The following is a 57193-nucleotide window of genomic DNA, read 5'->3' as shown; positions in this document are numbered from 1 at the left end:
CCCCTTCTGGCACTTTTCCACGCCCGAAGAGCAATACACCCAGAAACGCCGCCTCAAGGAAGAAAGCGGTGACCACTTCGTAACTGAGTACAGGCCCAAGGAAATTTGACGTGGCAAAAGAAAAGTTGCTCCAGTTCGTACCGAACTGAAACGACATCACAATGCCTGTCACCACCCCCATGCCAAACACAACGGCAAACATCTTGGTCCAGAATTGTGCCAGGCGATCCCAGGCATCGTTTTCCGTTTTATAGAATATCCCGTGCAGCACGGCAATGTAGGACGCCAGCCCAATCGTGAAGACAGGGAAGATAGCGTGAAAACACACAACAAATGCGAACTGGAGTCTCGATAGCAATAGCGGATCAAGTTCCATAACTCCCTCCTAAGGCCCCATAGAACCTTCGTTTCAAAGGTTTAAAACAAGCTTAGGTGAGCCCCTTTGGATCACGCTCTTCTTTTTATAGTCACTAAGCTTATTTGATCAACAACCCCTTGAGTTTACAGCTTAGAAGGTATGGATGCGGCATGCGTTTTGGGTTTTCACCGTGTCGCGTTGACGCAGGTCAATTTTTAAGTCGCAACCAATAGCGACTGTTGCGACAAGCGACTCAGGCCAACACCACCACACTCACCAGATAGCCTGTATAGGCGATAAAAAGCGCCAATAAACCACCGCCCTCAAAACGGTTGATACGCCGTGGGCGCCCTTTCCAGGAGAACGCGAACAACATCATCAGCACCGTCATCACCAGCATGACAATCCAGTCACGCTGAAGCACCTCCTGGCCGGTTTCAATCGGTGTAATGACGCCTGCCAACCCCACCACGGCGAGGCTGTTGAACAGGTTCGACCCCACGACATTGCCGAGCACCATATCGTGTTCATTACGTCGCAGTGCGGTAATCGATGAGGCCAGCTCAGGTAATGAGGTACCAATCGCCACAACGGTCAAGCCAATGATCAGGTCACTGACGCCAAACGCGACAGCGATCTCGACAGCCCCCCAGACCAAAAGACGTGAACTGGCAATCAACAGCACCAGACCAACCAGGGTCCACATAATGGCTTTACCGCGCGACATGGGCTTGCTATCCAGCGTTTCCGCCACTTCCGAGACAAGTGCATCGTCCTGCTGGCCTTTAGAACGCACAACGCTGATAACGATAAATACCACCAATGCCAGCAATAAACAGACCGCCTCCCAGCGGGCTACCCAACCATCCAATAGCATCAGCCCGGTTACCAGCATCACTACCAGTAACAACGGTATCTCTTTGCGAATGACGCTCGAGTGCACGGCCAATGGGGCCAGTAAAGCAACAAACCCCAGCACCAGACCAATATTGGCGATGTTGGAACCGTAGGCATTACCCACCGCCAACCCCGGATTACCTTGCATTGCTGCCAGTACCGATACCATCATCTCGGGAGCCGATGTACCAAAACCGATGACCAGCATGCCAATCAACAGGGGGGAAAGCCCCAGCCACCGGGACGTCGCCGCGGCGCCATCAATAAATTTTTCAGCGCTCCAGATAAGCAGTATCAAGCCAACGACAACGGCGATAAGAGCAAGTAACATAAGGTTCCTTTGGATGGCGTTTTCATGGGGTGTCGATGATCTGAGCCTTGAATGGCCAGACATGACCGTATAAGCGGCAAATGAGCGTGGCGATCATTATTCATTCATCGCTCAAGGTCAACGACAACCTATTCACGATTCGATGAATTTTACCCAACATTTGACAGACTTATAAACGAGAGCGTATTGCTTTGCCTACTCACGCTAGCGAGATCACCATTTGTCCCAGAACTGGCTACCTAAACACCCCAATTTGAAGGTCAATGCACCGCTTGTTGACCAACAACCGCCGGAGACCCGCACCCAGAGGCGGCGCCTGCGCGCCTGTCACGAATGTGACTGGATAGCAGCGTTACCCCCCCTTAAATCCGGTGAAAAAGCCTGCTGCCCACGTTGCTCGCATGTCCTGGTCAAGCGTAACCGGTACCCCGCCCAGCGCAGCATGGCGCTCGCGATGGCCTCGCTTATTGCGCTTTTACTGGCCGTCTCCTACCCGTTTGTCAGTTTCAGCTACAGCGGGGTGAGCAACCGTATCGAACTTGCCGAAACGGCAACCACCCTGATTGCCTTTCATCAACCCCTGGTGGCTATCGGCGTTATCATGACCATCGTGGTATTACCTGCTGTGTATTTGATAGGTACCCTGTGGCTGCAATACGGCTTGTTACGCAACGCCCCGTTGCCCTTTAGTCGTTCGACGGCTCGTTCATTGAGCCATTTAACGCCCTGGATGATGGCCGACGTGTTTATCGTGGGCGCCCTGGTTAGCTTGATCAAGGTTGCAGGACTTGCTGATATTGAACTGGGCCTGTCGTTTTGGGCGTTTTGCGTCTTTGCATTTCTTCTACTGATGACGGTGCAATCGATTGATGCGGACTGGATGTGGTTTGCTCTGGAAGGCGAGCCACTCGCCCCGGAGGGCACACTAACAGGGGCATCAGCCGCGTCCCAGCAGCTTACCAGTTGCCCCACCTGCGGGCTCATCAATCGGCTGGCGCCAAACGGCAAGCATTATTGCGTGCGCTGTCATGAGCGGCTGCACCCTCGCTTTCCGCATAGCGTCCAGCGCACTTGGGCATTACTCGCGGCTGCTGCGATCATGTACATTCCTGCCAATGTATTTCCCATCATGACCACGACCAGTCTGGGCAATAGCTCGCCTTCGACGATCGTGGGCGGCATTGTCGAGTTGATTCAGGGCGGCTCCTGGCCAATAGCAGGCGTCATTTTTGTGGCCAGCATTATTGTTCCCGTCGGCAAACTGTTCGCACTGGCCTGGCTATGCAGCGTGGCTAACCGTAGCGATGCTTTCAATGCGCAAACGCGCACAACGCTTTACCGGATCACTGAGTTTATCGGTCGATGGTCGATGGTCGATGTGTTTGTCGTCGCCATTCTCGTAGCGCTAATCCGCGCTGATTCGTTAATGACGATCAATCCAGGGCCGGCAGCGCTCGCCTTTGGAGCCGTGGTCGTGCTGACCATGCTGGCCGCCATGACCTTTGACCCACGTTTGCTATGGGATACCCCCATAACGAAATATACAGGACAAGGCGACGCCCGTAAGGAAGTGATGAATGGCTAACGAAAACGACATGCCCTCCAACGAACCACAGGGCGAGGCGGCAATGCATCGTGCCAAACCCAGCCCCCAGACACGGCTTTCACCCATCTGGATTGTACCGATTGTCGCTCTGGTCATTGGCTTATGGCTGGTATACGACAACTATTCCTCCCGGGGCACCATGATCACCTTGACGATGCCAAACGCGGAGGGGATCGAAGCCGGCAATACGCTGATACGCAGTCGCAACGTTGAAATCGGCCGCGTACAAAGCGTTCAGCTATCCGACGATCTTTCCCGAGCCGTTTTACGCGCCCGCATCCAACCTGAAGCAGAAGCCATGCTGCGCGAAGATAGCCGGTTCTGGGTCGTGAAACCGCGTATCGGCCGTGAAGGCATCAGTGGGTTGAGTACTGTCCTGTCGGGGGCCTACATTCAACTTCAGCCAGGCTCTTCAACTGAGCCCCAACGCGAGTTTGAAGTCATGGAAACGCCGCCTGTCGCCCCTGCTGGCGTCGCCGGGTTGCAAGTCAGCCTCATCAGCCAACTGGGTAATTCATTGCGCGTGGGCGACCCGGTATCCTATCAGGGCTTCACTGTCGGCCGTATTGAGGAAACCCGCTTTGATGCCGAGTCACGTACCATGCATCATCAGGTATTTATTGAAGAGCCGTATGATCAGCTCGTTACAGAAAGTACGCGCTTCTGGAGTGCCAGCGGCATTGATTTTCGACTCGATGCCGACGGCGTTCGTGTCAACGTTGACTCCATCGAAACATTGCTGGGCGGGGGCGTCACCTTTGGCGTCCCTGAAGACCTGCCGATGGGACAGCCCGTAGACAACAATACCCGCTTCGAGCTTTACACCGATGAAGATAGTGCTCGCCAGGGTACCTTTAACCGTTATCTGGAATACGTACTCCTTGTCGACGATACTGTTCGCGGACTTTCCAAGGGGGCACCTGTGGAGTTTCGGGGCGTTCGGCTTGGCACCGTTGCCGCCGTACCCTGGAATTTCACAGCTCCTCAGCCGGATTCACGGGAACAGTTTGCCATCCCGTTGCTGATTCGCATCGAGCCCCAGCGACTCGGCATCGAGAATGCCGACGTGGATCTTGATGAGTGGGATGCTCGCTTCAAGCGAATGTTCACCCTAGGCTTACGCGCCTCCCTCAAAAGTGGAAACCTGCTGACAGGGGCAATGTTTGTCGATTTGAACTTCCGCGAGGAACTGGCCGCTCACTATGTGCCGGAATCTTTCTCAGGGCACACAGTATTCCCCACGACCTCAGGTGGCTTTGCGCAAATTCAGGCGCAGGTGACCGACTTACTGGAAAAGCTGAATGGCTTGGAAATCGAGCCGTTATTAACGGGGCTTGATCAAAATCTACAAGCATCTGAATCTGTACTTGAGGAAGTTCGCGGCGTTAGCGCATCCTTGAATCAGCTACTTAACGACCCTGACACCCAGTCTATCGGCACTAACGTAAACCGTACGCTCGAAGAGCTGCAGAACACGCTGGAAGGCTTGTCTCCGGAATCGGCCGCCTACCAGGAGTTGATGTCAACGGTCGAACGGCTCGACCGCGTCATTCGCGATGTCCAGCCGCTGACTCGTACACTAAGCGAGAACCCACGCGCACTGCTGTTCGAGAGTGTCGAAACCGAAGACCCGATACCTCGCGCACCACGCGAGTAAGGATACACAATGCGACATTCATTCGGAAAACTGGTGGTGATGTTATTGGTGCCGTTGCTGCTGAGTGCCTGCGCCAGCCAATCAACGCCTTCCACCCGCTACATATTGCCGGGCGGGCAACTAGCGAGCCCGCCAGCCTCCCCCGACGGCACGCTTCAGGTGACATCGCCTCGTCTCCCGCACTATCTGGATGTCGAGGGTATTGTCATGCAAACCGATGATATTACCCTGCGGGAAGCAAACACCCATCAGTGGGCAGAAGCCATTGGCCGTCAACTGGAACACGGAATGCGAGCCCGTCTCTCAAAGGCGCTGCCCACATGGCGGGTAGTGCGCGACGCCGCTAGCGACGACCAGGCAATCACGCTACGATTGGAAGTAGACCAGTTCCAGGGGCGCCAGGATGGTCGCGCCATCGCCAGTGGTCAGTGGCAACTGCTCAATCAGCAGGGCGATGTGCTGGCAATGGAAACCTTCGATGCCGACACCCCGCTCGAAGAAGACGGCTACCCCGCTCTTGTACGTGCCTTGGGTAAAAGCTGGGACAAAGTCAGCGAGCAGATTGCCCAGGCAACGTTGGATGTACGACCCAGTGATTAAACGGAGTTACACGGCAATGACGGACACAGCCCAGTACGCAGAAAGTGCCCTCGAGGCCGTTCACAGACTCAATCATACAGCCGAAAAGCTCCTCCACGAGCATGCCAGCGAGGCATTGCTGATTAGCGCCATGACACTTTATACAAGCGTACGGCAAACACTGACCGCTGCCACCCCCTCTGGTGCTACCCTGGCCGCTCTGGCTCGAACAGAACAATTTATTGCCGCCTCAGCTGATGCGTATTATCGTCAGCTACCCACCGACGCCGACACATCACTCAAGCTCGCGGAGCGGGCTGCGTTATTTGGTAACCGCTTGATGGCGTTGGACGGTATTGGCCCTGCGACGACCAACCAGCTGTTTGCGCGTGGCATATTCACTCCCGAACAGCTATTCGCCCTCCCTTTTCATACTCTTGAAACGCTTGACCTGCCACCTGCATCACTTGCTCGTGTCACATCGCTGCACAATGCGTATCAAGCCAAGATACCAGACTGAATGTTTCTGACATGATATAGTGATCACTTAATTGATCGTTCGTTATGAGTGAATCTTGTCACCGGCCATGAATGCGCTTCCTGGTATGTCGCTAAAAGACGCCAATCGTCAATTCATAAGTGACCGGCCCTTGTTATCTTCAATTCATTACGGTTATTCATTTCCAATCATTCAACAGTGCGTTGTTCAACGATGCCATGCGCATGCGTAAACAGCCGCTGGGAGAACGCATGAACTTTTCTGATCTCGGCCTCGACGCCGACCTGCTGCGCGCTGTCACCGACCAGGGATATCGCGAGCCGACCCCCATTCAACGTCAAGCGATTCCCGTCGTGTTACAAGGCCGCGATTTGCTCGCCAGTGCTCAAACGGGAACGGGTAAAACCGCCGGTTTTACACTCCCCATGCTGCAGCGTTTATCGGCAGGCAAACCCGCCACCAAACGCCAGGTGCGTGCGCTGGTGTTAACCCCAACCCGCGAACTGGCCGCCCAGGTAGGTGAGAGTGTTACCACGTACGGACAACATCTCTCTCTGCGTTCGCATATTATTTTTGGCGGTGTCGGCCAGCAGCCCCAGGTCGACGCATTGAAACGCGGCCTGGATATCCTGGTGGCGACGCCGGGGCGTTTGCTCGACTTGCAACAGCAGGGACATGTTGACCTTTCCAGCGTTGAAATTGTCGTTCTGGATGAAGCCGACCGCATGCTCGACATGGGGTTTATCCACGACATTAAACGCCTTTTGAAACTGGTCCCGAGCAAGCGTCAGAATCTACTGTTTTCCGCCACTTTTTCGAACGAAATTCAAACCCTGGCGCAACAGTTTTTGAACGACCCTGCGTTTATCGATGTCGCCCCGCGCAATACCACGGCAGACAAAATCGCCCAGTCGGTATACCAGGTGGATCGTGAGAAAAAACGCGAGCTGCTGGCGCACCTCATCAAGCAACACCAATGGTATCAAGTGCTGGTTTTCACGCGCACCAAGCACGGCGCCAACCGCCTGGCAGAACAGTTATCCAAGCAGGATATCCCGGCCATGGCCATTCATGGCAACAAGAGCCAGGGGGCTCGAACACGTGCGCTCGGGGCGTTCAAAAGCGGTGACCTGCAGGTATTGGTTGCCACTGATATTGCCGCACGCGGTCTGGATATCAACGAGCTTCCCCATGTAGTCAACTTTGAACTACCCAATGTGGCGGAAGATTATGTGCACCGTATCGGGCGCACTGGCCGGGCTGGCAGTGATGGCGAGGCGATTTCACTGGTCTGCGTCGATGAGCATGCGCTGTTACGCGGTATTGAACGGCTGATAAAACAGACCCTGACCAAACACATCGAGCCCGGCTATGAACCGGACCCGAATGCCACCCCACAGCCTATCGAAAATGGCCGTCGGCAACCGCGCAATGCGCGCAGTCAACGCAAACCCAGCCAACATAGTGACCGCGATGCAGCGCCCAAGCGGCGTGCTCGCCGCTAGTCAGGCTTATCTGAACATGTGATGGTAGCGTTACTATCAGGCTATTCATCAAGCACCTGTTTTCACGGAGTGATCATGGCGTCGTCCCAACTCATTGAACAATACCGTCAGTGGCAAACATTTCAGCGGCAAGACCAATTAAGCCGAGAGCATTTAGGCGTTGTGCAACGCCTGGAAGATGCCAGAGCGTCGTCGACACAAGTCGTCGAAGCGTATCGCAGCATGGCGGAAAAAGCCTCAAAGGAAGGCGCCTGCTACCGCACCCTGTTTTTACGCAAGCGGAATGATCAACATGCACTGCCCTGCGAAGGCTGGCTGTTCGTTCGCCGGGTGCTCAGCGAAGGCAACAGCACGCGGGTAAGAGTCACGCTTGTCGAAACCTTTACGCTTGAAGATGGCACCCTGGCACCCGGCGATAAACCAGCCCGCAAGTTGACCCTGGAAATTTTCGAACAGGTGCAGGTAGATAAAGGCATGCGTACCAGTGTAAGAGTCGATTGCCTGGATACGCCCGAGGATTACCACTTCATCACGCTACTGGATGCCGTCCGCGGAGACTTACGCCCCTATCTGAAATAAGACGTATTTATGAGGGCACGCCACTCCGTATTTATTGCACTCATGGTCATCGTAGGGCTTAACCTTCGCCCTGCGATGTCATCGGTCGCGCCATTACTCAACCGGCTACAGGAGGTCGCTGGACTATCGGCGGCCTCGGCGGGCGTACTGACCACGCTGCCTGTACTTTTTCTGGGGCTTGCCGCACCGCTCGCCCCGATGCTTGCCCAGCGTATCGGAAGCGAGCGCGCGTTGAGTACTGCCCTGGGCCTCCTTATGACGGGCCTGATAATACGTGGTTTGCCCTTCCCCGGTGTTCTTTTTCTGGGATCAGCGCTTGCCGGTGCGGCCATAGGGCTGGCGGGCACCCTGCTTCCCGCATTGGTCAAACGCCAGTTGCCCCAAAGTGCTGATCTCCTCACCGGCCTCTATACCATGGCGCTGTGCCTGGGCGGTGCACTCGGCGCAGGGTTAAGCGTGCCTCTAACCCACTATCTTGGCAGTTGGCAAGCCAGTTTGATGAGCTGGGCGCTACTTGCCCTGGCAGCGCTGGTTTTATGGGTCATTTACATGCCCAGAACGCCAACCACCTCCTCACTTGCCTCACTCCCGCAAGCCGGTGCACTCAAGCTTCTCGGTCAACCGCTCACCTGGTTCGTCATGCTCTTCATGGGCATTCAGTCATCGATGGCCTACATCGTCTTTGGATGGCTGCCTACACTGTTAGTATATCGAGGATATGATGAAGCCTCCGCCGGGTGGACCATGGCCATTTCCATTCTTTGCCAGCTTGCCTCAGCACTCAGTGCCCCTTGGCTTGCACGCCTGGGACGTGATCAGCGCCCGGCATTGCTCAGCGTCTTGCTGTGCACCGCCTCCGGACTATCGATGTTGCTGATTGCCCCATTATCGTGGCAATGGCCCGGCGCCGTGCTTCTCGGTTTGGGCCAGGGAGGAAGCTTCAGCCTGGCACTCAGCCTGCTGGTATTGCGCACGGCAAATGCCCAACTCTCCGGCCAGCTGTCCGGGCTGGTACAAGGCGGCGGCTATACCATCGCCGCACTTGGCCCATTCGGGGTGGGCTTATTGCTGCAACACGGTGCCAGCGTTGCCCAAATCGCCTGGTTGCTGATTGCTCTGCTACTAGTGTGCAGCGGCTTTGCGATGCTTGCCGGGCGCCAACGCTGCCTCGACGATAGCTCCGGGCAGCTTGTCGTACACAAAGGTCGCTTACATAAGGAGACACCCTGATGGCCCACCCTCGCCTGCTGATTATTTATACTGGCGGCACTCTCGGCATGTGCTCAGGCGACCAAGGGTTAACCCCGTCGGGCAATATTGAAGCACGGCTGGCAACAGCGTTTCGCCAACTGCCCCTTCTTCAGCAGCAGGCCTTGCCAAGTTTTGAGGTGTTAAGTTATCCGCAGTTGATCGACTCGAGCTCCGCCACGCCTAAAAACTGGTCACAGCTTGCCCATGATATCGCCGAGCGTCAGAGAGATTATCAGGGGTTTGTGGTCATTCACGGCACCGATACACTAAGTTGGACAGCAGCCAGTCTCGCCTATCAATTGCAAGGGATCGACCGACCGGTCATTCTCACCGGCTCCATGCAACCGCTTGAAGCGCCCGGCAGCGATGCCCTACAAAACTTATATTGGGCGCTACGCTGTGCTGAACAACCTCACGTGAAAGAAGTGGCGATTTACTTCCACGGACAGTTACTTCGCGGAGTTCGCGCCACCAAGCAACACAGTGAAGCCGTGGATGCGTTTACCAGCCCAAACTATCCGCTACTCGGCGAGCGTATAGGAGACCATGTTGTCCATTACCCCGGCCGTGGTTTGGCTGATCAGCAACGTGGCGCCCCGCGGTTCGAGCTGCCCGATTACACCTCTGTAAGCAATGGTGCCATTGTTCGATTAGTACTCTGGCCGGGCATCACAGCCTGGCAGCTCGCGTCCTGGTTGGGCGATCCGCGCGTTAAAGGAGGCATCCTTCAGCTCTGGGGTGCAGGCAATCTGCCCGATGACCCATCGCTTCTAGCCACCCTTGCCAAGGCTACCGGCGAAGGCAAAATGCTCGTCGCCATCAGTCAGTGCCCTCAAGGCAGTGTGCAGCTGGGAGCGTACGCTGCCGGCAAAGGGCTTCTCGACGCTGGCGTGTTATCCGGCGACGACATGACGCCTGAAGCCGTTTTTGGCAAGCTTGTGCATTTGCTAGCCCAGCCGATACCGGAAGAGGATCGGCGTCATCGCTTCCTGAGCTCTCTGGTTGGCGAACGTTAACCAGAGAGCGTTAAATATGCGCCTGGCAATCACTGCGTTTAACGCTAGAGTGAAAGTGAAACCACACCCAGCGATTAACAGGAATAACGTTTATGGAAAAGCCGGTTCATTATTTTAGCGAGCTGTTCGAACAGTTGGGCCTTGCATCGGATGCGGCCTCGATTGAGCGATTTATTCAACGCCACGCGCCCCTTCCCGATACAATGCCGCTGGCCGACGCGCCCTGCTGGAATGAAGGGCAGGCAGAGTTCCTCAAGGAAGCCGTCGAGGAAGATGCCGATTGGGCGGAAGTCGTCGACCATCTCGATGCCTCCATGCACAAACCAGCGTAAATCAGCCTGTCAATGCAGGGCATCCCTGAGCGTCCTGCATAGCACCGGCAAATGGCGCTACTCAATCCCTATGACACTCATGCCTGCAAACGCGCTTCTACCCGCTCGAGAATTTGCCGACTCACTTTGCCCACCAGTGGCGTTGCCGCCTTGTTCACGGCTTTTGCCATGAAGCGGTTACCTATTTCATAGCTCAACGTCAGCGCCACTTCTGTGCCTTCCGGCACCTCACGCAAATGATAGCGTCCCTGGTTTTTGACCCCATTGACCGACTCCCAGGCGAGCACATCCGGCGATTTAACCTCGGTAATCACTACGTCAAATGTCCAGTCCATGCTGAGTGCGCGAACATGCCACCGATAGCGTTCGTCGCCAAGCGGTTCGATATCGCTGATCAGGTCCGAATAATCGGCAAAGTCCTCAACGCGCCTTAACAGCGCGAATACCCGTTCGGGCGCTGCCCTGACGATGGCGCTGTGTTCGATAGTGGCCATATAAAACCCCTTGAATGAAGCCCCTAGCGTAGCACTTTCAGCCCATGTTGTGAGCATGCTTGCGCTAGCCAGAAACACCTCAATTGCGTACACTTGCGACCTTCCGGACCGGACCCCGGAACGCAGTAGCGGCTTTTTTCACGCTACGATCAATAAATTCTCCGGCATAAGAGTGCTTATCATGTCAACTTCCCAAACCCCGCATGGGGCCACCGCCGTGGTAATTTATTCCGGCGGCATGGATTCGTTCACCCTTCTCCACCGGGCGCTAAATGAAGGTTATCACGTTCATGCGCTGTCATTTCATTACGGCCAGCGCCACGCCCGTGAACTCGATGCTGCCCGCCAGGTATGCCAACACCTGAGTATTCCCCATCAGGTCGTGGATATCCGGGCGATTCATTCGCTGATTGATAACTCAGCATTGACCAACACCGACCAGGTAATGCCGCAAGGTGATTACGACGCCGACAACATGGCGGCGACCGTCGTCCCTAACCGCAACATGATATTGTTATCCTTGGCCATTGCGAACGCCGTCAACATCGGCGCAGAACGGGTTGACTACGGTGCCCATGGCGGTGACCACGTCCTTTATCCCGACTGTCGTCCGGCTTTTGTGGAGGCCATGGATCAGGTCGCACGAATTGCCAATTTCTCCCCTGTAAAGGTCCATGCTCCCTACCTGCATGCCAGCAAAGCCGACATTCTTCAGCAAGGCCTGGCCATGGGGCTCGACTACCGATACACCTGGACCTGCTATGAAGGAGGCGAGCTGGCCTGTGGGCGCTGCGGAAGCTGTCGCGAACGATTGGCCGCGTTTGCAGCAAATGGCGTGACCGACCCACTCCCCTATGCCCCACACCCCTATGCCCCACACCCGGAGGTACGCTGATGTATCAGGTGAAAGAAGCCTTCTACACGCTGCAAGGCGAAGGGGCTCAGGCCGGCCGGGCCAGCGTCTTTTGTCGTTTCAGCGGCTGCAACCTATGGAGCGGTCGCGAACGGGACCGAGCCACAGCCCGGTGTACCTTCTGCGATACCGATTTTGTCGGCACCGATGGCCAGGGCGGAGGCCGCTTTGCAACGCCTGCCGCCCTAGCCGAGCACATCAGCGCACTGTGGCCCAGTGACGCAGGTACTGCCGTCCCTTACGTGGTGTTTACGGGTGGCGAGCCGCTGCTGCAGCTTGACCCGGCACTGATTGCCACTCTACACAGCGTGGGTTTTGAAGTAGCGGTTGAAACCAATGGTACACTCACGCCTCCCGCCGGCATTGACTGGCTGTGCGTGAGTCCCAAGGGCAAGAACCCGCTGGTCATTGATCAGGGCGACGAACTCAAGTTGGTCTATCCCCAGACCGAAGCACCGCCCGAGGCATTTGCACAGCTCGACTTCCGACACTTTTTTCTTCAGCCGATGGACCTTTCCCCCTTAGACGCCAACGACGACACTGTCGCGCGCACCACCGCCTATTGTTTGGCCAACCCGCAATGGCGTTTATCGCTTCAGACGCACAAAATCGCAGGCTTTGACTGATGTCTTTATTTGTTAATCAACTCACCCATATCGATGCGTCGCTGTGGTGCCCTGAAGAGGGCCTCAAGGGCGTCAGTTGGCAAGTAGACGCGGTGCTTGAAGGCGAGCTTGGCAAAGACGGCATGCTGCTCGATTTTGGCGAGGTCAAGCCATGGATCAAGCAGCACCTCGATAGCGGCCTGGACCATACGCTTCTGGTTCCTATCGAAGCTTCCGGGATCACGGTCAGCCCCTGCGAGGAAGGCTTGTGTGTGCGCACCACAACGCCTTATGCCATGGAAGTAAAAGGGCCGAAACAAGCTTTTACCCTGCTTCCCGTTGCCACCATTGAGCGCGACACAGTCGCCGCCAATTTAAGCCAGACACTCACTGATCAGCGACCGGAAAACGTCACACGGATTCAGCTAAGCCTCAGCGATGAAGCCATTGAAGGTGCGGCCTATGGGTACAGTCATGGCCTGAAGCTGCATAATGGCAACTGCCAGCGAATCGCCCATGGCCATCGCTCACGCCTGCATATCTGGCAACGGGGAACCCGTCAGCATGAACTTGAACAACAGTGGGCGGCCTGGCTCGATAATCGCTATCTGGTAGAAGAAAATGACATTATCGCGCTCGATAAGCAGACACTGACGTGCCGCTATCAAGCAGATCAGGGAACCTTCAGCCTCACACTGCCCGGTGAACGCTGCGCTGTCCTGGCAACTCCCACCACGGTGGAAAACATCGCTCGTTGGTTAGCCGAACAGCTCGCCGCCCAAACCCTTGAAACCACAACGGTACATGCGTTTGAGGGAGTTAATAAAGGCGCGATGGCAAAGGCAACCCCATGAGTGATGGGTGCCGGGCAGGCTGTGGGGCATGCTGTATTGCGCCGTCGATCAGTTCAGCCATTCCAGGCATGCCTGAAGGCAAACCGGCAGGCGTGCGCTGCGCCCAACTGGACGAGAACAATTTATGCCGCCTGTTCGGGGATCCCCGCCGACCTGCCGTATGCGAGCAGTTTCAATTTGACACTGCCGTCTGCGGACGGCAGCGGGAAGAAGCACTGATCACCCTGACATGGCTGGAAGATAACACCTAGCAGCCTGTCGGGCTTGGCCGATCGTCGCGAGAAGCACGGATTCGCAGTAGATCAGTGTTAAGTCCGGCAGGCTGCTAACTCTCCAGTCGCTCGGGGTATGCCAGACGATGATCCACCAGGCTTACCCAACGGACCAGAACCGGCGCGTCACTATGGCTAACGTCGCTTAACAGACGATGGAAGGCATCCCGCGCCGCTTCGTCGTCGGGGGCGATCCGCGTCAACCATAACTCCAATGCTGCCAACTCCTGATGGCGATTACCGTGCTCCCGCGCCTGTGAAATCGCCATCTCGGCCAAGGCGCGCACTTCATTGGCAGGGTGATCGAGCATGATACGAACCCGGGCAAGTTGGGTGGCAAGCTCAGGTAGAAACAGCGTGGACCTCTCCTTGGCAATCACCAGGCACTGATCCAGGTAATCTTCTGCGGCACTCAGTTCTCCCAGGGCGATACAGGCATCCGAGTACCAAAGCACAGGACGTTTGAAGCGATCACGCCCATTAAGCTCTGCCATTTGATCCAGGCTATCGCGCAGTTGAGTCAGCCCTCCGTGATCGCCCGCCAGCGCGCGCTGCCAGCCGAGAATTCCCTGGGCAGTAATTTGCCATAACTGTAAATCCGGCGTAGCGGTCATTGCCGCTGCTTTTTCCGCATGACGCGCTGCTAAATGCACATGGCCAAGCTGGCGATAGAGTGAGGCGGCAAACAATAGCGCCATGGCAAGCGTACCGGGGTGACCCAGCTTCTCCGCCAGCCGTATCGCCGCGGAAACCTGTCTTTCAGCACGCTGGTAATCACCACAAAGGCATAGCGCCCAACCCTGGAAGCACGCCGCAGTCACCTGTGGATGGTCAGAGAACGGCAGCCATTCGATCATCATCGGTGAGTTGAGCGGGTCGATTTCATTCAGATGGTCGTTGGCCTGCTGCACACGCCCCGCCCAGTATTCACAGTGCGCACGCGCATAGTCAGCCAGCCGCTGGTAACGAGGGTCCTCGAGCCGAGCAGCTATATCAGCCAGGGTAGATGCCAACGCGAAGGCATCGGCGTGGGCGTAGCGCTGGCTGCGCCCTACCCAGAGCCCCCATTTGACCAGAAAGATTTGTTCCAGGTCTTCAGGATCTTCCAGCGCATCCGCACCTGAGTGGCGCAATAATTCACGGGCACGAACGAAACTTTCGTGGGCGGTGGGAGAACCATGGCCTTCAAGCGCAAAAGCAGCCTGCCCCCGCACCGTTAACAGACTCACCTCGCGCTCTATCTCATGCTCTACGTGGCGCAGGCTAGCCAGGCCAAAATCCGCCATGCGTAAGGCGGTACGATTGGCACTTACTTTTAGTGCCTCCCGGGCAGCAAGCTCAAAATAACGTGCGCCGCGTGCGTAGTGCCCGCTTCGCCGGAGGTGGGTGGCAAAGTCACCAGGGTGGCGGCTGATCCACATCGGGAAGCGCTCTTCTATAAGGCTAACCACCTGCTGGTGAAGCGTGACGCGGACATCGCGGGGGCAGGAAAGGTAGGCCGCTTCCTGAAGCAGCTGGTGGCTGAACTGGAATTCATGTTCGCTTGAGCCGTTGTCCACCGGCTCAATGATTTCGAGCTGGCGCATATGATCCAGCGCCTGCTGCAGACGCGCTGTGTCATAGCCACTGCACTCGCTGAGGAAGTCAAGCCGGAACCGTTTTCCCAGCACCGCGGCAATATGGGCAATTTCACGATCCGCTTCCAACTGGTCGATTCGGCTGGCCAACAGCCCAAGCAACCCCTTGGGCAACTCGTCAAACTGAACGCTTCGCCCTTCTCGGCGATCCATGTCCAGGCGTCGGCAAATTTCCTGCAAATACAGTGGAACACCGTCGCAGCGCTCGATAATCTGATTACGCAATCGCGGGCTTAGGTGAATACGATAACGACGCGAGAGTTGCGATAACAGTCGCGAGGACTCCAGTCCATCCAGCCGGCCCAGCGTGATTTGCTGATCCCAGTGCAGCTTGACGGGCAGAGGTTCACGACCATGGTGACTGGCCACCAGCATAAAGGCCGTATTGATGGGCAACCGCGCCTGAAGGCCTGACAGTACCTTGAACGATGGTTCGTCGAGCCACTGCAGGTCATCCACCATCAGAACGAGCGTATGGGTCGCCGACTGACGTTCGATCAAGCGGTGTAACAGCATTACCACCAGTTCAACCGCTTCACCGTTTTGCGTCAGCTGTGACACTTCCTGCACGCTACGCACGCCGAGGGCTTCTTCGAGCAGACATTGCTGCTCATCGCTTAACGCATTGAAAGCCAGGTCGGCTTGCAGAGCGCACAGTGCATCCTGATCCGGCGCCCCTCCCAGGTACCATGATAGAAGCGTGCGGGCGACGCCATAGGGCTCCAGCACCGAAAGTCGCGTGGTGGGCTGCCAGCAAATAGCAGCGTCGCGACTGATCTCAAGCTGACGAAAACCTACCATCAAGGCCGATTTACCCATGCCCGACGCACCACGTACCAGCACACTTTGGCGAAGCCCGATACCGGCTCGGGCAAGGGCATCCCTCAGCGTTCTTAACGAGGTTTCGCGCCCTACCAGGCTCGGCGGCAGTGCATCAGGACCACCTTCATTCTGGCCCAGCACCAACGCGCGTTGGCGCACACGACCATCGCTCGACATTACTCGCGAGACCAGCCGGGGCTGAAGGTCGAGCGCCGGTGGCATGTGCTGGCTCGACTCCTGCGAGATGACCAGTTCGCTGCCTTCTGCCGCGCTCATCAACTCGAGGGATATTTGCGTCACCTGGCCCAACGGGTCAGCCAGTTGGCGTTCAGGCAAATAAACGACACGCCCGCTGTGCAGCCCTGCTGCCAACTCAAACTGTGGCGGCTCACCTTCACCCGTCCAGTGCCTGGCCGACTCTTGAGGGAGCGTCTGACGGCAATGCTCATAAAGCGCGACCAGTTCAGCCAACTGATGGGCAGGGCCATGGGTACCAAAACAGGCAAGCCCCAGGCCGCCAGTAGCGCCAGGCAACCAGAAACCACCCAAATGATGGCATTGCTGCTCAAGCCACCGCAGCAACTCCAGTTGAAGTGCAAGGCAGTTACGCGTCGCGGCGCGATCCTGCCAGTCCCCCTGGAGGCGCAATCGAATGGCCATTACCGAGAGTTGACGAAGCTCAATTTCATCTTCGCGCAAAGGCTGGCTGTCGGTAGCAAGCGCTCGCGAAAAGGCGCCTTGGGGAGACATGACGCGGGCGTCATGGTGACCATCGGACCAATAGCTCGCCAGCTGTAAAAAGCTAGGCTCGGGCTGCTGGCCTGACAGGGCAAGCAGCTGCAAATAGCTGTTGTATTGCTCGTGAGCTGCCGCCATCTGCTTTTGTTCGGCAAGCTGTTTAACCAACCGTTCATGAAAAGGACCGTAACCGGAAAACCGGCTGACCAGCGTTTCCAGAAGGCCGTCAGGTACTTCCTGATGATTATCGAGCACCTGTTCAGCAAAACGGATAACCCGCTGACGCCATTCGTTGCGCGCCTGCACCAGCCAGCGTTGGAACTCACTACAGTTGGCGAGCTGCAATTCCTCGATCAAATCGCCCTGGTAGCAAGACAGCACCTCGTCCAGGGTGGCAAGATCCCGCGGCCCTTCAAGTAGCGTTTGCAGCTCATGCAGATCGACCTGCCAATTGGGCGGCAGCTGAAAGGCAATGGTCTGGCGCGACACATTGAGCACTTGTTCTGCATCTTCGCCCAATGATTGACGTAGGCAATGCAGCGCGTGTCGAAGGTTGGTGCGGCCTGATGAAAGGCCCTGATCTGGCCAAAGCAGCTCTGCCAGCGCAGCGCGGTTGACAGGTTGTCGATGCAGCAGCAAGTAGACAAGCAACGCTTTCACTTTATCGTAGCTAAAGTGCGTCAGCACATCATCACCCTGAGACAGGGCAAAATGACCGAACAGGGTCAGTTGGTCATACTTTTGAGCATCGCGCATGGTAAACATCCTGTCTGGACGAACGGCATCTTACGCTGGCACGCCGCTATGAAAACGAAAAGCTGTATCCGGCGAACTGATCAGCTCTGCTTCAAGAGCAACAAAGAACGCGATCCGCTCGTCGATCAAGTGGTCGGTTTGCTGCCGGGCAAGCAAAAGATAATCTTCGAAATGTCGGCCTTCAGACTTGACAAGGGTGCGGTAGAATTTCGCCAGTTCTTCATCAAGGTAAGGAATCAAGCAAGCAAAGCGTTCGCAGCTTCTGGCCTCGATGAGGGCGCCAATAATCAGCACATCTATCAACCGCTCAGGGTCCTGAGGACGGACATGTCGGCGCAACCCTTCCGCATAGCGTGAAGCGGTCAAGTGCCGATACGTTACCCCCCGGCTTTCCATAAGGGTCACGACCTGCTCAAAATGCAGCAGTTCTTCACGGGCAAGTTGCGACATCTTGCTCAGTAGCAGCGGTTGATCCACATAGCGATACAACAGGCTCATCGCCGTGGAGGCAGCCTTCTTCTCACACTGAGCGTGGTCAATCAGAAGAATTTCGGGATTCTCCAGGGCCCAGGTCAGCCAGGCATCTGGTGTTGTACATCCCAGAAAGTCATTCAAGCTGTCAGGCAACAAGTCGTTCGCATCGATCGAATGACCCGCTTTGTCAGGAATTACTTGTATCGACATAACACCATCACTAAATAGTTATCACATAATTGTACAACAATCATAACGCCTTGGGTAATTCGAATATGCCATCACGGCCAACTGCTCAGCCTGAGGCAGGCTATCAGCCCAGGCGAGGTAACGCGGCGTTACGAGAATCACACTTTATGAAACCTCTGTCGATAGCGAGTGCTTTTTTGCTAGTAAAGCATGTCAGAACGTTTGGTCCCAGCGTGTTTCACACTTTTGAACAGGCTCATCATCACAAAGTACAACGCCATGGCAGCGGACTCACCTTAACATTGTCGACAGTTTCACGTAGAATTACTGGCATCCAACCAACGCTGTTTGTCAAGCGTATGTCGGTGTCCGATGGCATCGTGAAGCGCATAGCCCACGTGCCGTCGCCACCATTAAAGCAGATGAGAGGGCCCCAAACGTGCTTGAAGCTTACCGCCAACATGTCGAGGAACGCGCTGCAGAGGGCATCCCCGCCAAGCCCCTGAATGCCGAGCAAACCGCCGCTCTAATCGAGCTGCTGAAAACGCCCCCGGCTGGCGAAGAAGAATTTATTCTCGACCTGATTACCAACCGCGTTCCCCCGGGTGTTGACGAAGCGGCTTACGTAAAAGCCGGTTTCTTAACGGCCATCGCCAAAGGCGAAGCGACATCGCCCCTCATCGATAAAGTACATGCCGTCAAACTGCTAGGCACCATGCAGGGCGGCTATAACATCGTGTCGCTGGTCGAGCTGCTCGACAACGAAGAGCTAGCCCGTGAAGTCGGCGAACAGCTTAAGCATACCTTACTGATGTTCGATGCCTTCCATGACGTTGAGCAACGTGCCAAGGCAGGTAATAGTGTCGCCAAGGACGTTATCCAGTCATGGGCCGACGCCGAGTGGTTCCTCTCCAAGCCGGCGCTTGAAGAAAAGATCACACTGAGCGTCTTCAAGGTACCTGGCGAGACCAACACCGACGACCTGTCGCCGGCACCGGATGCCTGGTCGCGTCCGGATATTCCCTTGCATGCCAATGCCATGCTCAAGAACGAGCGTGATGGCATCGATCCCGTGGAGCCGGGCAAGACCGGTCCCCTAAAGCAGATCGAAGATGTAAAAGCCAAAGGCTTCCCTGTCGCTTACGTGGGTGATGTCGTCGGCACCGGGTCTTCGCGCAAATCAGCCACCAACTCAGTACTGTGGTTCTTCGGCGATGACATCCCTCATGTGCCCAACAAGCGCGCAGGCGGGTTCTGTTTTGGCAGCAAAATTGCTCCCATCTTCTTCAACACCATGGAAGATTCTGGCGCCCTGCCGGTAGAAATGGATGTTGAAAAGCTATCCATGGGTGACGTCATCGATGTCTACCCCTATGAAGGCAAGGTCTGCAAGCATGGGACTGACGACGTACTGACAACCTTCGAGCTCAAGACACAGTTGATTCTCGACGAAGTCCGTGCAGGTGGGCGTATCCCGCTGATCATCGGTCGGGGTTTGACCGGCAAAGCCCGGGAATCCCTGGGTCTTGCACCTTCAGATGTATTCCGCCTGCCCGAACAACCCAACGACACAGGTAAAGGCTTTACCCTGGCCCAGAAAATGGTCGGCAAGGCCTGCGGCATGGACGGCGTTCGCGCTGGCATGTACTGCGAGCCCAAGATGACCACGGTGGGATCTCAGGACACGACCGGCCCCATGACCCGCGATGAACTAAAAGACTTGGCGTGCCTGGGCTTTCAGGCCGATCTGGTCATGCAGTCGTTCTGCCATACCGCCGCTTACCCGAAGCCGGTCGACGTGGATACCCACCATACCCTGCCCGACTTCATCATGAACCGCGGCGGCGTTTCGCTGCGCCCCGGCGACGGCATTATTCACAGCTGGCTCAACCGCATGCTGCTGCCGGACACGGTCGGCACAGGCGGTGATTCGCATACCCGTTTCCCGCTGGGCATTTCCTTCCCGGCAGGCTCAGGGCTGGTCGCGTTTGCCGCCGCCACGGGCGTCATGCCGCTGGACATGCCGGAATCCGTGCTCGTGCGCTTTAAAGGCAAGCGCCAGCCTGGCGTCACCTTGCGCGATCTGGTTCACGCTATTCCGCTGTATGCCATCAAGCAGGGGCTACTGACGGTGGAAAAATCCGGCAAGAAGAACGCTTTCTCGGGCCGTGTCCTGGAAATCGAAGGTCTTGAAGACCTGACCGTCGAGCAAGCTTTCGAGCTTTCCGACGCCTCTGCCGAGCGTTCGGCAGCCGGCTGTACCATCACGCTTTCCGACGAGAGCGTGACCGAGTACCTCAAGTCGAACATCACCTTGCTCAAGTGGATGATCGCCAATGGCTACGGCGATGAGCGCACCATCAGTCGTCGTATCGAAGGAATGGAAGCCTGGCTTGCCGATCCGAAATTGATGCGTGCCGACAAGGATGCCGAATACGCCGAAGTTATCGAAATCGACCTCGACGATATCAAAGAGCCGGTACTTTGTGCACCGAATGACCCCGACGATGCCCGTCTACTTTCTGACGTTGCCGGCACGAAAATCGACGAGGTGTTTATCGGTTCGTGCATGACCAACATCGGTCATTTCCGCGCTGCCGGCAAGCTGCTCGAGAAACAGCCCGCAGGCAGCCTCAAGACCCGCCTGTGGTTAGCGCCTCCGACCAAGATGGATCAGCACCAGCTTACCGAAGAAGGCTACTACGGCATCTATGGTCGCGCCGGTGCGCGCATGGAAATGCCCGGCTGCTCGCTGTGCATGGGTAATCAGGCGCGCGTCGCTGCGAAAAGTACCGTCGTATCGACCTCCACGCGGAACTTCCCCAACCGTCTTGGCGATGGCGCGAACGTCTATCTTGCGTCAGCAGAGCTGGCGGCAGTGGCCGCCGTTGAGGGTCGCCTGCCCACGGTCGACGAGTATCGCCGTTACATGGGAGAGTTTGACGCCATGGCAAGCGAGATCTATCGTTACATGAACTTTCACGAAATTGAGGAGTATCAGAAGATTGCCTCAAACGTGATTCCGGTGGCTCAAGAAGCGTAAGCTTCAACGCTACCGCTCCATCGCCGATGCTCGCAACATCGCAAAAGAGCACTGCGCTCTTTTGAGCCGATGAACGAACGCCCCGCCACTGTTCTACAGGGCGGGGCGTTTTTTCTTACGATTACCAGAGACCAATGACAGGATTCGCCATGCCGACAATCATTACCCCCGATATATGCGATGCCTTTCCAGACGTTCAGGTACTGGAACCCACCTTTGCCAACTTTGGCGGCGTTGATGCCTTTTACGGCCCCGTCCGGACCATCAAATGCTTTGAAGATAATTCTCTCGTCAAGCAAGCCGTCGCTGAACCAGGCGACGGGGCCATCCTTGTCGTCGATGCCGGAGGCTCCCCACGATGTGCCATGCTCGGCGACCTGCTGGCCGAACAAGCGGTCGAGAATGGGTGGGCTGGCGTCGTGATGTACGGTTGTGTTCGCGACGTGGACATCCTCGCTACGCTGCCTCTGGGCGTACAGGCACTTGGGTGCCATCCGCGTAAAAGCGAAAAACGTGGTGAAGGACAGCGCGATGTCACCATAAGCTTCGCAAGCGCCACCATCACGTCGGGCAATTGGCTGTACGCTGACAATAACGGCATCCTGATCGCCGATCGCGAACTTCCGCTTGATCAAGTGTGACTTGCCTGGGGTGGCGCTTACTGCCACCCTGAAGCCTCTTTTCATTATCTTTTTGTGTCCATGCAGCCTTTGAATCAGCTTGGCTATGCCCTTGCCCGCACGTTACGCGATCATCTACGTCCGCTGATTGCGTTTCACTTATTTTTCACCCTGCTCGCGTCAGCCCTTCTATTACCCGCCATCGCCTGGGTCATGCGTGCCCTGCTCGCCCAGTTGCGGCGTAGCGTAGTGACCAATAACGACCTGGTCTCGCTCGTATTCAGCCCTCTGGGGCTATTGGGCATGCTGGTCGGTATCGGGCTGTTCTTTGTAGTGATTTATTGGCAGCAGGCCGGCATGCTTCAGGTAGCTTCAAGGCCGCGTGACAATCACTATCGACTTGCGTTTGAAGCGCTCTGGCTAAGCAGTCGGCGGTTACCTGCGCTGACGGGCTTGGTCGTCTTGCAGGTAGGTAGCCACTTGATATTGCTCGCCCCTTTCATGCTCGCCCTGACCTGGCTGTATGACATATGGCTGAGCGGTATCGATCCCTATTATCTTCAGCGCATCAAGCCCCCCGTCTTGTGGTACTTCCTCGCCAGCGCAACCCCATTGTTACTTTTATGGACGGTCATGGCCGCCAGGCTTTATTTACGCTGGTTACTGGCGCTCCCCCTGGTCGCCCTGGATGAATACTCGCCGTGGCAGGCGCTTCGCCGCAGCGTCGTTCTCACGCGAGGCTGGCATCGCTCGATTGGCATTGCCGTCATATTGGTTCTGGTACTAATTATCGCGCTGCCGATTGCGACCACCCTTTTGTTTGATCATTTATTTACGCCGCTATTGTGGTGGTTACCCGAGCATACGGCTGTCCTGGTGCCGGCCATGCTGGGCTATTTGACCGGCTATGTGCTGATCACGCTGGCGATTACCTTTCTGGGCATTGCCGTGAATGCTCTTTTGTCGGCCTGCCTGTACCTTCAGTTGGCCCATCGAGAAGCGCGCCCGGCGCCGCCTAACGATGCCCACCCGGGGCGCTTTGCCTGGGCCGTGGAGCTCAGCGTATTGGCCTTTGCAGGCCTTCAGGCCTGGTGGATACTGACAAGTTTCGAAATTCGCGATGATGTGGCGATCATTGCCCATCGCGGCAGCTCAATGGCAGCGCCGGAAAATACCCTGGCGGCATTGGATCAGGCGATCGTGGACGGCGCCGACGCCATCGAAATCGACGTCCGCCTGACAGCCGACCAGGAGGTCATGCTTTATCATGATCGCAATATGGCTCGCCTGACAGGCGACCAGCAGGAATTCGGGGACTTGACGCGCGAGGAACTCGAGCGCTATGACGTTGGCAGCTGGTTTGGCGATGTGTATGAGGGGGAGTCCATTCCAGGACTCGACGACGCGCTTGCGCTAGTGCGTGGGCGAGCCGACTTGATGATCGAAATAAAGCCCCTGCCCGGCCAGGGTCAGGCGCTTAGCGGTGCCGTCTTGAGAGAGCTGCAAAAAGAGACCGATGCCCGCTATCAATGCTGGGCATCGGCTGATAGCCCAATCGCGGCCTACGTCCAGTGCGGCTACCCGAATGCCATGCACAGCATGCGTATGGCCACCATGTCCCCCGGCTTGCTGCCATTCATCAAACAGCAAGCGCCAGAACTCAAGGTCACGCTCATCGCTCAGCTAATTTTGCCGGGCACGCTGGATCGCGGAGCCTTTGACGCCCTGGGCCTTCGCCATAATCGTATTAGCACACAGGAAATAAAGCTGGCGAGGTTCTATGGTTATGAAGTGCATGCCTGGACGGTCAACAGCCGGGACCGAATGTCCACGCTCATCGATCTGGGCGTGGACGCGATCATTACCGACTACCCAAAACGACTGGTCGCTCTGCGGAACGACCGTCGCTCACTGAGCGACGGGGCATTGATGTTGGTGAAACTGCGCAATTGGCTGCGACGTTAAACTTAATCGCCCATCACCACACCTTCTCGGCGGGGATCAGCGCCGCCAAACAGCGTGCCATCTTCCAGGCGCATGATGGCCTGCAGGCCGCTGGTCAGCTCGCGCTCGCTGATGTCATGACCTCGCTCTCTCAAAGCATCGATAGTGGCATCAGGAAAACGCCCTTTCTCAACCCATACATCGTCGCCCAGGGTGACGGCGTGGGGCAGGTTCAACGCCGTTTGCGCGTTCATCCCCCAGTCACGCAGTGCCATCAGCGTACGCGCGGTGTAATGAATGATCGCTGCACCACCGGGCGACCCAAGGCTACCGACCAGCTCGCCGCTGTCATGATCGAAGATAAGCGTGGGGCTCATACTGGAACGCGGGCGCTTGCCGGGTTCAACTCGATTGGCCACCGGTTCACCGTTCTGCTCTGGCTCGAAGGCAAAATCGGTCAGCTCATTGTTGAGCAGAAAGCCGCCCGGCAAGTCGGTCCCCCCATCACTCATGATGCGTGAGCCAAATGCCTGCTCAATGGTCGTGGTCATGGCAACCGATCGGCCTTCAGCATCCACGATGCTGATATGGCTGGTGCCATATTCAGGCTGGGTCGGCTGCGCCGCCCAACTTGTTTCAATATCGCCGGGCCGACCGTGTTCGGCGTTATCCCCCATGCTCTCTTGACCGATCAGCGCGCTGCGCTTGGCGAGATAGTCCGGCGCCAGCATTGTCGACCAATCACCACCGGGGGCCTCAACGAAATCCGGATCGGCTATATAGTAATTACGATCGGCGAACGCTAACCGGGAGGCTTCCAAAAACTGGTGCAACCAGCCGCTGCTGGTGACACCGTCATCCAAAGGGGCTTCAAGCAGTGGCTGCTGATCGAGCATGCCAAGGATCTGCATGATAGTGATGTGGCCGGATGAGGGAGGCGGGAAACCGCATACGTCCCATTGCTGCCAGGGTGTGCAGATAGGGTCGCGGATAATGGCGTCATAACTTTCCAGGTCATCCAGCGTCATCGCGCCGGGCCGGGCCGGATGCTGAACCACCTGATCGACAATATCCTGAGCAACGTCACCCTGGTAAAACGCGGCGCTGCCTTCCTCGGCGATACGCTTTAGTATCGCCGCAAGGGCCGGGTTTTTGAGGGTTTCACCCACTGCAATGGGCTCGCCTTCAGCGTCATAATAGAAGTCCCGCGCCCGTTCGTTATTGCGCAAGGCATCGTCATTGGCAAGGCTCAAATGAAGCCGCTCACTGACGGCAAAGCCTTCTTCTGCCAGCGTCATCGCAGGCACAAAAAGGTCTTCCCAGGGCAGACTGCCGTGAGCCGCATGGACTTTTTCCATTAGCCGCAGCGTTCCCGGCACACCGACCGATCGGCCGCTTGCCACGGCATCCATGAACGCCAACGGCTCGCCATCCTGCATGAAGAGCCCACCATCCACAGCGGCGGGTGCGGTCTCACGCCCATCGTAGGCGCGTACGTCATCACCATCGTAATAAAGCAAGAACGCCCCGCCGCCAAGGCCACTCGATTGTGGCTCCACCAGTCCCAGCACCATCTGGACGGCAATGACCGCGTCGACCGCGTTTCCGCCGGCCTTCAATATCTGGTAGCCCGCATCGGTGGCCAGCGGATTGGCAGCCGCCACCGCGAAGGAATCGGCAGACCAGCCAGGTTTTTCTTCGTAACCAGACTCACTTTCCGGCGAGATGGAGGGCATTGCATAGTCAAAGCCCCAACCATATAAAGGCACTATCAAGAGACTGGGTAGTAACCACCGCATTCTTTTAGAGGGCATCACGACCGACTCCGCCAATGTATACAGACCGAAATAAAAGCGTAGCCTATTAAACCCAAGCGCCCAGCACAATGGCTGGGCGTGTTTCATCTAGCCTGCTAACTACCTCACTAACGATCAGTCTGCGATGGTTTCACCTGCCAACATGAACCAGGTCTCGAGCACCGCGTCGGGGTTCAGCGATATCGAATCAATCCCCTGCTCCATCAACCACTTGGCAAAGTCAGGATGGTCGGACGGCCCCTGACCGCAGATGCCGACATACTTACCCTTAGCTCTACAGGCCTGAATCGCCATGGAAAGAAGTTTTTTGACGGCTTCGTTACGCTCGTCAAACAGATGCGCCACGATACCCGAGTCGCGATCAAGCCCAAGGGTGAGCTGTGTCAGGTCGTTGGAGCCAATCGAGAAACCATCGAAATGCTCGAGAAACTCGTCGGCCAGCAACGCATTGGCAGGCAGCTCACACATCATGATGACCTTGAGGCCGTGGTCGCCGCGCTTCAGCCCGTTGGTCGCCAGCAGCTCGACCACTTCCCGGGCTTCTTCCGTGGTGCGCACGAAGGGCACCATGATCTCGACGTTGTCGAGTCCCATATCTTCGCGGACACGCTTGAGCGCCCGGCATTCCAGCTCGAAACACGGACGGAACGCCTCCGAGACATAACGCGAGGCCCCCCGGAAGCCCAGCATGGGATTCTCTTCGCCTGGCTCGTAGAGCTTGCCGCCAATCAGGTTCTCGTACTCGTTTGATTTGAAATCCGAAAGCCGCACGATAACGCGCTGAGGATAATAAGCAGCGGCCAGCGTCGAAATGCCTTCAACGAGTTTATCGACGTAGAAGCTGACCGGGTCGGTATAACCGGCCGTGCGCATGTCGATCACCTGCTGAAGGTCGGACGGCAGGGTGTCGTACTCCAGCAATGCCTTGGGATGAACGCCAATCATGCGGTTGATAATGAACTCAAGCCGCGCGAGCCCTACCCCGGCATGAGGAAGGCTGGCAAACCCAAAGGCACGATCCGGGTTGCCCACGTTCATCATGATCTTGAAAGGAATCTCGGGCATGGTGTCAACGTTGGAGACCTTGCAGTCAAAATCCAGCAGGCCTTCATACACATGCCCGGTATCACCTTCAGCGCAGGAAACAGTAACATCACTGCCTTCATTCAATCGTGTGGTGGCATCGCCACAGCCAACGACAGCCGGGATGCCCAGTTCACGGGCAATGATCGCCGCGTGGCAGGTTCTACCACCGCGATTGGTCACGATGGCTGAAGCACGCTTCATGATCGGCTCCCAGTCGGGATCGGTCATGTCGGTTACCAGCACATCGCCGTCATGGATCTTGTCCATGTCATCGGGCGTCATGACCACCTTGGCGGTACCGCGGCCGATGCGTTGGCCGATAGCGCGACCGGTGACCAGGGTGCGGCCTTTCTCGCGTAGCTGGAAACGCTCCAGCTTGCCGCCTTCCTGCTGCGATACAACGGTTTCCGGCCGCGCCTGCACAATATAGAACTCACCATCGTCGCCATCCAGTGCCCATTCGATATCCATGGGCCGCTGGTAATGCTGTTCTATGGTCACCGCTTGACTCGCCAGCGCCATGACCTGCTTGTCGTTGAGGCAGAAACGACCACGGTCCTGCAGGGGCACATCAATGGTCTCGACCGACTTGCCGGCGCTGGCATCTTGGGTATAGACCATCTTGATCAGCTTGGACCCCAGGTTGCGGCGCAGCACAGCGGGTCGGCCCGCAGCCAGGGTCGGCTTATGAACATAGAACTCATCAGGATTCACCGCCCCCTGGACGACGGTTTCACCCAGCCCCCAGGAAGCCGTCACAAAGACCGCATCGCGGAAGCCCGACTCGGTATCCAGCGTGAACATGACACCCGACGCGCCCGTTTCCGAGCGCACCATTTTCTGCACACCCGCAGATAGCGCGACATTTTCATGCGCATAGCCGCGATGAACTCGGTAAGAGATGGCCCGGTCATTAAACAGCGAAGCGAAGACTTCATGGACCGCACGTTTGATATTGTCGAACCCTTCGATATTCAGAAAGGTTTCCTGCTGACCGGCAAAGGAAGCATCGGGCAAGTCTTCCGCGGTGGCCGAGCTACGCACCGCGACCTTCAACGCTGGGTGACGCTGCTGCAGGCTTTCATAGGCACTACGTAATTCGCTTTCGAACGTCGGGGGTAGCGGCGTGTCGATCACCCACTGGCGTATCATTTTACCGGCTTCGGCCAATGCTTTGACATCATCAACATCCAGCCGCGCCAGCGTCTGGTTGATACGCTCGTTGAGGCCTTCGTGGGCAAGAAATTCTCGGTAGGCATGGGCCGTCGTGGCAAAGCCGCCGGGAACCGTGACCCCCGCTCCGGATAAATTAGAGATCATTTCGCCAAGCGAAGCGTTTTTACCACCCACGCGTTCGACGTCAGCCATACCCAGTTGATCGAACCATAGAATGTAATTGTTCACGCAACCCCCTCGCTCAATAGGCCAGCGATCATGACAACCGCCAGTGATGAATGCGGTCACCCTAGCACCGCCCCGGTGTATTCGCCATTGGTCTAATAGCGAAGGGCATGGAGGATTTTTACAACAGGCGGCATTTTTGAACATTTGTTGTAGTCGCGACTCAAGCACCGTTGTGCCAAGCGTCATCCCGGCACACAATATGCGCAACGTTCAGGAGAGCAAACACCATGCAGCGCACGGCTTTTTTTATTTCGGATGGGACAGGCATTACCGCAGAGAGTCTGGGGAGGAGCCTGCTGGCGCAGTTCAGCGATGTCGATATCAACATGCAAACCAAGCCCTATATCGACACCCTGGATAAAGCCGAGGCCCTGGCCGAAATTATTGACGCGACGGCGGTCCGTGACGGGCAACGACCGATCATTATCGACACCATCGTCGACCAGAAGATTCGCGATGTGATTCGCAAGGCCGCAGGCTTCAAGGTGGATATATTCTCCACCTTTCTGGAGCCACTCGAACAGGAGCTCGCCACGCACTCTTCCTACAGCGTTGGACGAACGCATTCGATTGGCAGCGACGATGTCTATATGGACCGCATCCACTCGGTGCACTTCGCACTGGATAATGACGACGGAGCACGCACTCATCAGTACGATAAAGCCGATATTATTCTGGTCGGGGTATCGCGCTGCGGCAAAACCCCCACGTCGCTCTATCTGGCCTTGCAGTTTGGCATTCGCGCCGCCAACTATCCGCTAACGGAAGACGACCTGGACGAAGACGGCATGCTGAAACTGCCGCCGGTGCTCGCTCAACACCGGCACAAGCTGTTTGGCCTGACAATCGACGCCAGGCGTCTGGCCGCCATCCGCAACGAACGCAGGCCCAATAGCCGCTACAGTTCGATGGATCAATGCATGCAGGAGATCGAGCAGGCAGAAGCGTTATACCGTCGCCTGCACATTCCTTTTATCGACGCCACGCGCTTTTCCGTGGAAGAGATATCCACCCGCATGATTGCTGAAACCGGGTTGGCGCGGCGCTTTTCACCCCGCTAAACCGCCTCAGATCACATGCCCTTGGGGGCAAAGATTCCCGGGGCATTGCGCCAATAGCCTTTGTAATCCATACCAAAGCCAAAGACATAACGATCGGCGACTTCCAGGCTGCAGTAGTCGGCTTTCAATCCGGGTACTGCCTTGCGATCGTGCCGTTTATCGACCAGCACCGCCGTGGTAATGCTGGCGGCTTGCGCTTCCTGGCAATAGTTCAGAATCGCAGATAGCGTCGTGCCTTCATCCAGAATGTCGTCGACGATAACGACATGCCGACCGGCCATGGGAATCTCCGGCGATACCCGCCAGAAAAGCTCTCCACCGCGGGTCTCGTTGCGGTAGCGTGTGGCATGCAGGTAGTCGACCTCAAGCGGAAAGCCCAACCGGGTCAACAGATGGCCCGTGGTGATCAAGCCGCCATTCATGACGCAATAGAAGACCGGTAGTTTATCGCCCAGATCCGCACTGATCTGCTCGGCCATACGGTCCAGCGCCTGCTCCACCTGCTGCTGGGAAATCAAGCAGTCCGCGTTGTCCATGAGCTCGCGCATGGTGTCGAGGGATGCGAGCGCTTCTTTGTCTAGCTTTGCCATTGAAGTTCCAGTCTACTTGGTAAAAACAATCGTTAACTGCTGCGTGAATCAGCGGCCATGGCCTCTAACTGGGCATGCGTGCGCCGCCAGCGGCTAAGCGCGGATAGCGCGTCCAAATCGGGACGTGCGCGTTTGTAGCGAAGCTTGCCGGGCCTGACAGACGCTGAAGTTGGAACGGCGGCAACGACCTCAAGCGCCGCCTCGCGGTCATTGCATACCAGCAACATGTCGCAGCCGGCAGCGAGAGCAGCCGCTGCGCGTTCGCGCGGCCCTCCTACCTTATGGGCGCCGGCCATGCTCAAATCGTCGGAAAAGATACAGCCTTTAAACCCCAGCGACTGACGCAGCATCCCCAGCCAACTAGGCGAAAAGCCGGCGGGTCGCTTGTCAAATGCCGAGTAAACAATGTGGGCTGGCATGACACCATCAAGCTTCTTGGCCAGGGTGCTGAAAGGCACCAGGTCGTGTTGCTTGAGCGTCTCAAAAGGCCGGTCATCGACGGGCAAGGCGAGATGCGAGTCTGCCGCTACGCCGCCATGACCGGGAAAATGCTTGCCGATCGCGGCCATACCGGCTTCATGCAGACCGGCTACCAGCGCGCCACCCAGTTCACTGACTTGCGTGGCCTCCGAGCCAAAACTGCGGTCGCCGATGACGCTGGAGAGACCGCTATCGATATCCAGTACCGGAGCAAAGCTGATATCCAACCCGCAGGCGGCCATTTCCATGCCCAGGAGCCAACCGGTGTCCTGGGTAAGCCCCAGAGCCGCCGCACGATCCTTCTGGTAATACTCACCCAGCCGAGCCATTGGTGGCAGGCGCGTCAGTCCTTGCTTGATACGCTGAACGCGACCGCCTTCCTGATCCACTGCCAGCAACACGTTGGGGCGTAGCTTACTCACCTCGCTGCACAGGTCTCTGACCTGGTGGGCATCTTCCACATTGCGCGAAAACAAGATGACGCCACCCACCGAGGGCGATTTCAACAACTGCCTTTCTGCGGTGGTCAACGTTGTCCCTTCAAGGTCCAACATGACCGAGCCCAAAGGATGTGTCATAGCGGGGTGTCCAAAAAAGGCGCTAACTCTAGACGATGATTAGCGAGGAGTCCAACGATCAGCGGCTGTCGTGTAACCAGACAGGCGTTCCAGGTCCAGCATGCTCGAAAAGCCAAAGAAGATCTGCATTACGCAGCCGCACGCATCCATGAGAGGCTGGTTGACCCATGGGCTCATTCGGCGGCGTACCGTGCAGATAAATATAGCGTCGCTGGGAGTCGACCTGACCACCGCGGTTTATCCCCGGTTCCAGGCCACACAGCCATAGAATGCGCGTCAGAATCCAGTCTCGCTCGGGAAACGCCGCCGCCAGCTCGGCGTCAAATACTTCGCCCGTCCAGCGGCGGCCTTTAAAGACCGCGTTTTCCGGGGCATCAGTACCAATGGCGGCACGAATATAGTGCCAGCCAAGCGGCGTTTGCCCACTGCCCTGCCGATTACCCATGCCCTGGCGCCCGGTAGAAATTTCACACTCATGGCGACACATATCGCCTTGCCAGACGCGCAAGCTCTGCGACTGGGCGTTGATTTCCAGCCATAGCCCCTCGCGGGGCGGCATTTCAATGAGCGACGGTGTCTGCATGGTGCTCAATGTCCTTCTCATCAGGTAATGGCGCGTTCATCGCCGCCACCACTACCGGCCGCAGTCGGCGAACCAGGTCGCGGACCGAGACATGCTGGTGGTAATCCTTTTCGGCAATATCGCGCAGCGCATCCAGTCCCGAAAGCGTAAAGATGACGGTACCCAGCATAAAGTGTAGCCGCCAGAAGCGCTCAGCGTCGGGCAGATCCGGTGTCGCACGGCGAACCAGTTCGGTGAAACGGCTGAACACATCACCGTATTGCTGCTGGATGTAGCGTCGTAAATGCCCCTGAGCCTGGCTGTACGCAAGCCCCAGCAAACGCATGAAGACTTTGAGGCTATTGCGTTCGGCAGGCACCGTCAGCACGGTTGTGGCCATGGTTTCGAGGAGCACTTCAAGGGGGATGTCACGACCCTCGTAGCGCGCTTCGAGTTCGTCCAGAGCGCCATGAAAACGTTGGGAAAACGGATCCAGGTAGCGAGCAAACACCGCCTGGATGAGCGCCTTCTTGGATCCGAAGTGATAGTTCACCGCAGCAAGATTGACCCGAGCCTTGCTGGTGATGTTGCGTAAAGAGGTTTCGGCAAAGCCGCGCTCTGCAAAAAGCACTTCAGCAGTATCCAGAATGCGGGTCACCGTATCCGATTGAGCCATGCTGCTCTCCATAAGACGGGCCAAAAAGCGGGCCATAAAAAACGGATGTTTTAAACAAACCAGGATACTACGTTATCGTTTGTTACCTCTCAACGTATACCTGAACACCCAACCCTTATCCAACGCCGCTTTGCATCTTCATATACATCAATTTGTTAGCTGCCTTACCCCCATTATATACTGGACAGGAGAACATGCTGTATACTTAACCACATACTGTTAACTACATACTGACTGTTGACTACATACTGATAGGTAAACAGGAACGCAGTCTTGCTCACTTATTCAATCTGGAGGCTGGTATGTCGCGGCCATTAACTGTTCGTCAACAAAACGTGTTCGACTTTATTGTCAAGACCATGGCTGAGCTCGGCTATCCGCCCACCCGGGCTGAAATAGCCAAGGCACTGGGGTTCCGTTCACCCAATGCGGCAGAAGAACACTTACGCGCACTTGAGCGTAAAGGCGTCATTCGCATCATTCGCAATACGTCGCGCGGCATACGCCTGCCCAACCAGGAACACCAGGAAACGCCAGACGTGCTGCCAGCCTCAGGCGCAGACCCTGCCAACGGCCTGCCCATCATTGGCGAAGTCGCGGCGGGTAGCCCTATCCTGGCCGCTGAGCATATTGATCGCTACTGCCCGCTGCCCGCCGACTACTTCACGCCCAGAGCAGATTATCTGTTGCGCGTTCGCGGGCTGTCGATGCAGAACGTCGGCATCCTCGAAGGCGACCTTCTCGCCGTCCACCGCACCCAGCGCGTTCGGGATGGCCAGATTGTCGTTGCCAGGCTGGAAGACGAAGTCACCGTCAAGCGTTTCAAACGCGACGGGAATCACGTCACCCTGATCGCTGAAAACCCCGACTTCGACCCTATCCATATCGACCTACGCACCCAACCACTTGATATCGAAGGGGTTGGGGTCGGCGTTATTCGCGGTGGCAATGGCCAGGCGCTCGGCTAGCTGAACACGATGGTCTTGTTGCCATGCACCAGCACGCGGTCTTCCAGATGCCAGCGAAGACCGCGCGCGAGGACGGCTTTTTCAACATCGCGGCCAAAACGTACCAGATCGGTCGGCGTATGACAGTGGCTGACCCGGTGAATGTCCTGCTCGATGATGGGCCCTGCATCCAACTCCTGAGTCACGTAATGGCAGGTAGCCCCTATCAACTTGACGCCACGCTGGTAGGCTTGGTGATAGGGTTTGGCGCCAGCAAAAGACGGCAGAAAACTGTGGTGGATATTAATGACCTGCCCCGCATATCGTTCACACAACGCTGGCGGTAATATCTGCATGTAGCGAGCCAGCACGATACTGTCGGCCCGGGCATCATCAATATGCGCCTGCACCTGCTCAAAGGCCGCAGTCTTGTCTGCCGGATCCACCGGCACATGGTGATATGGTATTCCGTACCATTCCGTTAACGAACGCATGTCGTCATGGTTGGAAATCACACCCACGATATCGCAGTCCAGCTCACCCACCTGCCAGCGGTAAAGCAAATCGACAAGGCAATGGGATTCTCGCGAAACCATCAGGACAACCCGCTGCCGTTTCCGGGTATCGACCAGCGCCCAGTCCATGTCAAACCGCTCCGCCACCGGCTCGAAGGCTGAACGTAATACCTCTGCCGACATACCCAGCGAATCCGCCAATATTTCGTAGCGCATGAAAAAACGCCCGGTTTCCAGATCGGAATGCTGGCTGGCCTCGGTAATCGACCCTCCCTGGTCCGCGATAAAACTCGATACCTTCGCGACGATCCCCACCTGGTCCGGGCAGGACACCACCAAACGATAAAAATGCGACATAGTCATTACTCTTCACGGTTTGCCGGGCGACGATGATCGGGCCGTCCGCTGGCATTAAACAAACGTCTAGTGTACCGAATGAAGCGCTCGCAATCACCGCCCTTAATGGCAGTGATTGTTAGCCGCCCGCCCCATCCCGTATAGTTAACCAATTACTTTCTAGGCTTTATTAATCTGATGCATCCACCGCGCGTTCATATTCGTCCCCGTCGTCGCCCTCCCTTACGCCTCTTGCCGTTAGGCGGCTGCGGGGAAATTGGCATGAACCTGACGCTGTATGGGTACGAAGATCACTGGATCGTCGTGGATTGCGGCATGATGATTCGCCAGGATCTACCCAATGCGCCACTCCAGGTGCCCAACCTGGAAACCCCCAAAGCCCTGGGCATTGCCCCGCAAGCGCTCTACATCACCCACGGCCATGAAGACCACATTGGGGCGGTCGCTTGGCTCTGGCCCCACTGGCAATGCCCCATTTATGCAACGCCGCTGGCGGCAGGCTTGTTGCGCCTGAAGTTTGCCGAACATCAGCTCTCAAGCGCCGCCATTCATGTGGTCGAGCCAGGTGAGGCATTGGAAAGCGGGCCTTTCACCCTGCGCTTCCTGGCGGTTCCACACTCGATACCCGAGAGCTGCTCGCTGATGGTCATGGCAGGTCGCTATCGTGTATTGCACAGTGGCGATTGGAAGCTCGACCCTGATCCAATTATCGGCGCGCCGATCGATCAGACGCAATTCAAGGCCTTAGCGCCGGTTGATTTGGTAGTGGGGGATTCCACGAATGCCCCTCTACCCGGCCACTCAGGCAGCGAAGGCGATGTCGCCAAAGCGCTGGTCGAGACGCTCGCCAACTGCGAAGGCCGGATCATTGTCTCCTGCTTTGCCAGTAATCTCGCCCGGGTGTTGGCGATTGGCCGTGCCGCCTACCAGTGCGGGCGGCGCGTCAGCCTGATGGGGCGCTCGATGGAGCGCATGGTGGGTGTCGCACGCGGCCTCGGCTATCTGGACGATTTTCCTGCCATCGTGCCCGCCCATGACCTGGGTTATTTGCCGCCCGATGAAGTCGTGGTCATTGCCACCGGCAGCCAAGGTGAGCCACGCGCCGCCCTGCAGCGACTTGCCCAGGGGCGTCATCCTCACGTGGATTTACAGCCTGGTGACAACGTGATTTTTTCCGCCAAGGCCATTCCGGGTAACGAGAGGCCCATCGGGCAGTTGAAAAAGCGCCTTCAGCAGTTGGGCGTCGAGCTATTCGATGAGTTCAGTCATCCGCAGCTTCACGCGACCGGACATCCGGCACAGGACGAAATCACCCGCTTTTATCAATGGCTGACGCCAAGCCACCTGTTGCCGGTTCATGGTGAAAGCCTTCATCAACAGGCCCACCAGCAGCTGGCCGCGTCCCTGGGTATTCAAGCCCCCTTGGCGCCGGTCAATGGCGACTTGATCCGCTTCGATCAGCAGGGACTGCATCACGAGCAGCACTACCCGCAACCGCCATGCATCGTCAGCCAGAACAGCGTAGTACCCCACCCTGGACTGGAGAGCGAAAACAGCACCCTCCCACGACGCGGCAGCCTCTATCTTGCGTTACCGGTGACCGCCACTCAAACCGGGTGGGCGCGCGTCGGGCGCCTGATGCTGGACAATACAAGTGCCAATTCATTCGACGAAGACAGTTTCAGCGAATGGCTGGATGATCAGCTTGCCGAACTCCACGCCGACACGTTGGCGGATCTGCGCCTGGGCCTTCAGCCCCGCTTGATTGCCTGGCTGGCAGAACGGCTGCAGCATTTACCTGAAATCCACCTGCAGATTATGGCCAGCGAGCTGCCAGCGACAGTGGCGGACGATTAGCCGACCCCAAAGCCGGCTCCCCGGAGGCTACCAGCGGGCAGCATCCTCGATATCCGAGTGGCGTTCCTTGACCCAGTAGTCCCCGTGGCGACCATGTTCTTTCTTCCAGAACGGTGCCTGAGTCTTTAGCCAGTCCATGATGAAATCGCAGGCTTCGAAGGCTTCGCGACGATGGGCACTCGCTACCAGCACTCTGACGATCGCATCGCCGGGGCGCATGTGGCCGACACGGTGAATAATCGTAACGGCGCTTAGTGCCCAGCGTTCTCCCGCCTCTTCCGCAATACGCTGTAAGGTTGACTCGGTCATGCCTGGATAATGCTCCAGGGTCAATCCCGTGACATCGGGCGTTTCGTTAAAATCACGCACCAGGCCGGTAAAGCTGACGACGCCGCCAATATCCGTGCGGCCCCCAATGCTGGCTTCATAGCCATACGCCATGTCAAAAGGCGCCTCTTGAACGCGGATGGTAATGTCCATTTTCAGCCCCCGGTGACCGGCGGAAAGAAAGCAACCTCGTCATCGTCGGTAATTCGCGCATCATCATTGGCCATGACCTGATTGATGGCACATAGCGTGCGCTGGTCCTGCAACAACTGAAAACGTTCATCCTGAGTCGCCAGCGCTACTTTGAGGCCCGCTATATCGCGGCTTTCGAGTTGATCGAAAGTCACTACACGCTCATTTTCACCCAACTGCTCGCGTAGTTCGGCAAGAAACTTGACCAGCACGCAGGGCGAATGACAGCGCCCGCCCAGGCTCACTTCGCCGGCTGTTCCCTGACCCGTTACAATCGGCGTCGCCGTTTCAGGCGCTTCTTCGCGCTGATAATCTCCCCGCTGACCACCGCTTTTGCTATCCAGTTGCACCGCGTCGATGCGCATGGTTTTGTCGACCGCCTTGCACATATCGTAAAGCGTTAAACAGGCCACGGAGACGGCCGTCAACGCTTCCATCTCGACACCTGTGCGGCCATTCAACCGGCAGTTCGCGGTCACATGAACACAGCTTTCATCGGGGTCGACATCAAACTCTATGGCCACTTTGGAAAGTGCCAGCGAGTGGCACAGCGGGATCAATTCATGGGTGCGCTTTGCTGCCTGGATTCCCGCAATACGGGCGGTGGCCAACACATCACCCTTGGGTAAAGCACCCTCGCTGAGCTGTTTCAAGGTAGCGGGTTGCATCACAATACGACCGGAAGCCACCGCTTCCCGGCGCGTTTCCTGTTTGTCTGCAACATCCACCATGCGGGCTTCGCCGCGGCTATTGAGATGCGTTAACTGCATGGGGTCACCTATCAGTGCGTGAAACATCATTGAGCCGTTGGCCCGCCATCCAATCGATTATCCAGCGTGCAATCCCGTCGCTATCATCGAGTGCCAGTTGCGTCGTCGTGGCCGACAGAGAGATGGGAGAAGCCCCCTGAAGGGCGACGGCTTCGACACCCTGACCCTGCAGGATTTGCGCATCACCTATCCCCTCACGATAAAGCACCAGCTTGGGCAGTGGCCAAGCTTTAAAGCCTTCTACCAGCACCAGGTCAGGTTGATGCACGGCCACCATTGCCAACAACTGATTTAAATCCGGCTCTTCGCCGTCTGGCGTTTCCTGCATCAGTGCCAGGCGTTGGCTCGAGGCAATCAGCATGGGCGTAGCGCCTGCACTACGTAGCTTATAGCTATCTTTTCCCGGCTGATCGACATCAAACCGATGATGAGCGTGCTTGATCACCGCTACCTGGATACCCTCTGCCCGCAGCCGCGGTAACAACTGCTCAAGCAGCGTCGTCTTCCCAGTCCCACTCCAGGCAGCAATTCCCAGCACGGGAAAGGGTAGCGATGAATCTAACGGCATAAACGCTCGGCTCCCAATGAAGAAAGGTTAGTGGGCATGATCAGGTTCATCTTGTGGCTCGTCAGGCAGCAACCAGTTCAACACAATCCCAACCAACGCCGCCAGGCTAACGCCTTGCAGCGTAAACTGACCACCGCCAACCTGCATGCCACCAATGCCAAAGACAAGAATCAATGACACAACGACCAGATTACGCGGCGCGGTCAATGAATGTCCTGCCCTGACCAGCGTATTCATACCCACCACCGCAATAGAGCCAAACAGCAGGGTCATGATTCCCCCCATGACAGGGCCTGGGATGGTTTGCAGCAGCGCACCCAGCTTGGCAATAAACGCCAGCGATATGGCCAGCACTGCGGCCACCACCATATAGCGCGGGTTGAAAGCCCGGGTCAGAGTGACGGCCCCGGTCACCTCTGAATAGGTGGTATTAGGCGGGCCGCCGAATAAAGCGGCCGCTGTCGTCGCCAGGCCATCCCCCAGCAAGGTTCGGTGCAGCCCCGGCTTTTCAAGGTAATTGCGCCGGGTCACCGATCCGATGGCCACCATGTCACCAATATGCTCCACCGCCGGCGCGATGGCGACAGGAATCATAAACAGAATCGCCGCCCAGTGAAAACTCGGCGCGGTAAACGCCGGAATGGACAGCCAGCCAGCGTCCTGGACAGGCGTGAAGTCGACCAGCCCCATCAGCAACGCCAGGCAATAACCCACGACAATACCGCCCATGATCGGAATCAAGCGCAACAGCCCGCGACCAAATACAGCCAGGATCAGGGTCACCAGCAAGCTCGCCATGGACAGGAACAGCGCCGCGCCATAACCGATGTTATCGCTGGTTTCACCGGTCGCCATCTCTACCGCCACCGGGGCCAGGGCCAGCCCGATTACCATGATAACCGGCCCCACCACCACCGGTGGCAACAGGCGATGAAGCCAGCCGGTGCCTTTGACGCGTACCGCCATGGAAATCGCGACGTACACCAATCCGGCCACCATCAGTCCGCCCAGCGTGGCCGACACGCCAAAGTTGGCGATCGACCCCTGGATCGGCGCAATAAAAGCAAATGATGAGGCCAGAAAGACGGGGACCGTCAGGCGGGTTACGGTATGAAACAGCAGCGTGCCTATCCCAGCGGTAAATAACGCAACGCTTGGATCAAGCCCGGTCAATAGCGGCACCAGGACCAAAGCACCAAACGCCACAAACAGCATTTGTGCGCCGGTTAGCAACACCCGAGGCCAGGATTCAGGCTGGCTAGGCGTATCATTCATTATGCAAACTCCTCACAGGTCTTTGGGGTAATGATGGGCAAAAAAATGCCCCTAACGTATAACGCCAGGGGCTGCTGAATCATCAATGCTTATCGGGTGCCGAAAATCTTGTCACCCGCATCGCCCAGACCAGGAACGATATAGCCGTTATCGTCCAACCGATCATCCACCGACGCCGTATAAATCTCGATATCCGGATAGGCTTCCTGGACTCGCTTGATCCCTTCGGGTGCTGCCACCAATACGATCACCTTCATATGCTCGCAGCCACGTTCACGCAGCATGTCCAATGTCGCGACCATTGAGCCGCCGGTGGCCAGCATCGGGTCAATGACGATGGCCATACGCTCTTCGATATCGTTGGCGAATTTGGCAAAGTAAGGGACCGGCTGCAGCGTCTCTTCATCACGGTACAACCCGACAACGCTGACGCGTGCGCTGGGGATCAAGTCAGTAACGCCCTCGAGCATGCCAAGCCCGGCACGCAGAATCGGCACCACCGTTACTTTCTTGCCTTTCAGGCGACGTGTCCCGATCGGCTCCCCATTCCATCCTTCAATCGTATGATCTTCGAGTTCAAGTCCCTTTGTTGCTTCATACGTCAACAGCTTGGCCACTTCCCCCGCCAACTCGCGAAAGCTCTTGGTACTTAAATCCATTTCGCGCATCAGTCCCAACTTATGCTGAACAAGCGGATGGTTAATGGCATGGACACTCATGGGACTTCCTCACAGCAGGTGGTTATGGGCAACGCGGGTGATCACAAACATGCAAAATCGGGCGGTATTCTACCCCTAAGCCGTCACCAGGTTAAGGGGTGGCGGGTAATTGCCATTCAACAGGTTCGCGCCCCTGCTCAACAAGGAATTGATTCGCCCGGGAAAAATGGCGGGTGCCAAAAAAGCCTCGGTGGGCAGACAGCGGCGAGGGGTGCGGCGCTTCCAGGACTAAGTGACGCTGGGTATCTATCAGGGCTTTTTTCTGCCGGGCGTGGCTACCCCAGAGCAGAAAGACGCTGGGCAGCGCATGCGCGCTTACCGTCTTGATCGCGCTATCCGTGAAAGACTCCCAACCTTTACCCCGGTGCGAGGCAGCGTTGCCCTTCTCGACCGTCAGCGAGGTATTGAGCAGCAAGACGCCTTGCTTCGCCCAGGCTTCCAGATGCCCGTGCTTGACGGGTTCAGCGCCTACATCGCTAGCCAGCTCCTTGTAGATATTGACCAGCGACGGCGGAACCGGGACCCCTGCCTGAACGGAAAAACATAGCCCGTGCGCTTGATTGGGTCCGTGATAAGGGTCCTGCCCCAGGATCACCACCTTGACGTCATTGAGCGGCGTCAGTTCGAAGGCGCGAAACCACTGCGACGAGTGGGGATAAATGATCTTCTTGGCCGCTTTTTCCTCGGCCAGAAAACGTTTCAGTGACTGCATGTAGTCGGCCTGAAACTCATCGCCAAGCCACTGATTCCAGTCTTCAGGAAGCGGGGTCGACATGATTATTTCTTCACTTGGTCCACCAGAGGTTCAACGTAGGCAACGCCCATATCCCAGGGAAACTGGATCCAGCAGTGCTGAGCCACTTCGGTTAGGTACTGGTCAACCAGCGGGCGCCCTTCCGGCTTGGCGTAGATAGTGACAAAATGTGCCTTGGGCAACATCTCGCTTACCGCCCGCGCCGTCTTGCCGGTATCCACCAGGTCATCGACCAACAGCCAACCCTCGCCGTCATGATCAACGCCTTTCAGGATATCCAGCCCGCCCTGGTCCATGTGGTCATAGCTTTTGATGCACACGGTATCGATCAACCGAACGTTAAGTTCGCGCGCGATCAAGGCGGCAGGAATGAGTCCTCCCCGGGTAATCGCGACAATCCCTTTAAAATCACGCTCGACCAACTGATGGCACAACTGGCGAACATCACGGTGGAGCTGATCCCAGGAGACGGTAAAGTGCTGATGATAGCGTTCACTGCTCATAGGGTCGTTACTCGTCTTCTGTAAAAGAACAAACCGCGAAGACGCTATAGCCCGCATCGCGAATTTTTTGCGAACCACCCAGTTCGGGTAGATCAATAATGGTCGCTGTTTCGACCACATGCCCGCCGCTGCGCTGTATAAGATTGGCCGCCGCCAACATGGTCCCGCCGGTGGCAATCAGGTCATCCATCAGCAAAATTCGGTCACCTTTTTGAAACGCATCCGAATGAAGCTCGACCTCTGAATGACCGTACTCGAGCGTGTAGGTTTCGCTGATGGTCTTGAACGGAAGCTTGCCTTTTTTGCGGACCGGGACAAAGCTGCAGCCCAACTCATAGGCTAGAGGTGCCCCGATGATAAACCCCCGCGCATCAATCGACGCGATGGCATCCAGGTTCATTTCCTGGTAGCGGTGTACAAAGCTGTCGATCAGCTTGCGAAATGCCGCGCTGTTTTGCAGCAGCGGGGTAATGTCACGAAAGTTGACCCCCTGCTCAGGCCAGTCAGGCACTGTGCGAATCACGGACTTGATGTAATCGCCGTAGATGCTCATCGCGTCTCTCATTGGATTAATAAAACCACGTTAGTCTAGAAACAGAAATTTCACCGCAAACAGCAGCGCCAGAATAATCACTGCTGGATTGAGGTCTTTGAAACGGCCCGACAGGGTTTTGATCGCTGCATAGCTGATAAACCCGAGAGCGATGCCCTCGGCAATCGAAAAGGTCAGCGGCATTGCCAGGGCGGCAATCAATACCGGCGCGGCGTCAGTGGGATCTTCCCAGTTGGCATGGGCCAGGCTGCCAGCCATCAGCACAGCCACGTAGAGCAGCGCGCCGGCGGTGGCGAAAGCAGGAATGGAGCCTGCCAACGGCGCAAAGAACAGGCTGACCAGGAAGAGTACGGCCACGACGACCGCCGTCAAACCAGTCCGTCCACCCGAGGCAATGCCTGCCGTCGACTCAATATAGCTGGTCGTGGTGGAGGTACCCAGGGCAGCGCCGGCCATTGATGCCGTACTGTCGGCCATCATGGCACGACCAAGACGCGGCAGTTTGCCGTCTTTGTCCAGCAGCTTGCCGCGATGCGCAACCCCCACCAGCGTACCTGATGTATCGAACAGGTCGACAAACAGGAAAGCAAAGATAACGCTGAGCATGGCGACATCCAACGCCCCCATCAGATCCATTGCCATGAAGGTCGGTGCAATAGAGGGCGGCATGGACATGAGACCGCCATATTCATTGTGACCAAGCAGCGTCGACGCAATGGTAATGCCAAGAATACCGATCATGACGGCACCGGTGATCCTTAAATAGGACATCGCGGTTATCACGAAAAAGCCCAGGAGCGCATACAGGGCAGCAGGCTCGGAGAGATCTCCCAGCGCAACAAAGGTAGCGTCATTGGCGACCACGATACCGGCATTTTTGAGCGCGATCATGGCCAGGAACAGGCCAATACCCGCGGCAATGCCCAGTCGCAGTGAAAGCGGAATAGAGTTGATAATCCATTCACGGATCTTGAAAACACTCAGCAGGAAAAAACACAACCCGGAGAAGAAGACAGCGCCTAACGCTGCTTCCCAGGTATACCCCATCCCGAGCACGACACCGTAAGTGAAGAAGGCGTTGAGCCCCATACCGGGGGCCTGAGCGATGGGATAGTTCGCCCACAACCCCATGATCAGACAGCCGATGGCGGCAGCAACGCAGGTAGCAACAAACACCGCACCATAGTCCATCCCGGCCTCGGAAAGGATACTGGGATTGACAAAAATGATGTAGGCCATTGTCAGGAAAGTGGTTATCCCGGCGATGACTTCTGTTTTAACGTTGGTTTTGTGCTCAGTGAGCCCGAACTGCTTATCCAGAAACTTCATAGGTATTTTTATCCTTCGCGTAAACGCTGAATGCACCCTGGCAGCGCGAAAAGCCGCACATATTACCGAAAGGTCACGCCTGATGCGAACACCTTGTGCAGCTGTCGAACGCGGGCTGATGCCCGCCTGTTACTTCCCATCGCTTAGCATAAGCAAACTTCAGGCCACCTTCTAACCAATCGGTCAGAAACGCAGCCCCCTGGGCAATACCGCCCATCAGCGCATCTGGCTAGCCAGAACACGCTCAACTGTTTCAACAATCACCTGGGTCTGGGGATCAATTTCAATATTGACACGGTCACCTGGCATCCGCTCACCCAGGATGGTGCGGTCCAGCGTCTCAGGGATCAGATTAACGCTGAACTCGACCCCTTCGCCCTCGGCCGAAGGTCGCACATCGCCAATCGTCAGACTGATACCATCGACACCAATATAGCCTTTCTCAAATACAAACCGCCCCACTGAAGCCGGTAACGCAAACCACAGCCGACGGTTATTGGGCGCCTCATCAATGGCGATCACCTCCGCCATGCAAATCACATGGCCCGACATCGAATGCCCGCCAATTTCATCGCCAAAGCGTGCCGCTCGCTCGATATTGACGCACTGCCCGACCTCGACTGCACCAAGATTGGTCAGCCGGAGCGTTTCACGCATCAAATCGAAGCTCACCCGATCACCTGAAATGTCCGTGACCGTCAAACACACACCGTTGTGCGCCACCGAAGCGCCGGTCGCCAATCCCTCGCGCAATGCATCGGGCATTTGCACAACATGCGTACGAAACTTATCAAGCTCATGCACTTCTACGACTTCTACCTTGCCTTGCACGATGCCAGTAAACATAGCGCCCTCGCTCTAATTTGATCCGTGCGCAAGCTTACTACTGCACAAACCTATTTGTGCACCCCAAAGGCATGCGCGATCAATCAACGTAACTCAGTATTCATGCCTGCAGAAAACCCAGGCCTCCAGAAAAGAGAAATTAACACTTTTAAAGAAACAAAAATCAGTTAAAAAAATTATTAAATTGAACAGCAATATAAGATGTTATTCTTTTGGTTTGACATCGCCTGGCTAGCTCTCTAGACTCCCGCCGCAAATGTAAAGGCGCCGATTTGTACCCAGATTGCGGGCGTCCGCCGAGTGAATGCTTGGTGAAGTGCAGCTAAAAGGGTGTGTCCAGCGTTGATGGCCACCCGAAAGGGTGGCCTTTTTTTGTTCCCTCCCCTACGCTTGCGCGCTCACCTTCGTCTTCGGCCTATAGAAAAGGCAGACGCCATGATCGAACTGAATAATGTCAGCAAAACCTACGGTACCGGCCGCGACGCCGTTCACGCCCTCAAGGGCGTGAATCTGGCGATCCCCAAAGGGGCCATTCACGGTGTTATCGGCCTGTCCGGCGCGGGCAAGTCGACGCTCATTCGCTGCGTCAACCTGCTTGAGCGACCCACCCAGGGCACGGTGACCGTCGATGGACAAGAGATCACACGATTGAGCAACACGGCGCTGAACCAAGCACGCCACCGCATCGGCATGATCTTCCAGCACTTTAATCTGCTCACCACACGCAACGTGTTTGACAACGTAGCACTGCCACTGGAGTTGATGGGCCAACCCAGGCGAGATATTCGTGATCGCGTGAGCCCACTGCTTGAAATGGTCGGCCTGTCCGACAAGGCGGATCAATTTCCGGCGCAGCTATCCGGCGGGCAGAAACAGCGCGTTGCGATTGCCCGGGCGCTGGCCAGCAACCCTCGCGTCCTGCTCTGCGATGAGGCTACCTCCGCACTGGACCCCCAGACAACCAGCTCAATCCTGGAACTGCTGCGCGATATCAACCATAAGCTCGGCATCACCATTTTATTGATTACCCATGAAATGGAAGTGGTTAAATCGATCTGCCATCGTGTCGGCCTGATATCCAATGGCGAGCTGGTTGAGGACGCCGTAGTAGGCGATTTCTTTACCGCACCTCGAACCCAATTGGGGCGCGATTTTCTCAACGATTTTCTGCAACTGTCTCCTCCCAAGGAGCTGCTCGAACGCCTCAGCGACAACCCCGACACCAACGCACACCCGGTCGTGCGGCTTACTTTCTCGGGGGATGCGGTCTCCACACCGCTTATTTCCCGCCTGGCCCGGGATTGCGGCGTCGATGTGAGCATTCTGCAGGCCAAGGTGGAATCGATTCAGGAAAGAACACTTGGCTTGATGATTGCCGAACTGCTGGGCACGTCTGAGCAGACGCAAGCCGCTATGGACTACTTGGCAGACCATCAATTACAGGTAGAGGTATTAGGCTATGTCCAGCGCAATGATTGAGCTTATTATTCAGGCAACGCTCGATACCCTCTACATGGTCGGCATATCGGGATTGATCTCGACATTACTCGGGCTACCGCTGGGCGTGATGCTCTATGTAACGCGACCCAGGCAGATTCTGGCCAAGCCATTACTGAACCACGCCCTGGGCATTGTAACCAACGTTGGCCGCTCCATTCCGTTTATTATCTTGATGGTGGCGATTATTCCGTTTACGCGGATGCTGGTGGGCACGTCCATCGGCATCAATGCGGCTTCAGTGCCGCTGACCATTGCCGCGATTCCCTTCGTCGCCCGGCTGATCGAAGGCGCCCTCAATGAAATCTCACCGGGTTTAATTGAGGCTGCCCAGGCCATGGGCGCTACACCATGGCAAATCATCACCAAAGTGCTGATCCCCGAAGCGCGTGGCGGTATTATCACCGGCCTGACCATTACGCTGGTAACGCTGGTCAGCTACTCCGCAATGGCAGGCGCTGTCGGCGGCGGCGGACTCGGTGATCTGGGTATCCGCTATGGCTACAACCGATTCAACCCAACCATCATGCTGATCACCGTAGTGGTACTCGTTGTCATGGTACAGGGCTTCCAGAGCCTGGGGGATTACCTGGTGCGCAAAACCGACCGCAAATAACCGCATTGCTTTCCAGTGGACATATAACAAAAAAGCATTAAAATTAACCTCATTATCACTATTCACCAAAATTGACATTCAACAGGAGTTGCCATGAAGACATTAGCCCTCGGCACCATTACCGCACTCGCACTGGCCGTTAGCGCCAGTGCTCAAGCCGCCAGCATCAAGATGGGCACCGTTGCCGGCCCTGAAACCGAAGTCATGGAAGTTGCTGCCCGAATTGCCAAGGAAGAATACAACCTTGACGTCGAAATTATCGAATTCACTGATTACGTAACGCCCAATGCAGCACTGGCAGACGGCAGCCTGGACGCTAACGCTTATCAGCACGAGCCCTACATGCGGTCCATGGTGAATGATCGTGGCTATGATTTCGCCATTGCAGGCTACACCTTTGTCTACCCCATCGGCGCTTACTCAGAGAAGTACGACAGCGTTGACGAACTGCCTGAAGGTGCCCAGATCGCGCTACCCAATGACCCGTCCAATGAAGGTCGCGCGCTGATCCTGATGCATAATGAAGGCCTCATCACGCTGAATGACCCCGAAAACCTGGAAGCGACACCTATCGATATCGCCGAGAACCCGAAAGACTTCCGTTTTCGCGAAATCGAAGCCGCCCAGCTACCGCGCGTTTTGCCGGATGTCGACATGGCCTTCATCAACAACACCTTCGCGCAGCCCGCGGGCCTGAGCCTTGACGACGCGCTGATCAAAGAAGGTCCCGAATCGCCCTACGTCAACCTGATTGCCGTCCGCGGCGGTGATGAAGACCGTGAAGAGATCCAGCAGCTGGTCAGCGCTTACCAGAGCGAAGAAGTGATCGAGAAAGCCGAAGAACTCTTCGATGGTGCCGCCGTACCCGGCTGGAAATAATCCTCACCATTGTCAGACAAGAGACCAACCACACCGGGCCGACAACTGTCGGCCCGGTGTCGTTATGGATATGCATAACCAGGGAGCCGTCATGTCACTTGATAGCGTCAACTATGACCTTCTCGATCGCCAGCTCGCCGCGTTGCTGGATACCCGCGACTGGCTAACCAATAGTGCGCAAACCTGCGCATTCATCATGCAGTCACTACCCCACTTGAATTGGGTCGGCTTTTATTTGCAACGCTCACCTGAGATGCTGGCGCTAGGGCCTTTTCAGGGCAAGCCTGCCTGCCACCCCATTCCGTTCAGCAAGGGGGTTTGCGGTGCTGCCGCGCGAAAGCGTTCCACCCAGCGCGTTGATGATGTTCACAGCGTTGCCGACCATATTGCCTGCGACATCGACTCCCGGGCGGAGCTGGTCGTGCCGATTGTCAGCAATGATCAGCTATGGGGGGTGCTGGATATCGACAGCCCGCAGGAAGCACGCTTTAGCCAAGAGGACCAAGCCGGCATTGAAGCATTACTGAATACTTTTAAACGCCAAACCGACCTGCCTGTCTGGGATCACTGACGGACTGACCCCACTGACAAAGCAACGCGATACTTCCTCACGCCAGACAAATCGCACAAAAACAAAAACGCCCCGTCATGACGTGAATGACGGGGCGTAATCGAGAATCTGGTAGGACCAGGCGGATTTGAACCGCCGACCTCCACGATGTCAACGTGGCGCTCTAACCAACTGAGCTATGGTCCTGAAAAAGTGTCATTGCTGCCTGGCCGTTTAACGACAACCAAGATGGTAGGACCAGGCGGATTTGAACCGCCGACCTCCACGATGTCAACGTGGCGCTCTAACCAACTGAGCTATGGTCCTGCCGAGCAACGGATGCGTATTTTACGTTTCCGCCACTGAATTGCAAGCTATTTATCGACTTAGCAAAGCATCGGCAGTCACTGACGGTCACTTCGCCGCCGGGAACTTATCACGCTGCCCGAACAAACCGGGTGCTACACTGGAACAGCGCCCATCGACGAACGCAAGACAACACGGGAGACCGGCCATGCCAGGCCTATTGCTGGGAAGCATCGCGATCGTCTTATTACTCACAACACTGGTTGCCCGCATACGACTGCGCTGGTGGTGGATTCGTAGCTGTGAATTTCCACGCTTACAGATTGCGAGCCTCGCCATTGCCTGCTTTATAGCAGCGCTGCTCATGCCTGTTTCACCTACATGGCAAATGATCACGCTCGTCATTTGCCTGGCCGTCATTATCATCCAGGCGTGCTATATCCTGCCCTGGACGCGGCTCTGGCCCAAACAGGTCCGCTCAGCCAACGTTTGCAATGAAGCCCGGGACATTACGCTGCTCGTCGCCAATGTCCTGACCCCTAACCGCCGGTCTTCAGACCTTATCGATCAGATCCACGCACATCAGCCCGACATCATTCTCACACTGGAATCTGATCAGTGGTGGCAGGACCAACTGGACCCGGCGCTGGACGCGCAGTGGCCGTATAGCGTCAAGATTCCCCTCGACAACCTCTACGGCATGCATCTTTACTCACGGCTGCCGCTTGAGAACACATCCGTCGAGTGGCTTATCCAGGACGACATTCCCTCTATCCATACCCACATCAGGCTGACGGGTGGTGAGGCAATACGACTGTTTGCGGTGCATCCCCGCCCTCCAGCGCCGGGTGAAAGCGAAAAGTCGCTCTGGCGGGATGCCGAGCTGTTATGGGTGGGTAAGAAGATCCAGAAGACGCCGCAGCCGACACTGGTCGCCGGCGATCTTAACGATGTTGCCTGGTCACGCACTACTCGGCGCTTCTGCCGCGTTGCCGGCATGCTGGATCCTCGTCGGGGGCGGGGGATGTACAGTACATTTCACGCTCACTACCCGATTCTGCGCTGGCCTCTCGACCACATTTTCGTCAGCGAGCACTTCACACTTGGCCGTATGCATCGCTTGAAAGACTTTGGCTCGGATCACTTTCCAATGCTTGCCACGCTTTGCTACCGCCCCACCCGCAAGCACGAGCATGAAACACCCGATGCAAGCGCGGAGGAGGAAAGCGAGGCAAGTCAGACCATCCGCCAGGGTCAGCGCGAAGAGCAACAGACCTAGCCCTTGTCGTTATCAGGCACGCCACCTCGCGTAAGCGCCTCTGGGTCAAGCAAGCGCTCAAGGCGGTCACGCCCAAGGTCGGTGTGCTCTTCGGCGACATCAATGATCGGCCGCCCTGTTTGATAAGCTTCCTTGGCGATGGCCGCTGCCGCATTGTAACCAATCGCGCTGTTAAGCGCCGTGACCAGAATGGGATTACGAGCGAGCGGTGTTTCAATGCTGTCCCGCCGTACCGTGAAGGTCGCAATGGCACGGTCGGCTAACAGCCGCGTGGTACTGGTCATCAGTGTGATGCCCGTCAGCAAGTTATAGGCCACCAGGGGAAGCATGACGTTCAACTGAAAATTCCCGCTCTGCCCGGCCACCGTTATCGCGGCATCCAGACCAATAACCTGCGCGGCGGCCTGTGCAGCCGACTCCGGAATCACCGGATTCACTTTACCGGGCATGATCGAACTGCCCGGTTGCAGCGCCTCGAGCTCGATTTCACCCAGTCCGGCAAGCGGGCCTGAGTTCATCCAGCGCAGGTCATTGGCGATCTTCATGACAATGCACGCCAGGCCTTTGAGATGGCCGGAAAGCTCCACGGCCGCGTCCTGGGAGGCAATGCTGGCGAAAAAGCTATCGTTGGGCTTAAACGACAGTCCCGTTTGCTCACTTAGCTGGGAGGCCACCTGGTCGGCAAACCCTTGGGGTGCGTTAATGCCTGTCCCGACAGCTGTTCCACCCTGCGCCAGCCGACATAGCCGCGTCAGGCAGCTGTCCAGCCGCTCGATGGCCTGACCCAGTTGGCTCGACCAGGCGCCCAGTTCCTGATCCATGCGCAGCGGCATGGCATCCATAAGATGCGTACGGCCGGTCTTGACCACATCCGAAAGCTCGGCAGCTCGTGAATCAATCGTACTGCGAAGATGCACCAGCGCCGGACGAAGCGACTCATGTACAGCCAATGCGGCCGACACATGTATCGCTGTCGGAATCACATCATTACTCGACTGCCCCATATTGACGTGATCATTGGGCAGGACCTCAACACCACGACGGCTGGCCAGGGTGGCGATGACTTCATTTACGTTCATGTTGCTGGAAGTGCCCGACCCGGTCTGAAACACATCCACCGGAAAGTGCTCGTCGTGCTCGCCACTGATCACTTCCCTGGCGGCCTGCATGATCGCGTCGGCGCGATCAGCATCAAGTTCACCCAGCGCTTGGTTAGTCTGAGCGGCGGCAAGCTTGATGCGTGCAATCGCATGAATAAACGCAACCGGCATCGGGGTGTGAGAGACCGGAAAATTATTCACTGCGCGTTGCGTCTGGGCGCCGTACAACGCCTCGGCAGGAACATCCAGTTCCCCCATACTGTCGCGTTCAATGCGCGTTTTCATGGTAGTCCTCCTTGTCGATATCGGCGGATAAACGTCGGTACGATAATTTACCGACGGGCAATCGTGAAACGGCGTCATTTCTAGCCTAGTGGCCGCAGTATAAAACTCAAGCGATCTGGCATCAGCTTTATTATCCAACCATGTTGCACTGCACAAAAACGCCTGCTATGCTGCATCTCAGAACATCAGGGAAAGCACCACAGGACGACACTTCGTCTGGCGCTGCTACCCATTTCATCGAAACGCGTTAGCACCGCTAAACAGGAGATTTTTGATTATGAGTACTTTCAACACCAACGAATGGACACAGCAGTTCGATAATTTCTTCATGGCCCCAGCACGCGCTTACGCTGCGCTGAGTGTCGACATGACAGAAAAGCTTTTCAATGCGCAACTTGATGCGCAGAAAGCCTACGTAGATACCAGTCTTGCCCAGGCACGCAAGCTGATGAGCGTGAAAGACGCCGAGGAACTACGCAGCTACATGGAAAACCAGCAGAAAGTCGCCAAAGAAGTGGCAGAGCGCCTCAAAAGCGATGCTGATAACGTGGTTTCTCTACAGCAGGACTTCGTTCAGAAAAGTCAGAAGATTACTGAAGACAACATCAAGCAGGCACAGACAGCGGCCAGCAAGATGGGTAAAACGGCCTGATTGGAATAACGGGTCACTCGCATGACCGAATGTCATGCGCAGTAAGTAGACGATGATTGATGAGCCGCCAGCCACCGCTGGTGGCTTTTTTTATGGCCGTGGCCTTATTAGCCGACCAGCATTACCAGCCCAGTGCGGACTTCACAAACGGGATGGTCAATTTACGCTGGGCGGACAGCGACGCTTGATCCAGCGTTTCCAGCGCTCGACAAAGTGCGCCAAGTTCGCGTGGCCCGCGATGAAGAATATAGCGGCCTACGTCGTCGGGCAATTGCATCCCGCGGGCATGGGCCCTCAGCTTCAGCGCGGCCAGACGGTCATCGTCATTCAAAGGATGCAGGTGGAACACCGTGCCCCACGTCAACCGCGATGCCAGGTCAGGTAACACCACCTGCAACTGGCGGGGCGGCGCATTGGCGGCAATCACGAGATGCTTGCCGGCATCGCGCAGGCGATTGAAGGCATGAAAAAGCGCTTCCTCCCAGCGCTTCCGGCCTATCACCTGCTCCAGATCATCTATACAGACCAGGTCGAGCCGCTCAATATCTTCCAGCATCAATGGTGGAAAATGACCTAACTCGGCCAACGGCAGGTAAAGGGCCCGCTTGTCTCGATCGGAAGCGGCATGGCAGGCAGCCTGCAATAAATGGCTGCGCCCTGACCCCGGCAGGCCCCAGAGATAAATAAAATCCTCGCCGGCTTGCGCCCACTGCTGCTGAAGGCGATCAAGCAATGCCGCATTGACCTCGCCAGCGTAATAGTTATGAAACGTAGCGTCGTCGCGCAAACCCACCCCGAGGGGCAGCTGCGCCGGCACCTGGCTCATGAAGACTCCCTCTCATCGCCGATCGCGGGCACCTCTTGGGCGTTTTGATCGTCATCGTTATACAGATCACTGTTGATGTAACGGTCCCTGGCCTCGCGTAGCAGCACCATGATGACCGCCGCCGCCGGCAAGGCCAGCAGCACCCCCGTCAGGCCGAATAAGTTACCTCCCGCCAGCACTGCAAAAATAACCGCGACCGGGTGAAGGCCTATCTTGTCGCCTAACAGCTTAGGTTGTAACACCACGCTTTCCGCCACCTGGCCAATCGTAAACACGGCGACAACACCCAAAAGCCCCCACCAGGTGCCAAACTGGAATAGCGCGACAATCAGCGCCACACACAACCCCAGGATAAAGCCAAGAAACGGCACGATGCTCACCAGGCCGGAAACCACACCGATCAACAAGCCAAAGTCCAGCCCGATCAGGGTCAACCCGCTCGCATAGATGATGCCCAGGCAAAGCATGACCAGCAGCTGTCCACGCAAAAACGACGCCAATACTTCATCACAGCGGCCAACCAGACGGCTAACATCATCCGCCCATTGACGAGGAATCAGATTGGCAATATTGGTGATAAGACGATCCCAGTCCAGTAGCAGGTAAAACGTCACGACAGGGATCAGCGCCACGTAAGTGACCCAGGATATGAAGGCCATCCCGGAGCGACCTATCTGGCCGAGTGCCTGGGCCAGGTAGCCACCGGCATCGCGCCAATTCTCGACCAGCGTCTCGCGTACATTGACCAGTTCAGAACGCAGATCATAACCGGTCCACTCGAACACCTTCGGCGCCAGGGTGTTTTCCCCCCAGGCAAAGATACCCGGCACGGCGTCACTTAACTGTTTCAACTGCTGAATCACGAGCGGGATGATGATCAGCAGGCTGACAACCAGCACCAGCAGCAGCACACAGAAAACACTGCTGACCGCCACCGCACGGTTCATTCCCCAACGCTGGAAGTGATTGGCCAGCGGGTCCGCCAGATACGCCAGGATGATACCGGCAATAAACGGCATTAATACGGCATCCAGTAAATACAACAGCCCGAACACCAGGACTAATAGCAGGATCCCCCACCATGAATTGCGCATATAACTCCTTTGATGGCCACTGTCACGATAGCCTACTATGCCGGATATAAAGAAAAACCGCCTGCTTTTGTTAACGTCATACGCGAGCCGATGCGAGCCTTGCCACCGGGTGTTACAATCCCGTTCAATTATTGCCCGGCTCTGGCGACGTACGCCAGCCACTATCGCACCGTACTTTGCTCCATAGGACCTGTCATGACCGACACCTCTTCTTCGCACGCCTCATCGGGACCGTCACTCAGTTATAAAGACGCAGGCGTTGATATCGATGCTGGCAATGCGCTGGTCGATCGCATCAAGCACGTTGCCAAGCGCACGACGCGCCCTGAAGTCATGGGCGGGCTCGGCGGATTCGGCGCCCTTTGCGAGTTACCTCAAGGGTATCAGCAGCCGGTACTGGTCTCAGGCACCGACGGCGTGGGTACCAAGCTGCGTCTCGCCATGACACTCGGCAAACACGACACCATCGGTATTGACCTGGTGGCCATGTGCGTCAACGATCTTATCGTTGCCGGTGCCGAGCCCTTGTTATTCCTCGACTACTATGCCACGGGTAAATTAAATGTCGATATCGCGGCGGACGTGGTCACCGGTATCGGTGCTGGCTGCGAGCAGGCAGGCTGCGCCCTTGTTGGTGGTGAAACCGCCGAGATGCCGGGCATGTACGAAGGTGATGACTACGACCTGGCCGGATTCTGCGTTGGTGTCGTCGAAAAAAGCGAGATTCTCGATGGCAGCCGCGTGGCGGAAGGCGACGTTTTGCTCGGCCTGGCCTCATCCGGACCTCACTCAAACGGCTACTCGCTGATTCGCAAGATTATCGAGCACGGTAACGCGCCGCTGGACACCCAGATCGACGGTGTTGCTCTGGGCGATGCCCTGATGGCACCGACGCGCATTTATGTAAAGGCACTGCTTTCCCTGCTACGGGAGACCGACCTATCGGTTCATGCGCTTTCACACATCACCGGTGGCGGGCTGCTCGAGAATATCCCCCGCGTACTCCCCGATTCGCTTGCAGCACGCATCGATACCCAGGCGTGGACGCGACCAGCGGTATTTGACTGGCTTCAAACCCAGGGGAATGTCACCGACACCGAAATGTACCGGGTTCTGAACTGCGGTATCGGTATGGTCGTCGTCGTCCCTGAAGCCGAGGCCAGCCAGACCATGCGCCACCTCGAAGCCCAAGGCGAAACCGTGTACCGACTGGGACAGATTGAACCACGCAAGCAGGATGCCGTGGTGTTGGAGAATTTGCCGGCATGAGCAGCACCGACTATAACAGCGACACCTTGACGGACATGACCCCAGAGCCCACTACGCCACCCCGCGTGGTCGTGTTGATTTCTGGTAGTGGCAGCAACCTGCAAGCGCTTATCGAGGCGCAGTCACACGACCGCCTGGGTGGCGAGATTGTGGCCGTTATATCCAACGAGGCCGATGCCTATGGCCTAAAACGCGCCCGTGACGCCGGTATCGATGCTGTTGCGCTACCGCACCGGGAGTACGATAGTCGTGAGGCCTACGACGGAGCACTGATCAAGGTGATTGAACGCCATGAGCCCGACGCCATCGTGCTGGCCGGTTTCATGCGTATTTTGACACCGCGCTTTGTGCAGCGCTTTCTGGGCCGGATGCTGAATATCCATCCCTCGCTGTTACCCGCTTACCAGGGGCTCAACACCCACGCTCGCGCGCTGGCCGACGGGGTGAAGCACCACGGTTGCAGCGTTCATTTCGTTACCGAGGAACTGGATGGCGGGCCGGTAGTGTTACAGGCCGAACTCAATGTCGCCACCGACGATAACGTTGAATCGCTGAAGCAGAAAGTCCAGGCCCGTGAGCATCTGATCCTGCCCATCGCCGTACAATGGTTTTTACAGGGACGCCTTCAATACAGCGGTGAAGGGGCTACCATGGACGGCCATCCCCTGCCCCTCCATGGCATGCGACTGTCCCACGACGATGCGGCCGAAGAGCTCGACGAGTCCGTCTAGGCAAATCCGGCCACAAAAAAGCCGAGCGGCCAATACCGCCCGGCTTTTTACTTAGCAGACAGGCATTATTCAGGTACGCGGTAACGTCACACCACGCTGGCCCATGTACTTGCCGCCACGATCCTTGTAGGAGGTTTCGCACACTTCGTCAGATTCCAGGAACAGCATCTGCGCAACGCCTTCGTGAGCGTAAATTTTAGCCGGCAGATTGGTTGTGTTCGAAAATTCCAGCGTGACGTGACCTTCCCATTCCGGCTCAAGAGGCGTGACGTTGACGATGATTCCGCAGCGGGCATAGGTCGATTTACCCAGGCATATCGTCAACACATTGCGCGGGATACGGAAATACTCCACCGTCCGCGCCAGCGCAAAGGAGTTGGGCGGAATAATGCAGACATCGCCCTTTACATCAACAAAGCTTTTATCATCAAACGCTTTGGGGTCCACGATCGCCGAATGAATATTGGTAAAGACCTTGAATTCATCCGAGCACCGGACATCATAGCCATAGCTGGATGTGCCGTAGGAAATAACCCGCTGATCGTTAATATAACGGACCTGCCCCGCTTCAAAAGGCTCAATCATGGCATCGCTTTCTGCCATGCGCCGGATCCATTTATCGGACTTGATGCTCATTGGTTACGTCGTCACTCGCTGAAGGAAATAGTGGGACTTTCTTTATTCTGGCCATCCACGCTCTGCGCCACTCGTGTGGCAATCGCGGCAAACGTTTGGCTGACCGATCCCTCCGGCTCCGAAACAACGCTTGGGCGACCTGAATCGGTAAGCTCACGAATCGACAGGGTTAACGGCAAACGACCCAATACCTCGGTTTCATACTCTTCGGCAATACGGTCACCACCGCCAGCACCGAATATAGGCGCTTCATGGCCGCACTTTTCGCAATGGTAAAGACTCATGTTTTCAACCACGCCCAATACAGGCACATTCACCTTGCGGAACATCTCGATGCCTTTCCGCGCGTCCAGCAGGGCGATATCTTGCGGTGTGGTCACAATCACAGCCCCGGAAACGGCGACTTTCTGGGCCAGGGTCAACTGAATGTCACCAGTACCGGGCGGCATGTCGATAAGTAGAAAATCCAGGTTATCCCACTGGGTTTGATTAAGCATCTGCTGGAAAGCCCCCACCACCATCGGCCCGCGCCAGACCATGGCTTCACGTGTGTTGACCATGAACGCCATCGACATGGCTTGCAGCCCATGGGCCTCAAGCGGCAGGAATTTATCTTCACCCGCTGCCTGCGGCCGAACACCCTCGGCAACCCCAAGCATTTGCGCCTGACTGGGGCCATAGATATCCGCATCCAGAACGCCCACACGATAGCCCTGGGCGGATAACGCCAGCGCCAGGTTAACGGTAACCGTAGATTTGCCGACGCCACCCTTACCCGAGGCCACAGCGATGATATGTTTTACGCCTTCCATTTAGACAGACTCCTCGTCTGGCGTTGAATCAACAAGTGCTGGAATCATACTCCTCGCGGACCAAATCATAAACCAGCACCCAAAAGAACGGGTGCTGACGTATCAGCACCCGCTCATCCAGACTAAGACATTTCGAAAGAGTGCTTAGCCAGCTTCATCTTCCTGATTACCACTTTCGCTGCCAGAGGGTGCCTCTTCGCTGCTCTGGCTGTCGCCTTCTTCGCTACCCCCTTGACTGGTGCTTTCACCGGCATCGTTGGCCGCATTACCGGTACGCGAATCCAGCGTGGAGAGCTCATCACGCCACTCATTCAACTGTGTTTCCAAGCGTTCCAGCTGCTCTTCACGGGTGGACACCTGGTCTTCAATCTTGGCCAGTTCCTCGCGGCCCATTTCGATGGCGACCATGACATCTTCCATTTCACTGCGAACATCGTTCAGGCTATTCTCTTCTTCTTCACGCAGCGCTTTCAGCGAATCGACCTCTTCTTGCAGTGCATCGCGCTCGCTGGCAGCGCTGTCACGCGCCTGCTGAACCTCAGCTCGCTCCGCTTCGGCGTTGGCGATGTCGTCTTGAAGGCTGGACAAGCGCTCATTCGCCTGCTCGATCTGGGTGTTGACGTCATCCAGCGTTTCTCTTGCGGCGTCACGCTCTTCAACCGCCTGCTGACGTTCATTGGCCGCTTCCTGCCGGGCTTCTTCTGCCTCTTGGCGCGCATTTTCAGCACTCTGACGAGCCTCTTCGGCTTGTTGACGTGCCTGGTCAGCTTCCTCACTGGCCTGCTGTACCTGATCACGCTCTTCGCGCAGCGTTGCCAGCTCGCTTTCAGCGTCGCTTACCTGTTGGTTCAGTTCGTCAACGTTGGTTTGCAGGGCGTCGCGCTCTTCCTGCAGTGACTCAAGTTCAGAACGCGTGTCACTCAC

The 57193-nt window shown here is 56.6% G+C and carries 55 protein-coding genes and 2 tRNA genes (2 of these 57 only partly in view); 27 read left to right on the top strand and 30 right to left on the bottom strand.

Annotated features, from left to right (window positions below):
- A protein-coding gene (locus QC816_RS16115) for a cytochrome ubiquinol oxidase subunit I (protein ID WP_085919377.1) crosses the window boundary here: on the bottom strand, window positions 1–376 show its 5' end (the start). The gene continues 1034 nt to the left of window position 1, outside the view; only the first 376 of its 1410 coding nucleotides appear in the window; it begins with the start codon at window positions 374–376; its stop codon lies beyond the left edge, outside the window.
- 235 nt (window positions 377–611) lie between these two features.
- Window positions 612–1586: a calcium/sodium antiporter gene (locus QC816_RS16110; protein WP_085919376.1), complete on the bottom strand. Its 975-nt coding sequence runs from the start codon at window positions 1584–1586 to the stop codon at window positions 612–614.
- A 220-nt stretch (window positions 1587–1806) separates the two neighbouring features.
- Between QC816_RS16110 and QC816_RS16105 the strand changes: the two genes are divergently transcribed.
- From QC816_RS16105 to QC816_RS16065, 9 genes are all read left to right on the top strand, one after another.
- Window positions 1807–3171 carry a paraquat-inducible protein A gene (locus QC816_RS16105; RefSeq protein ID WP_268902138.1) on the top strand — a complete coding sequence of 455 codons (1365 nt, stop codon included), beginning with the start codon at window positions 1807–1809 and terminating at the stop codon, window positions 3169–3171.
- The gene (gene pqiB, locus QC816_RS16100; protein WP_085919374.1) at window positions 3164–4849 is read left to right on the top strand and encodes an intermembrane transport protein PqiB; all 1686 of its coding nucleotides are present in this window, start codon (window positions 3164–3166) and stop codon (window positions 4847–4849) included. The genes QC816_RS16105 and pqiB overlap by 8 nt, the downstream gene beginning before the upstream one ends.
- A gap of 9 nt (window positions 4850–4858) precedes the next feature.
- Complete coding sequence (locus QC816_RS16095; protein ID WP_085919373.1) at window positions 4859–5449, top strand: PqiC family protein; 591 nt, start codon at window positions 4859–4861, stop codon at window positions 5447–5449.
- Between the two features lie 16 nt (window positions 5450–5465).
- Window positions 5466–5948, top strand: a complete 483-nt coding sequence (locus tag QC816_RS16090; RefSeq protein ID WP_309783352.1) for a hypothetical protein — start codon at window positions 5466–5468, stop codon at window positions 5946–5948.
- Between the two features lie 230 nt (window positions 5949–6178).
- The gene (locus QC816_RS16085) at window positions 6179–7432 is read left to right on the top strand and encodes a DEAD/DEAH box helicase (protein WP_085919388.1); all 1254 of its coding nucleotides are present in this window, start codon (window positions 6179–6181) and stop codon (window positions 7430–7432) included.
- A gap of 75 nt (window positions 7433–7507) precedes the next feature.
- The gene (locus QC816_RS16080) at window positions 7508–8011 is read left to right on the top strand and encodes a hypothetical protein (protein ID WP_199285266.1); all 504 of its coding nucleotides are present in this window, start codon (window positions 7508–7510) and stop codon (window positions 8009–8011) included.
- Between the two features lie 9 nt (window positions 8012–8020).
- Entirely contained in the window at window positions 8021–9241 is a 1221-nt protein-coding gene (locus QC816_RS16075) for an MFS transporter (protein ID WP_309783350.1), read from the top strand.
- Entirely contained in the window at window positions 9241–10278 is a 1038-nt protein-coding gene (locus QC816_RS16070; RefSeq protein ID WP_309783348.1) for an asparaginase, read from the top strand. The genes QC816_RS16075 and QC816_RS16070 overlap by 1 nt, the downstream gene beginning before the upstream one ends.
- Before the next feature lie 92 nt (window positions 10279–10370).
- Window positions 10371–10610, top strand: a complete 240-nt coding sequence (locus QC816_RS16065; RefSeq protein ID WP_085919368.1) for a DUF2789 domain-containing protein — start codon at window positions 10371–10373, stop codon at window positions 10608–10610.
- 77 nt (window positions 10611–10687) lie between these two features.
- Here the strand turns inward: QC816_RS16065 and QC816_RS16060 are convergent, their stop codons facing one another.
- On the bottom strand, window positions 10688–11104 hold the full coding sequence (locus QC816_RS16060) for an SRPBCC family protein (protein ID WP_085919367.1): 417 nt from the start codon (window positions 11102–11104) through the stop codon (window positions 10688–10690).
- A 181-nt stretch (window positions 11105–11285) separates the two neighbouring features.
- Here QC816_RS16060 and queC point away from each other — a divergent pair, with 181 nt between their 5' ends.
- The 4 genes from queC to QC816_RS16040 are packed head-to-tail and all read left to right on the top strand — an operon-like array spanning window position 11286 to window position 13727.
- A complete protein-coding gene (queC, locus tag QC816_RS16055) occupies window positions 11286–11999 on the top strand; it encodes a 7-cyano-7-deazaguanine synthase QueC (protein ID WP_085919366.1) in 714 nt (237 codons plus the stop codon).
- On the top strand, window positions 11999–12643 hold the full coding sequence (gene queE, locus QC816_RS16050) for a 7-carboxy-7-deazaguanine synthase (RefSeq protein ID WP_199285263.1): 645 nt from the start codon (window positions 11999–12001) through the stop codon (window positions 12641–12643). Before queC ends, queE begins: the two co-directional genes overlap by 1 nt.
- Window positions 12643–13476 (top strand): 6-carboxytetrahydropterin synthase, encoded by an 834-nt coding sequence (locus QC816_RS16045; protein ID WP_199285262.1) that lies wholly within the window; start codon window positions 12643–12645, stop codon window positions 13474–13476. The genes queE and QC816_RS16045 overlap by 1 nt, the downstream gene beginning before the upstream one ends.
- Window positions 13473–13727: a YkgJ family cysteine cluster protein gene (locus QC816_RS16040; protein WP_309783345.1), complete on the top strand. Its 255-nt coding sequence runs from the start codon at window positions 13473–13475 to the stop codon at window positions 13725–13727. Before QC816_RS16045 ends, QC816_RS16040 begins: the two co-directional genes overlap by 4 nt.
- Before the next feature lie 74 nt (window positions 13728–13801).
- On the opposite strand, the gene QC816_RS16035 is transcribed toward QC816_RS16040, so the two are convergent.
- The gene (locus tag QC816_RS16035) at window positions 13802–17701 is read right to left on the bottom strand and encodes an ATP-binding protein (protein ID WP_085919362.1); all 3900 of its coding nucleotides are present in this window, start codon (window positions 17699–17701) and stop codon (window positions 13802–13804) included.
- A 30-nt stretch (window positions 17702–17731) separates the two neighbouring features.
- The gene (locus QC816_RS16030) at window positions 17732–18385 is read right to left on the bottom strand and encodes a MiaE family protein (protein ID WP_085919361.1); all 654 of its coding nucleotides are present in this window, start codon (window positions 18383–18385) and stop codon (window positions 17732–17734) included.
- A 418-nt stretch (window positions 18386–18803) separates the two neighbouring features.
- Between QC816_RS16030 and acnB the strand changes: the two genes are divergently transcribed.
- The 3 genes from acnB to QC816_RS16015 all read left to right on the top strand — a co-directional run bounded on the left by acnB (window position 18804) and on the right by QC816_RS16015 (window position 23992).
- Complete coding sequence (gene acnB, locus QC816_RS16025; protein WP_309783341.1) at window positions 18804–21407, top strand: bifunctional aconitate hydratase 2/2-methylisocitrate dehydratase; 2604 nt, start codon at window positions 18804–18806, stop codon at window positions 21405–21407.
- A 149-nt stretch (window positions 21408–21556) separates the two neighbouring features.
- The gene (gene rraA, locus QC816_RS16020; RefSeq protein ID WP_268902141.1) at window positions 21557–22048 is read left to right on the top strand and encodes a ribonuclease E activity regulator RraA; all 492 of its coding nucleotides are present in this window, start codon (window positions 21557–21559) and stop codon (window positions 22046–22048) included.
- Between the two features lie 60 nt (window positions 22049–22108).
- The gene (locus QC816_RS16015) at window positions 22109–23992 is read left to right on the top strand and encodes a glycerophosphodiester phosphodiesterase family protein (RefSeq protein WP_268902142.1); all 1884 of its coding nucleotides are present in this window, start codon (window positions 22109–22111) and stop codon (window positions 23990–23992) included.
- Between the two features lie 2 nt (window positions 23993–23994).
- On the opposite strand, the gene ggt is transcribed toward QC816_RS16015, so the two are convergent.
- Window positions 23995–25707 carry a gamma-glutamyltransferase gene (ggt, locus tag QC816_RS16010; protein WP_422823625.1) on the bottom strand — a complete coding sequence of 571 codons (1713 nt, stop codon included), beginning with the start codon at window positions 25705–25707 and terminating at the stop codon, window positions 23995–23997.
- A 195-nt stretch (window positions 25708–25902) separates the two neighbouring features.
- Complete coding sequence (gene ppsA / locus QC816_RS16005; protein ID WP_309783339.1) at window positions 25903–28278, bottom strand: phosphoenolpyruvate synthase; 2376 nt, start codon at window positions 28276–28278, stop codon at window positions 25903–25905.
- 227 nt (window positions 28279–28505) lie between these two features.
- Here ppsA and ppsR point away from each other — a divergent pair, with 227 nt between their 5' ends.
- Window positions 28506–29339, top strand: coding sequence for a posphoenolpyruvate synthetase regulatory kinase/phosphorylase PpsR (gene ppsR / locus QC816_RS16000; RefSeq protein WP_085919356.1), 834 nt, complete (start codon window positions 28506–28508; stop codon window positions 29337–29339).
- An 11-nt stretch (window positions 29340–29350) separates the two neighbouring features.
- Here the strand turns inward: ppsR and QC816_RS15995 are convergent, their stop codons facing one another.
- From QC816_RS15995 to QC816_RS15980, 4 genes are read right to left on the bottom strand one after another with little or no spacing between them, the layout of a single operon-like run.
- A complete protein-coding gene (locus QC816_RS15995; RefSeq protein WP_085919355.1) occupies window positions 29351–29929 on the bottom strand; it encodes a hypoxanthine-guanine phosphoribosyltransferase in 579 nt (192 codons plus the stop codon).
- A 32-nt stretch (window positions 29930–29961) separates the two neighbouring features.
- A complete protein-coding gene (nagZ, locus tag QC816_RS15990; RefSeq protein WP_309783337.1) occupies window positions 29962–30987 on the bottom strand; it encodes a beta-N-acetylhexosaminidase in 1026 nt (341 codons plus the stop codon).
- Window positions 30988–31045: 58 nt separating this feature from the next.
- Complete coding sequence (locus QC816_RS15985; protein WP_309783335.1) at window positions 31046–31570, bottom strand: L,D-transpeptidase family protein; 525 nt, start codon at window positions 31568–31570, stop codon at window positions 31046–31048.
- Window positions 31548–32225, bottom strand: a complete 678-nt coding sequence (locus QC816_RS15980; RefSeq protein ID WP_085919352.1) for a TetR/AcrR family transcriptional regulator — start codon at window positions 32223–32225, stop codon at window positions 31548–31550. The genes QC816_RS15985 and QC816_RS15980 overlap by 23 nt, the downstream gene beginning before the upstream one ends.
- Before the next feature lie 302 nt (window positions 32226–32527).
- On the opposite strand from QC816_RS15980, the gene lexA reads away from it, so the two are divergent.
- Window positions 32528–33193, top strand: coding sequence for a transcriptional repressor LexA (gene lexA / locus QC816_RS15975; RefSeq protein WP_085919351.1), 666 nt, complete (start codon window positions 32528–32530; stop codon window positions 33191–33193).
- Here the strand turns inward: lexA and purU are convergent.
- Window positions 33190–34044: a formyltetrahydrofolate deformylase gene (purU, locus tag QC816_RS15970; protein WP_199285255.1), complete on the bottom strand. Its 855-nt coding sequence runs from the start codon at window positions 34042–34044 to the stop codon at window positions 33190–33192. The two genes, lexA and purU, sit on opposite strands and share 4 nt — an antisense overlap.
- A gap of 261 nt (window positions 34045–34305) precedes the next feature.
- Here purU and QC816_RS15965 point away from each other — a divergent pair, with 261 nt between their 5' ends.
- Window positions 34306–35901, top strand: coding sequence for a ribonuclease J (locus tag QC816_RS15965; RefSeq protein ID WP_309783332.1), 1596 nt, complete (start codon window positions 34306–34308; stop codon window positions 35899–35901).
- Window positions 35902–35928: 27 nt separating this feature from the next.
- Here the strand turns inward: QC816_RS15965 and moaE are convergent, their stop codons facing one another.
- The 10 genes from moaE to QC816_RS15915 form a co-directional block, all read right to left on the bottom strand.
- Entirely contained in the window at window positions 35929–36381 is a 453-nt protein-coding gene (gene moaE / locus QC816_RS15960) for a molybdopterin synthase catalytic subunit MoaE (RefSeq protein WP_085919348.1), read from the bottom strand.
- 2 nt (window positions 36382–36383) lie between these two features.
- Entirely contained in the window at window positions 36384–37190 is an 807-nt protein-coding gene (gene moaC / locus QC816_RS15955) for a cyclic pyranopterin monophosphate synthase MoaC (RefSeq protein ID WP_085919347.1), read from the bottom strand.
- A gap of 4 nt (window positions 37191–37194) precedes the next feature.
- Window positions 37195–37758, bottom strand: a complete 564-nt coding sequence (mobB, locus tag QC816_RS15950; RefSeq protein ID WP_309783329.1) for a molybdopterin-guanine dinucleotide biosynthesis protein B — start codon at window positions 37756–37758, stop codon at window positions 37195–37197.
- A 27-nt stretch (window positions 37759–37785) separates the two neighbouring features.
- Window positions 37786–39033 carry a uracil-xanthine permease family protein gene (locus tag QC816_RS15945; RefSeq protein WP_085919345.1) on the bottom strand — a complete coding sequence of 416 codons (1248 nt, stop codon included), beginning with the start codon at window positions 39031–39033 and terminating at the stop codon, window positions 37786–37788.
- A gap of 89 nt (window positions 39034–39122) precedes the next feature.
- A complete protein-coding gene (gene upp / locus QC816_RS15940; RefSeq protein WP_085919344.1) occupies window positions 39123–39752 on the bottom strand; it encodes a uracil phosphoribosyltransferase in 630 nt (209 codons plus the stop codon).
- A gap of 91 nt (window positions 39753–39843) precedes the next feature.
- Window positions 39844–40527: a uracil-DNA glycosylase gene (ung, locus tag QC816_RS15935; RefSeq protein WP_176243687.1), complete on the bottom strand. Its 684-nt coding sequence runs from the start codon at window positions 40525–40527 to the stop codon at window positions 39844–39846.
- A gap of 2 nt (window positions 40528–40529) precedes the next feature.
- Window positions 40530–41009 carry a xanthine phosphoribosyltransferase gene (gpt, locus tag QC816_RS15930; RefSeq protein WP_085919342.1) on the bottom strand — a complete coding sequence of 160 codons (480 nt, stop codon included), beginning with the start codon at window positions 41007–41009 and terminating at the stop codon, window positions 40530–40532.
- A gap of 7 nt (window positions 41010–41016) precedes the next feature.
- Window positions 41017–41562, bottom strand: a complete 546-nt coding sequence (locus QC816_RS15925) for an adenine phosphoribosyltransferase (protein ID WP_066315382.1) — start codon at window positions 41560–41562, stop codon at window positions 41017–41019.
- 30 nt (window positions 41563–41592) lie between these two features.
- A complete protein-coding gene (locus tag QC816_RS15920) occupies window positions 41593–42891 on the bottom strand; it encodes an NCS2 family permease (protein WP_085919341.1) in 1299 nt (432 codons plus the stop codon).
- A gap of 216 nt (window positions 42892–43107) precedes the next feature.
- Window positions 43108–43737, bottom strand: a complete 630-nt coding sequence (locus QC816_RS15915; RefSeq protein ID WP_199285252.1) for a riboflavin synthase subunit alpha — start codon at window positions 43735–43737, stop codon at window positions 43108–43110.
- Between the two features lie 435 nt (window positions 43738–44172).
- On the opposite strand from QC816_RS15915, the gene QC816_RS15910 reads away from it, so the two are divergent.
- From QC816_RS15910 to QC816_RS15895, 4 genes are all read left to right on the top strand, one after another.
- Complete coding sequence (locus QC816_RS15910) at window positions 44173–45216, top strand: methionine ABC transporter ATP-binding protein (RefSeq protein ID WP_085919339.1); 1044 nt, start codon at window positions 44173–44175, stop codon at window positions 45214–45216.
- The gene (locus QC816_RS15905; RefSeq protein WP_199285251.1) at window positions 45197–45850 is read left to right on the top strand and encodes a methionine ABC transporter permease; all 654 of its coding nucleotides are present in this window, start codon (window positions 45197–45199) and stop codon (window positions 45848–45850) included. Before QC816_RS15910 ends, QC816_RS15905 begins: the two co-directional genes overlap by 20 nt.
- Before the next feature lie 93 nt (window positions 45851–45943).
- On the top strand, window positions 45944–46729 hold the full coding sequence (locus tag QC816_RS15900; protein WP_085919337.1) for a MetQ/NlpA family ABC transporter substrate-binding protein: 786 nt from the start codon (window positions 45944–45946) through the stop codon (window positions 46727–46729).
- Between the two features lie 91 nt (window positions 46730–46820).
- Window positions 46821–47300: a GAF domain-containing protein gene (locus QC816_RS15895; RefSeq protein ID WP_085919336.1), complete on the top strand. Its 480-nt coding sequence runs from the start codon at window positions 46821–46823 to the stop codon at window positions 47298–47300.
- Window positions 47301–47409: 109 nt separating this feature from the next.
- Here the strand turns inward: QC816_RS15895 and QC816_RS15890 are convergent.
- Together QC816_RS15890 and QC816_RS15885 are read right to left on the bottom strand one after the other, a co-directional pair.
- A tRNA-Val gene (locus QC816_RS15890) sits at window positions 47410–47486 on the bottom strand.
- A gap of 43 nt (window positions 47487–47529) precedes the next feature.
- Window positions 47530–47606, bottom strand: a tRNA-Val gene (locus QC816_RS15885).
- A 187-nt stretch (window positions 47607–47793) separates the two neighbouring features.
- Here QC816_RS15885 and QC816_RS15880 point away from each other — a divergent pair.
- The gene (locus QC816_RS15880) at window positions 47794–48864 is read left to right on the top strand and encodes an endonuclease/exonuclease/phosphatase family protein (RefSeq protein ID WP_085919335.1); all 1071 of its coding nucleotides are present in this window, start codon (window positions 47794–47796) and stop codon (window positions 48862–48864) included.
- On the opposite strand, the gene QC816_RS15875 is transcribed toward QC816_RS15880, so the two are convergent.
- Window positions 48861–50249 carry a class II fumarate hydratase gene (locus QC816_RS15875; protein WP_085919334.1) on the bottom strand — a complete coding sequence of 463 codons (1389 nt, stop codon included), beginning with the start codon at window positions 50247–50249 and terminating at the stop codon, window positions 48861–48863. The genes QC816_RS15880 and QC816_RS15875 overlap by 4 nt on opposite strands.
- Window positions 50250–50526: 277 nt before the next feature.
- Between QC816_RS15875 and QC816_RS15870 the strand changes: the two genes are divergently transcribed.
- Window positions 50527–50901: a phasin family protein gene (locus QC816_RS15870; RefSeq protein WP_066315349.1), complete on the top strand. Its 375-nt coding sequence runs from the start codon at window positions 50527–50529 to the stop codon at window positions 50899–50901.
- 121 nt (window positions 50902–51022) lie between these two features.
- On the opposite strand, the gene hda is transcribed toward QC816_RS15870, so the two are convergent.
- Together hda and QC816_RS15860 are read right to left on the bottom strand one after the other, a co-directional pair.
- A complete protein-coding gene (gene hda, locus QC816_RS15865; protein ID WP_085919333.1) occupies window positions 51023–51727 on the bottom strand; it encodes a DnaA regulatory inactivator Hda in 705 nt (234 codons plus the stop codon).
- Complete coding sequence (locus QC816_RS15860; protein WP_199285249.1) at window positions 51724–52821, bottom strand: AI-2E family transporter; 1098 nt, start codon at window positions 52819–52821, stop codon at window positions 51724–51726. The genes hda and QC816_RS15860 overlap by 4 nt, the downstream gene beginning before the upstream one ends.
- A gap of 195 nt (window positions 52822–53016) precedes the next feature.
- Between QC816_RS15860 and purM the strand changes: the two genes are divergently transcribed.
- Both purM and purN read left to right on the top strand, forming a co-directional pair.
- Window positions 53017–54090, top strand: a complete 1074-nt coding sequence (purM, locus tag QC816_RS15855) for a phosphoribosylformylglycinamidine cyclo-ligase (protein WP_085919331.1) — start codon at window positions 53017–53019, stop codon at window positions 54088–54090.
- Complete coding sequence (purN, locus tag QC816_RS15850) at window positions 54087–54821, top strand: phosphoribosylglycinamide formyltransferase (RefSeq protein ID WP_309783313.1); 735 nt, start codon at window positions 54087–54089, stop codon at window positions 54819–54821. Before purM ends, purN begins: the two co-directional genes overlap by 4 nt.
- A 69-nt stretch (window positions 54822–54890) precedes the next feature.
- Here the strand turns inward: purN and dcd are convergent, their stop codons facing one another.
- From dcd to QC816_RS15835, 3 genes are all read right to left on the bottom strand, one after another.
- On the bottom strand, window positions 54891–55457 hold the full coding sequence (gene dcd, locus QC816_RS15845; protein ID WP_066315332.1) for a dCTP deaminase: 567 nt from the start codon (window positions 55455–55457) through the stop codon (window positions 54891–54893).
- Between the two features lie 11 nt (window positions 55458–55468).
- Window positions 55469–56269 (bottom strand): iron-sulfur cluster carrier protein ApbC, encoded by an 801-nt coding sequence (apbC, locus tag QC816_RS15840; protein ID WP_085919329.1) that lies wholly within the window; start codon window positions 56267–56269, stop codon window positions 55469–55471.
- A 144-nt stretch (window positions 56270–56413) separates the two neighbouring features.
- Window positions 56414–57193, bottom strand: partial view of a coiled-coil domain-containing protein gene (locus QC816_RS15835; RefSeq protein WP_085919328.1) — the 3' portion only. It continues 339 nt past the right edge of the window; only the last 780 of its 1119 coding nucleotides appear in the window; the start codon falls outside the window, past its right edge; it ends in the stop codon at window positions 56414–56416.

This window comes from Vreelandella janggokensis, assembly GCF_031451615.1.
Lineage (GTDB): Bacteria > Pseudomonadota > Gammaproteobacteria > Pseudomonadales > Halomonadaceae > Vreelandella > Vreelandella janggokensis.
Note: the sequence above shows the minus strand (reverse complement) of the source record. Positions and strands in the feature narration are given on the sequence as shown.

Excerpts from the sequence above, each read along its gene's own strand:
- QC816_RS16110 (WP_085919376.1), bottom strand. The coding sequence starts at position 1,586 with ATGTTACTTGCTCTTATCGCCGTTGTCGTTGGCTTGATACTGCTTATC.
- pqiB (WP_085919374.1), top strand. The coding sequence starts at position 3,164 with ATGGCTAACGAAAACGACATGCCCTCCAACGAACCACAGGGCGAGGCG.
- QC816_RS16095 (WP_085919373.1), top strand. The coding sequence starts at position 4,859 with ATGCGACATTCATTCGGAAAACTGGTGGTGATGTTATTGGTGCCGTTG.
- QC816_RS16090 (WP_309783352.1), top strand. The coding sequence starts at position 5,466 with ATGACGGACACAGCCCAGTACGCAGAAAGTGCCCTCGAGGCCGTTCAC.
- QC816_RS16085 (WP_085919388.1), top strand. The coding sequence starts at position 6,179 with ATGAACTTTTCTGATCTCGGCCTCGACGCCGACCTGCTGCGCGCTGTC.
- QC816_RS16080 (WP_199285266.1), top strand. The coding sequence starts at position 7,508 with ATGGCGTCGTCCCAACTCATTGAACAATACCGTCAGTGGCAAACATTT.
- QC816_RS16075 (WP_309783350.1), top strand. The coding sequence starts at position 8,021 with ATGAGGGCACGCCACTCCGTATTTATTGCACTCATGGTCATCGTAGGG.
- QC816_RS16070 (WP_309783348.1), top strand. The coding sequence starts at position 9,241 with ATGGCCCACCCTCGCCTGCTGATTATTTATACTGGCGGCACTCTCGGC.
- QC816_RS16065 (WP_085919368.1), top strand. The coding sequence starts at position 10,371 with ATGGAAAAGCCGGTTCATTATTTTAGCGAGCTGTTCGAACAGTTGGGC.
- QC816_RS16060 (WP_085919367.1), bottom strand. The coding sequence starts at position 11,104 with ATGGCCACTATCGAACACAGCGCCATCGTCAGGGCAGCGCCCGAACGG.
- queC (WP_085919366.1), top strand. The coding sequence starts at position 11,286 with ATGTCAACTTCCCAAACCCCGCATGGGGCCACCGCCGTGGTAATTTAT.
- queE (WP_199285263.1), top strand. The coding sequence starts at position 11,999 with ATGTATCAGGTGAAAGAAGCCTTCTACACGCTGCAAGGCGAAGGGGCT.
- QC816_RS16045 (WP_199285262.1), top strand. The coding sequence starts at position 12,643 with ATGTCTTTATTTGTTAATCAACTCACCCATATCGATGCGTCGCTGTGG.
- QC816_RS16040 (WP_309783345.1), top strand. The coding sequence starts at position 13,473 with ATGAGTGATGGGTGCCGGGCAGGCTGTGGGGCATGCTGTATTGCGCCG.
- QC816_RS16035 (WP_085919362.1), bottom strand. The coding sequence starts at position 17,701 with ATGCGCGATGCTCAAAAGTATGACCAACTGACCCTGTTCGGTCATTTT.
- QC816_RS16030 (WP_085919361.1), bottom strand. The coding sequence starts at position 18,385 with ATGTCGATACAAGTAATTCCTGACAAAGCGGGTCATTCGATCGATGCG.
- rraA (WP_268902141.1), top strand. The coding sequence starts at position 21,557 with ATGCCGACAATCATTACCCCCGATATATGCGATGCCTTTCCAGACGTT.
- QC816_RS16015 (WP_268902142.1), top strand. The coding sequence starts at position 22,109 with ATGCAGCCTTTGAATCAGCTTGGCTATGCCCTTGCCCGCACGTTACGC.
- ggt (WP_422823625.1), bottom strand. The coding sequence starts at position 25,707 with ATGCCCTCCATCTCGCCGGAAAGTGAGTCTGGTTACGAAGAAAAACCT.
- ppsR (WP_085919356.1), top strand. The coding sequence starts at position 28,506 with ATGCAGCGCACGGCTTTTTTTATTTCGGATGGGACAGGCATTACCGCA.
- QC816_RS15995 (WP_085919355.1), bottom strand. The coding sequence starts at position 29,929 with ATGGCAAAGCTAGACAAAGAAGCGCTCGCATCCCTCGACACCATGCGC.
- nagZ (WP_309783337.1), bottom strand. The coding sequence starts at position 30,987 with ATGACACATCCTTTGGGCTCGGTCATGTTGGACCTTGAAGGGACAACG.
- QC816_RS15985 (WP_309783335.1), bottom strand. The coding sequence starts at position 31,570 with ATGCAGACACCGTCGCTCATTGAAATGCCGCCCCGCGAGGGGCTATGG.
- QC816_RS15980 (WP_085919352.1), bottom strand. The coding sequence starts at position 32,225 with ATGGCTCAATCGGATACGGTGACCCGCATTCTGGATACTGCTGAAGTG.
- lexA (WP_085919351.1), top strand. The coding sequence starts at position 32,528 with ATGTCGCGGCCATTAACTGTTCGTCAACAAAACGTGTTCGACTTTATT.
- purU (WP_199285255.1), bottom strand. The coding sequence starts at position 34,044 with ATGTCGCATTTTTATCGTTTGGTGGTGTCCTGCCCGGACCAGGTGGGG.
- QC816_RS15965 (WP_309783332.1), top strand. The coding sequence starts at position 34,306 with ATGAACCTGACGCTGTATGGGTACGAAGATCACTGGATCGTCGTGGAT.
- moaE (WP_085919348.1), bottom strand. The coding sequence starts at position 36,381 with ATGGACATTACCATCCGCGTTCAAGAGGCGCCTTTTGACATGGCGTAT.
- moaC (WP_085919347.1), bottom strand. The coding sequence starts at position 37,190 with ATGCAGTTAACGCATCTCAATAGCCGCGGCGAAGCCCGCATGGTGGAT.
- mobB (WP_309783329.1), bottom strand. The coding sequence starts at position 37,758 with ATGCCGTTAGATTCATCGCTACCCTTTCCCGTGCTGGGAATTGCTGCC.
- QC816_RS15945 (WP_085919345.1), bottom strand. The coding sequence starts at position 39,033 with ATGAATGATACGCCTAGCCAGCCTGAATCCTGGCCTCGGGTGTTGCTA.
- upp (WP_085919344.1), bottom strand. The coding sequence starts at position 39,752 with ATGAGTGTCCATGCCATTAACCATCCGCTTGTTCAGCATAAGTTGGGA.
- ung (WP_176243687.1), bottom strand. The coding sequence starts at position 40,527 with ATGTCGACCCCGCTTCCTGAAGACTGGAATCAGTGGCTTGGCGATGAG.
- gpt (WP_085919342.1), bottom strand. The coding sequence starts at position 41,009 with ATGAGCAGTGAACGCTATCATCAGCACTTTACCGTCTCCTGGGATCAG.
- QC816_RS15925 (WP_066315382.1), bottom strand. The coding sequence starts at position 41,562 with ATGAGCATCTACGGCGATTACATCAAGTCCGTGATTCGCACAGTGCCT.
- QC816_RS15920 (WP_085919341.1), bottom strand. The coding sequence starts at position 42,891 with ATGAAGTTTCTGGATAAGCAGTTCGGGCTCACTGAGCACAAAACCAAC.
- QC816_RS15915 (WP_199285252.1), bottom strand. The coding sequence starts at position 43,737 with ATGTTTACTGGCATCGTGCAAGGCAAGGTAGAAGTCGTAGAAGTGCAT.
- QC816_RS15910 (WP_085919339.1), top strand. The coding sequence starts at position 44,173 with ATGATCGAACTGAATAATGTCAGCAAAACCTACGGTACCGGCCGCGAC.
- QC816_RS15905 (WP_199285251.1), top strand. The coding sequence starts at position 45,197 with ATGTCCAGCGCAATGATTGAGCTTATTATTCAGGCAACGCTCGATACC.
- QC816_RS15900 (WP_085919337.1), top strand. The coding sequence starts at position 45,944 with ATGAAGACATTAGCCCTCGGCACCATTACCGCACTCGCACTGGCCGTT.
- QC816_RS15895 (WP_085919336.1), top strand. The coding sequence starts at position 46,821 with ATGTCACTTGATAGCGTCAACTATGACCTTCTCGATCGCCAGCTCGCC.
- QC816_RS15880 (WP_085919335.1), top strand. The coding sequence starts at position 47,794 with ATGCCAGGCCTATTGCTGGGAAGCATCGCGATCGTCTTATTACTCACA.
- QC816_RS15875 (WP_085919334.1), bottom strand. The coding sequence starts at position 50,249 with ATGAAAACGCGCATTGAACGCGACAGTATGGGGGAACTGGATGTTCCT.
- QC816_RS15870 (WP_066315349.1), top strand. The coding sequence starts at position 50,527 with ATGAGTACTTTCAACACCAACGAATGGACACAGCAGTTCGATAATTTC.
- hda (WP_085919333.1), bottom strand. The coding sequence starts at position 51,727 with ATGAGCCAGGTGCCGGCGCAGCTGCCCCTCGGGGTGGGTTTGCGCGAC.
- QC816_RS15860 (WP_199285249.1), bottom strand. The coding sequence starts at position 52,821 with ATGCGCAATTCATGGTGGGGGATCCTGCTATTAGTCCTGGTGTTCGGG.
- purM (WP_085919331.1), top strand. The coding sequence starts at position 53,017 with ATGACCGACACCTCTTCTTCGCACGCCTCATCGGGACCGTCACTCAGT.
- purN (WP_309783313.1), top strand. The coding sequence starts at position 54,087 with ATGAGCAGCACCGACTATAACAGCGACACCTTGACGGACATGACCCCA.
- dcd (WP_066315332.1), bottom strand. The coding sequence starts at position 55,457 with ATGAGCATCAAGTCCGATAAATGGATCCGGCGCATGGCAGAAAGCGAT.
- apbC (WP_085919329.1), bottom strand. The coding sequence starts at position 56,269 with ATGGAAGGCGTAAAACATATCATCGCTGTGGCCTCGGGTAAGGGTGGC.